Raw genomic sequence first — 53,729 nt, 5'->3', positions numbered from 1 at the left:
GTGCGCAGCCAGTTCCAGCGGGGGCAGCCCGCCAGCCTGCTGCAGCACGGCCAGCGCGCCCTTGGCGCTGGGCAGGCCGCGGGTGCGGCCCAGGATGCGCGCGGCCTCGGGGTCGACCAGCAGGAAGTTCACGAGCCGGGCCGCCAGCTCGGGCTGGCGGCAGTTGCGGCCCACGGTGTACATGACGGTGGGGCGGCCGAAGAGGCCGCTGTCCCGGCTGCCTTCCAGCATCGGGAAGGCGCCCAGGGCCAGCTTCTCGCCCGGGGCGAGCGTGGAGGCGCGCAGGCCGACGACCGAGTCCCAGGTGTAGTTGCCGGCCCAGCGGCCGGCCACCCAGTCGGGCTGTTGTTCCGTGGGCTTCTCGGCGCCGCCGAGGCTGGCGCGCAAGGGCAGCGGCGTGGCCACGTGGCCGTCGACGAGGCGCTGGTAGGTCCGGACCCACTCCAGCGCCGCGGCGGCGTTCATCGCCACGCGCGGCCGGGCCGGGTCGACGAAAGGCGTGCCGTGCTTTTGCTGGATGTAGCTCTGCGACAGCAGGATCATGTCGTAGAGCTCGCCATCCAGCGGGTAGTGGGCGTCGCCGAGCTTGCTGCGGAAAGCGGGGCCGGTGGCGAAGAGCTGGTCCCAGGTCTTGGGCAGCGCGATGCCGGCACGGCCGAAGGCGGTCTGGTTCCACAGGAAGACGCGGGCGCTGAAGGAGGTGGGCAGGGCGTTGAGCTTGCCCTGCACGCGGCCGTAGGCGAGGTCGTCTTCGGTGAACTGGTCGAGGGCGAGTTCCCGGCTCAACCCGTTCAGGTCGGTGAAGCCGTTGCCGCGCTTGCTGAACATGGCGAGCCACGCCCAGTTGATCTGCATGACGTCGGGCTCGGAGCGGCCGGCGATCTGGGTCGTGAGCCGCTCGAGGTAGCCGTTGAAGCCCATGTACTCGGCCTTGACGCGTACGCCGTGGCGCTGCTCGAAGACCTTGAGCGCGGCCAGCGTCGCCTGGTGCCGGCTGGCGCCGCCCCACCAGGCGAAGCGCAGCACCGGCTTGTCCTGGGCGTGGACGAAAGGCGCGGCCAGCGCAGCGCCGCTGGCGAGGACGAGGCGGCGGTTCAGGTTCATGCGAGCAGGCTCGCGCCGTGGTCGTCCGCCACGAAGAGATGGGCATGCGCCATCTGGAAGTGCAGCGACAGGGCCGCGCCGCGGGGCAGGGCGGTCAGGGCCGTGCCCTCCTCGGCCGGCACGCGGGCGCTGAAGGCCAGGCCGCCGACGTCGAAGTAGGTGAAGACCTCGGAGCCCATGTGCTCGCAGAACTTCAGCGTGGCCTGCACCGGCACGCTGCCGGCCTTGGGGTTCAGGCCGATGTGCTCGGGCCGCAGGCCGAACTGCACGGCGCCGTCGGCTCGAGGCTTGAAGCGGCCGGCGGGCAGGGGCAGGTGTACGCCGCCGAGTTCCACCGCGCCTTCGCGCAACTGCGCTGGCACGATGTTCATCTCGGGCGAGCCGATGAAGCTGGCCACGAAGGCATTGGCCGGGCGGTCGTAGAGGGCGGTGGGCGTGTCCACCTGCTGGATGACGCCGGCCTTGAGCACGCAGATGCGCTCGCCCATGGTCATGGCCTCGGTCTGGTCGTGCGTGACGTAGATGGTGGTGGCGGGCTGGCCGGCGTCGCGCAGGCTGCGGTGCAGCTCGGTCAGGCGAACGCGCATCGCGGCGCGCAGCTTGGCGTCGAGGTTGGACAGCGGCTCGTCGAAGAGGAAGACCTCGGGCTTCTTGACGATGGCCCGGCCCACGGCCACGCGCTGGGCCTGGCCGCCGCTGAGCTGCTTGGGGTAGCGCTCCAGCAGGTGCTCCATCTCCAGCAGCTGGGCGGCGTGGCGCACGCGCTGATCCAGCTCGGCCTTGCCCGTCCTGGCCAGCTTGAGGCCGAAGGCGAGGTTGTCGTAGACCGTCATGTGCGGGTAGAGGGCGTAGTTCTGGAACACCATCGCGATGCCGCGGCCCTTGGGGGCGATGTCGTTGACGACGCGCCCGCCGATGTGCAGCTCGCCACCGGTGATGGACTCCAGCCCCGCCACCATGCGCAGCAGCGTGGACTTGGCGCAGCCCGAGGGGCCGACGAAGACCATGAACTCGCCGTCACGCACGTCGAGGTCGACGCCGTGCACGGCCTTGAAGCCATTGGGGTAGGTCTTCTCGACCTTGCGCAGGGAAACGGCGGCCATCAGCCTTTCACGCCACTGCTGGTGGCGCCCTCGATGAAGTGTTTCTGTGCCGCGAAGAAGACCGCGACGGACGGGATCAGCGCGACGACGGAGATCGCGATGACGTTGGCCCACTCGACCTCCTCGGTCGCACCGATGCTCATCTTCAGCGCCAGGCTTACCGGGTACTTCTCGACCGAGGCGAGATAGATGAGCGGCCCCATGAAGTCGTTCATCGTCCAGATGAACTGGAACACGACGACGCTGATGATGGCCGGCTTGAGCAGGGGCACGATGATGTGCCAGAGCAGCTGCAGCGCGTTGCAGCCGTCGATGAGGGCGGCCTCCTCCATGTCGCGCGGGATGCCGCGCAGGAACTGCACCAGCATGAAGACGAAGAAGGTGTCGGTGGCGAAGGCCGAGGGCACGATCAGCGGCAGGTAGCTGTCCAGCCAGCCCAGCTCGCGGAACACCAGGTACTGCGGCAGGCGCAGCACGATGAGTGGCAGCATCATGGTGCCGACCATGATGCTGAACAGGATCTTCCTGCCCCAGAACTCGAAGCGCGCGAAGGCGTAGGCCACGAGCACGCAGGAGATCACCGTGACGACGATGCGCGGGATGGTGATGAGGAAGCTGTTCAGGAAGTAGGTGGCGAAGGTGTATTCGGTGCTGGTCTTCCAGCCCTTGGCGTAGGCCTCGAACGAGAAGTGGCTGGGCCAGAAGCCGGCGGACGTGAAGATCTCGCTGTTGCTCTTGAAGGAGGCGCCCACCAGCCACAGCAGCGGATAGAGCATGACGATGGCGGTGGCCGCCAGCATCAGGTAGCGCAGCCAGGGCGTGCGGCCGTCGTCGCCGACGGCGCGTTCATTCATCTCGGCTGCGGCGCTCATTTCCGGGATTCCTTCTCGCCGGCGTAGAAGACCCAGTACTTGCTGCTCCAGAAGGAGAGGGCCGCCAGGCCGGCGACGAGGGCGAACAGCACCCAGCTCAGGGCCGCGCCATAGCCCAGGTTGAAGAAGCGGAAGCTCTGGTCGTAGATGTAGAGGGCCAGCACGTAGGTGGAGTGCAGCGGGCCGCCCTCGGTGATGAGGTAGGGGCCGTTGAACTCCTGGAAGGCGTGGACCATCTGCATGATCAGGTTGAAGAAGATGACCGGCGTGATCAGCGGCACGGTGATCTTCCAGAACTGCTGGTTGACGCTGGCGCCGTCGATCTCCGCGGCTTCGTACAGCGACTTGGGCACGTTCTGCAGCGCGGCCAGGAAGATGACGCAGGCCGAGCCGAACTGCCAGGTGAAGAGCAGCACGATGGTCCACATCGAGTAGTGCTCGTCGGCCAGCCAGGGGATGGGGGCCAGGCCGACCTTGGACAGGATGATGTTCACCAACCCGTTCTTGGCGAACAGGAAGCGCCACAGCACCGCGACGGCGATGGAGCCGCCCAGGATGGACGGGATGTAGAAGGCCGCGCGGAAGGCGTTGATGCCCTTGAGCCGGAAGTTCAGCACCTGGGCCACGACGAGGGCGAAGCCCACGCGCAGCGGCACCGCCAGCAGCGCGAAGGTGAGCGTCACGCCCAGCGACTTGCGGAACAGCGGGTCGCCGCCGAGCATCTCCTCGTAGTTGCGCAGGCCCACCCACTCCGGCGGGTCGATGAGGTCGTACTGCGTGAAGCTGAGCGCAAAGCTCATCACGAAGGGGAAGAGCTTGAACAGCAGCACGCCCAACACGAAGGGCAGGACGAACAGGAAGCCCAGCTTTTTGTTTTCGTACATCGCCCGGTGTCTCCTCCGTGGCTGTTGCGGCCCGCATTGTTGCGGGCTCGTTCAGGTCACCTCGCGAGCCAGCCCCCGTCCACGGCGATGGTGTAGCCGTTGACGTAGTCGGACGCCGCCGAGGCCAGGAAGACGACGGGGCCGGCGAGGTCCTCGGGCTTGCCCCAGCGGCCGGCCGGGATGCGCTCCAGGATGGCGTTGTTGCGCTGCTCGTCGGCCCGCAGCTGGGCGGTGTTGTTTGTGGCCATGTAGCCCGGCGCGATGGCGTTGACGTTGATGCCGTGCTGGGCCCATTCGTTGGCCATCAGCCGCGTGATGCCCATGACGCCGCTCTTGCTGGCGGTGTAGGAGGGCACGCGGATGCCGCCCTGGAAGCTCAGCATCGAGGCGATGTTGATGATCTTGCCGCCCGAACCCTGCGCCAGGTAGACCTTGGCCACGGCCTGAGACAGGAAGAAGACCGATTTCAGGTTCAGGTCCATGACCTCGTCCCAGTCCGCCTCCGAGAACTTGATGGCGTCCTCGCGGCGGATGATGCCGGCGTTGTTGACAAGGATGTGGACGGCGCCGTTCAGCGCCTTGGCCTGACTCACCAGGTCGGGGATGCAGCCCACGTCGCCCAGGTTGGCGCGCAGGTCGAGGAAGCGCCGGCCCAGGGCCTGCACGCCGGCCTGGGTCTCCTCCGGCTCGGAAACGTTGACGCCGACGATGTCGGCCCCCGCCTCGGCCAGCGCCAGCGCCATGCCCTGGCCCAGGCCGGTGTTGCAGCCGGTCACGATGGCCGTCTTGCCGGCCAGATGGAAGTTCTGAAGAACCATGTGTTTGTCCAAGGCGCCGAGGGCACCGGTTGCGCGGCGCACGGGGCCGCCGCGGTGGATGGGAATCGGCTGAAACGCAGTTCCACTTTTCCCGATGCCACGACTTTAGGCAGGCGGATAGTGTTGCGGAATCATGGTTTCTAATTAGTGAACCGATGTTCCGATTTTGCGTGCTTCAACCTATCATCGTTCGCAAGCCGGACAAAAACGCACGAACATGAGCAGCTTCTTCCTCAACGACGACGCCCCGTGGCACGAACTGGGCGATGGCATCCGCCGCAAGATCGTCGGCCATACGCCGGAGCTGATGTCCGTGCTCGTGCAGTTCGACAAGGGCGCCATCGGCACGCCCCACGCCCACGACGCCCACGACCAGATCGCCTACGTGATCGCCGGCCGCTTCGAGTGCGAGGTCGGCGGCGAGCGCTGCGTGCTCAAGCCCGGCGACGCCTTCGTCGCGCCGCGGCTGACGCGGCATGGTGTCGTCGCCCTCGACGACGGCGCCACCCTGCTGGACCAGTTTTCCCCACGTCGCGACGACTACCTCTAGCCGCCGCGCAGATCCGCGCACGCACTGCAGCGTCGCCGGGTTCCGAGATTGACGGGTGCCCTGCGTGCGCCCGGGTAGCACGACCAAAACCCGAGAGCCGCCAGCGCGATCGCGCCCAGGCGGCCTTGCACCAGGAGACTCACATGCCCGCATCCCGTCCGTCCCACCGCTCGCGCCTCCGCCCGGCGGCCCTGGCCGTCAGCCTTGCCACGTTGCCCGCGGCAGCCGCCTGGGCGCAGACCGCGCCCGCGGCCGACGCCAAGGCCCAGCAGCTCGAGACCGTCACCGTCACCGGCATCCGCGCCTCGCTCGAAAGCGCGCTGAACAAGAAGCGCGAGGAGTCGGGCATCGTCGACGTCGTGCGGGCCGAGGACATCGGCAAGTTCCCCGACACCAACCTGGCCGAGTCGCTGCAGCGCGTGCCCGGCGTCGTCATCGACCGCGATGCGGGCGAGGGCCGGCAGATCACCGTGCGCGGCCTGGGCGGCGACTTCACCCGCACCCGCATCAACGGCATCGAGGGCCTGGCCACCACCGGCGGCACCGACAGCTCGGGCGGCAACAACCGCAGCCGCACGATGGACTTCAACGTCTTCGCCAGCGAGCTCTTCCAGCAGATCACCGTGCGCAAGAGCCAGTCGGCCGACGTCGACGAAGGCTCGCTCGGCGCCACGGTCGACCTGCTCACCTCCCGCCCCTTCGACCTGAAGAAGGGCTTCACGGCCATGGCCTCGGTCAAGGGCTCCAACAACGACCTCTCCGGCAAGACCACGCCGCGCGCGGCCTTCCTGCTGGCCGACACCTTCGCCGACAGGAAGCTCGGCGTGCTCGTCTCGGGCGCCTACTCCAAGCGCAACCTCTACGAGGAGGGCTTCTCGACCGTGCGCTGGGACAACGGCACTTCGTCGGGCGGCTGGTGCGTGCCCCAGGGCGCGACGGTGGCTCCCGGCACGACGCTGCCGGCCGGCTCCACGGCCACCACCTGCGGCCCGGCCGCGCAGGGGGCGACCCGCCTGGCCAACACGACGGACAACGTCGCCGCCTACAACCTCGCCAGCAGCGCCGCCAACTTCCACCCGCGCCTGCCGCGCTACGGCCGCCTCACCCACGAGCAGGAGCGCATCGGCCTGACGGCCTCCATCCAGGCGCGGCCGACCGACCGCACGCTGCTGACGCTGGACCTGCTCTACTCCAAGCTCGACGCCACCCGCCAGGAAGACTTCCTGGAGGCCATCTCCTTCAGCCGCACGCTGTCGCAGGGCGGCAAGCCCCAGACCAGCGTCGTCGAGGCGCAGTACGACGCCAACGGCGCGCTGCTCTACGGCAAGTACAACAACGTCGACATCCGCGCCGAGTCGCGCTTCGACAAGCTCAGCACCGTCTTCAAGCAACCCACGCTGACGGTCGAGCACGAGTTCTCCGACACGCTGAAGTTCACCGGCCTGCTGGGCCGCGCCGACTCCAAGTTCAAGAACCCCATCCAGACGACCACCACGCTGGATGCCCCCAACGTGAGCGGCTACGCCATCGACTTCCGCGGCAACGACCGCGCGCCGGCCATCACCTACCCCTTCGATCCCACGCAAGCCGGCGGGGCCCTCGGCTTCGTCGGCGTGGCGCAGGACGGCAAGTCCACGGCCATCACCAACGGCACCTCCAGCGAGATCCGCATCCGTCCCAACGGCACCAACAACCGCAACGACGTAGTGCAGCTCAACCTCGCCTGGGAAGCTGCCGACGGCCTCACCCTCAAGGGCGGCACCAGCTACAAGAAGTACGACTTCCAGAGCTACGAGTTCCGCCGCGCCACCGAGAACATGTACGCGCCGCCGAGCGGCAACACGGCGGCCAGCCTGAGCACGCTGCTCACGGGCTTCGGCAAGCAGTCCGACCTGCCCGCCGGCACGCCGACCTCCTGGGTCATCCCCAACCTCAACGCCATCGCCAGCCTCTACGACATCTACTGCAACTGCCTGAAGAGCGGCCCCGCCGGCGGCCCCGGCGACTTCACGCTGGCCTCCATCACCAACGGCAATGCCCGCGGCAACAACCGCGCCATCGTCGAGACCGACCGCGGCTGGTACGTGCAGGCCGACTTCGCCACCCGCCTGGGCGGCGTGCCCATCCGCGGCAACCTCGGCACCCGCTACGTCAAGACCGAGATCCAGGCGACCGGCTACGTGGCCACTGGCGGCGGCACCCAGGTCACCGTCGGCAACCACTACGACGACATGCTCCCCGCCGCGAACCTGACGGCCGAGCTGACCCGCGACTTCCTCGTGCGCGCCAGCGCCGCCCAGGTCATGACGCGACCGACGCTCGCCGCCCTCAACCCCGGCGGCACGGTCAACACCACGGGCAACCTGTCCATCACCATCGGCAACCCCTTCCTGCAGCCTTTCCGCGCCAAGACGCTGGACACCGGCTTCGAGTGGTACTTCCAGAAGAACGCGCTGCTCGGCCTGGGCCTGTTCTACAAGGACATCGGCTCCTACATCCAGCAGAGCGTGCAGACGGTCAAGTACAAGGACACCGGCCTGCCGATGAGCCTGCTGCCGGCCAACTTCACCGGCGAGGAGCAGTTCGCGCTGACCTCCAGCTTCAACACCCCGGGCGGCAAGCTCAAGGGCCTGGAGCTCAACTACCAGCAGCCCTTCACCTTCCTGCCCGGCCTGCTGAAGAACTTCGGCGTGGTGGCGAACTACACCTACGTCACGTCCAAGATCGCCTACTTCACCTCGGCCTCCAACCCCACGCCCATCACGGCCGACCTGGTCAACATGTCGCCGCGTTCGTGGAACGGCTCGCTCTACTACGACGACGGCGCCTTCAGCGCCCGCGTCTCGGTGGCCAAGCGCTCCCGCTACCTGCAGCGCGTGCCCGGCCAGAACAACAACGACGTCGAAGGCAAGAACGGCACCACCAACGTCGACTTCTCGATGTCGTACAAGTTCAACGACCAGCTGGACCTGACGCTGGAGGCCATCAACCTGACCAACCAGGCCAACGACCAGTACATCAGCAGCCAGCGCAACAGCGTCGTCGTCAACAACGTGACCGGCCGCGAGTACCTCATCGGCGCCCGCTACAAGTTCTGACCGGAGGCCGCATGAAAGCCACCATCCTGCTGGCGGCAGCCCTGCTGTCGTCCGGCGCGGCCTCGGCCGCGCTGCTGACGGTGGGCTCGCCCGTCACCGCCACCTTGAACGGTTCGGCCGACGGCCTGCTCGGCCTGGACCACGGCTACCAGGCCGAGCCGGGCAGCAACACCACGGCGCTGACCGACGGCGACATCGAGTTCATCGCCGCCGATTTCAGCTTCATGCTGGACCTCGGCAGCGACGGCCGGCTGCGCGTCTACGACAACACCGGCACCGGCCTGCTCGATGGCCTGCGCGTCGTCGAACTGAGCTTCGCCGACGCCGGCCTGCACCTCGGCGGGGCCCACCTGCTCGGCGTGCTGCCGGGCGGCCAGGTCGGCTTCGAGACCCTCGGGCCGCAGTCGCTGCGCATCACGCTGCAGGACGTGCAGTTCGGCGGCGCCTTCGCCAGCGTCGACGCCCAGCTCGTCAATGCCGTGCCCGAGCCGTCGACCGCCGCCTTGGTGGGCCTGGGCCTGCTGGGCCTGGCGCTGCGCCGCCGCACCAACCGCTAACTCCTTCTCCAGGAGACCGTCATGAAGCTGCCCGTGAGCCCATGGGCGGCAGCGCTGTGCGCGCTGCTGGCCCTGCCTTTGCCCGCCTTCCCGCAAACCGACCCGGCCCGCGAGGCGGCGCCGCCCGACGGCTTCGCCGCCCTCGGTGGCGGCACCGCCGGCGGCTCGGCCGCGGTGGCGACCCAGATCTACACCGCCACCAACCGCCAGCAGCTCCTCGCCGCCCTGGCCAACGGCGGCAGCCAGCCCAAGATCGTCAAGGTCGTCGGCAGCATCGACATGAGCGAGGGCCAGCCCTTCACGAGCCATGCCGACCAGGACCGGCGCGCCATGGTGCGCCTGCCGTCCAACACGACCCTCATCGGCGCCGGCCCGGGCGCCGGCCTCGTCAACGGCCGCATCGAGATCATCGGCGTGTCCAACGTCATCGTGCGCAACCTGGCCATCATGGCGCCCTGCGACGTGGCGCCCGTCTGGGACCCGACCGACGGCGCCACCGGCAACTGGAACTCGGCCTACGACGCCATCACGCTGCAAGGCGCCGAGCGCGTCTGGATCGACCACAACACCATCACCGACGCGCCCATCACCGACGACCTGCTGCCCATCGAGAACGGCAAGCTCAAGCAATGCCATGACGGTGCCATCGACATCACCCGCGGCGCCAACTACGTGACGGTCTCCTACAACGTCATCGACAAGCACGACAAGACCATGCTGATCGGCCACTCCGACAGCTACACCGCCGACATCGGCCGGCTCAAGGTCACCCTCGCCAACAACGTTTTCTCTAACGTCACCCAGCGCTCGCCGCGCGTGCGCTTCGGCCAGGTCCACCTCTTCAACAACTACCACGTCGGCAGCAAGACGGCCTCGCCCTATCCGCACAGCTACAGCGTCGGCATCGGCACCGGCGGCCAGGTCATCTCCCACGCCAACGTGCATGCCATCGCCGGTGCCGCGCCGGGCTGCGCGTCCGTCGTGCAGGCGCTCAATCCCGGCGCCGCCAGCAGCTTCGCCGACAGCGGCTCGCTGCTCAACGGCGCACCGCTGGGCGCCTGCCCGGTGTCGAGTGCCGTCGGCTGGAGCGTGCCCTATGCCTTTACGCCGCGGCCCGCCGCCCTCGTGAAGGCCAATGCCCTGGCGCGCGCCGGCGCCGGCAAGCTGACGACCAACGTCAGCGGCAGCGGCTCGGTCGGCGTGCCGCCGGGCAGCGTCGTGCCGGCCCGCAACGCCGTCGGCGTGCACACCGACACGGCCATCGCCATCGCCTTTGACGCCGCGCCCACCCTCGGCACCAGCGGCACCGTGACGGTCCGCCGCAACAGCGACGGCGCCGTCGTCGACCGCATCGACCTGTCCACCGCACCCTCGGCCACCGACACCCAGGCCATCATCCCGCGCACCAACCTCGAGATCGACGCCATCGCCCTCGGCGCCATGCCCGAGAACGCCGCCCGTGCCCGTTTCGTCTGGTACCGGCCGGTCAGCATCGTCGGCAACCAGGCCGTCGTGCGCCTGCACAACAACCGCCTGGCCTTCGACACGGCCTACACCGTCACGGTCGACGCCGCGGCCTTCTCGGGCCGCATCGACAGCTCGCCCTTCGCCGGCCTGAGCTGGACCTTCACCACCCGCAGCGCGCCCGCCAGCAAGGCCAGCGTGACCGTGGACGACGACGGCGCGACCGCCGACTTCCGCACCGTGCAGGGTGCGCTGAACTGGATCATGGCCTGGTGCTCCACTGGCAGCTCGTCCAGTTATGGCTGCAACACCGCCGCCACGCCCAAGACCGTCGCCATCCGCAACGGCCTCTATCCCGAGCTGCTGATGCTGCGCAACGTCGCCAACCTCAGCCTCGTCGGCGAGAGCCGGGACGGCGTGCAGGTGGGCGTGGACAACTTCGAGTCGCTCAACAGCGGCAGCGGGGCCAGCGCGGCGGCGGCCGGCACGGCCCTCACCACCGGCGGGCGTGTCGTCGGCCACCGCGTGCTCGGCGGCGGGCGCTCGGTGCTGCTGGTCGAGAACAGCGACCTGCTGCAGCTGCGCGGCTTCACCCTCGTCAACCCGCACGGCCGCGCGTCCATCTACGACAACCAGGCCGAGGCCCTCTACTTCAACACGAGCACCACGCCCGCGGCCCACCGCTTCGTCGGCCGTGAGATGAACTTCATCGGCGAGCAGGACACCCTGCAGCTCAAGGGCTATGTGTGGATCTACAAGTCGCTGGTGGCCGGCAACGTCGACTTCATCTGGGGCAACGTCATGGCCGCGCTCTTCGAGGACTGCGAGATCCGCAGCGTGCTCGACGCCTCCAGCAGCTCGCCGGGTTATGTGCTGCAGGCCCGGGCGACGGCGGGCGACACGGGCTTCGTCTTCCTCAACAGCCAGCTCACGGCCGGCCCCGGCGTCACGGCCGCCTACCTGGCCCGCAGCGGCGGCACGGCCAGCACCGCCTACGTCGACAACATCGCCTTCATCGGCAACCGCATCGGCCCCCACATCCTGCCGGTGGGCTGGTGCGTGGGCACGGGCACCAGCAAGACCGGCACCGGCCAGGGCAGCTGTGGCAGCAACCCGCCGCCCTGGGCCGGCACGGCCAGCGGCGGCGCGACCGACGCGGCCGGCTGGCGCGAATGGGGCAGCCTGGACCTGGACGGCCATGCGCTGGACACCGGCGCCCGCCTGGGCCTGGCCAGCGTCACGGTCGGCGGCGCGAACGCCAACGTGCAGTTGGCCAAGACGCTGGACAGCACGGTCGGCCTCACGAGCCGCGCCGACATCTTCTACCGCTCCACCATCGCCACCGGCGCGCCCGGCGGCTGGGTGCCGGCGCCGTGAAGCGCCTGGCTGCTGCCCTCGCCATCGCGCTGACCGGCTTGCCGGCCGGCGCCCAGGGCCAGCCGCCGGCCGGGCCGCGCCTCATCCTCGTGGGCGACTCCACGATGGCGCCGCGCAGCGGCTACGGCAACGCCCTGTGCGCGCGCCTGCAGCAGGTGGCCTGCCTCAACCTCGCGCGCGGTGGGCGCTCCAGCAGGAGCTACCGCGCCGAGGGCCTGTGGAACACGGTGCTCACTCTGCTGAACGAGAGGGGCCCGGGCGACGTGAGGCAGAAGACGCTGGTGCTGATCCAGTTCGGCCACAACGACCAGCCCGGCAAGCCGGGCCGCTCGACCGACCTCGCCACCGAGTTCGGCCCCAACCTGGCGGGCTATGTGAACGACGTGAAGGCGGCCGGGGCGGAGGTGGTGCTCGTCACGCCGCTGACGCGCCGCAGCTTCAAGGGCGGGGAACTCGACAACGACCTGCGGCCCTGGGCCGAGGCGACGCTGCGCGTGGGCGCCGAGCTGGGCGTGCCGGTGCTGGACCTGAACGCCAGCAGCAGCGAGGCCGTCCGCGCCCTCGGCCAGCCCGCCGCCGACACCCTGGCCGAGGCGCCGCCGCGCTTCGACCGCACCCACCTCGGGCCCAAGGGGGCGGCCCTGTTCTCGCAGTTGGTGATGGACGGCCTGCTCAAGCTCAAGCCGGAACTGGCGACCGCCCGGACGCTGGACCCCTGACCGCGCCGGCGCGCGGGCTCAGGGCAGGGCGACGGTGACCAGGGCCATCGCGTCTTCCAGGGCCTGCACGTCATGCACGGCCTCGCGGTCGAGGTAGAGCAACTGGCCGGCCTGGAGTTCATGGCGCCCGGCCGGCGTGTTCACCGCCAGGGTGCCCGACAGGCACTGGATGGTGATCTCGCGCGCGACCTTGTGTGGCGGCAGGGCCTTGCCGGCGGGCAGCACCAGGCGCATCACTTCCAGGTCGCGTGACTTGAACAGGGCGACCGTCCGCGCGCCGTCGGGGTCGGCGGCGCCGGGCAGGATGTCGATGGCTTGGCCGGGAGCGGCATGCGGGATGGCCATGCGGGCCAGTATGCGCCCGGTGCCCTGTCAGGCCAAGTGGAGAGTTTGGGGCCGGGCTTCAGCCCAGGGACTCGTCGACCCAGGCCGCGTACCCGGGCGTCGCTTCGGCCACCGGCAGCGCGAAGATGGCGGGCAGCTCGTAGGGATGCCGCTTGCGCAGCAGCTCGGCCAGGGCGGCGTAGCGGTCGGCGCGGGTCTTGAAGAGCAGGCGCACCTCGGGCTCGCAGGCCAAGGCGCCCTGCCAGCGGTAGGTGCTGCGGATGGCCTCGGTCTGCACGCAGGCCGCCAGCCGCGCGTCGACGGCGGCGCGCGCCAGGGCGTCGGCCTGCTCCTGGGTGGCCACGGTCGTGAAGACGGCCAGCATGTCCATGCGCTTGCGGGGTCCGGTGCGTCTCGTCGAGGCGAAGCCGCAACTATGCCAACGCAGCCGCCGAGGCTTCAAGCCTGCCGTGCCAACCACGCGGCGGCCTCGGCCTGCTGCTCGGGCCCGAACCGGTGCCCGCCCGCCGTGGACCTCGTCGTCAGCCCACCCTTCGGCCACGCCCGCCGCAGCTGGGCCCAGGCGGCCTGCACGCCGTCCCACGGAAAGAGACCATCCTCGGGCGAGCCGAAGAGCAGCAGGGGCCGGAGCGCGATGAGGGCGGCCACGTCGGGGTGGTCCAGCTCCGCCGCGAGGCCGGGGTGCAGCATGCTGAAGGCGGACTGGCCCTGCAGCGTGTGCTCCCCGGCGCGCAGCAGGCCCTCGCGGGTGCACATCCAGTGCGCGGCCACGCAGGCCGAGACCTCCTCGCAGACGGCCGCCAGCTGCCAGGCCCGCAACGACCCCATCGAGAAGCCGAGCACGGCGACGCGGCGCGGGTCGACGCCGGGCTGCTCGCGCAGCCAGCGGTGGGCGCGCAGGTCGTCGCTGGCGATCCAGCCGGCCCAGTGGTGGCCGAGCTGCATCAGGTGGTTGGCCAGGGCCTGCTGGTCGTCCTTGGCGAAGCCAGGCCGGCTGCGCTCGCCCCAGCCGGGCGCGTCGATGGCGAGCACGGCGAAGCCGGCCGCCACGAGGGTGTCGCCGACGAAGCTGCCGCCGAACCAGCGCTGCGCCCAGGCCTCGGCCGCGGTGTCGTCGGCCAGGGGGCGGATGAGCTTTTCCTTGCCGAGGTCGAAGCGGGCGCCATGGTCGTGCAGCAGCAGCACGGCCGGATGCGGGCCCGGGCCGCGAGGCCTCAGGTAGAGGGCGGGCACGCGGTCGCCGATGGCGCCGCGCAAGGTGAGCGCCACGGCGGTGTGGCCGTCGCGGGCCTGTTCGCCCAGCACCTCGGTGGCGAAGGCGCTGCCGTCGTCGCCAGGCCGCAGCACCAGCCGGCGGGCCGTGGCCAGGGCCTCGGTGCGCCAGGCGGCATCGGCACGCCAGGCCAGGCGGGGTTGCCACGCGGACTGCAGCCGGGCGAGGGCGGCGTCCAGGCCCTCGGCGCCGGCGGCGAGCGGCCACAGCCCCAGGCCGGCGAGGATCTCGCGGCGGCGTTGCATGGCCAGCCTCACCGCCTCGCCGCCTCGAGCGGTCGCATGGGCCTCAGCCCTCCATCAGGTCCTGCATGGCCTCGCGCGGGATGAGGGCGCCCGGGTGCTGGATGACGCGTGCCGCCAGCCGGTTGCCGAAGGCCGCGGCCTCGGCGGGCGCGTCGCCACGCAGGCGGCGGGCCAGGTAGCCCGCGGCGAAGGAGTCGCCCGCGGCCGTGGTGTCGACCACCCGCGGCACGGCCTCGGTGGGCACGTCCTGCCAGGTCTGGCCGAGGCCGACGCGGGCGGGCAGGGGGCCGCGCTTGATGGCGATCTCGGCCACCGGCAGCGCCTGGGCCGCCGCCACGGCCGCATCGAGGTCGGGCAGGCCATGCAGGGCCTGGTGGTCGTCGGCCGTGACGAGGGCGAGGCTGGCTGCCGCGAAGGCGCGCTCGTACCAGTGGCGTGCCGCTTCGGCCGAGGCCCAGAGCCGCGGCCGGTAATTGTTGTCGAAGGCGACCAGGGCGCCGCGCGAGCGCATGCGGGCCATCAGCGCCAGCACGCGCTCGCGGCCGGCGTCCGGCAGGATGGCCAGGCTGATGCCCGAGAGGTAGAGCGCGTCCAGCGCCTCGGCCTGTTCCTCCAGGGCCGTCGTCGCGGCGTCGAAATAAGCCCGCGCCGGCGCCTGGTCGCGCCAGTAGTGGAAGCGCCGCTCGCCGCCGGCATCCAGCTCGATGAGGTAGAGCCCCGGCAGCCGGCCCGGCAGGCGCTGCACCAGCCCGGTCTGCACGCCTTCGGCGGCCCAACGCTCCAGCAGCCCGGCGCTGAGGCTGTCGTCGCCCAGGGCCGTGGCGTAGTGCACCGACAGGCGCGGGCCGCCGCAGCGGGCGAGGTAGACGGCGGTGTTCAGGGTGTCGCCGCCGAAGGTCTGGCGCAGGTTGCCGAAGGCCGGGCCCTGCAGTTCCAGCATGCATTCGCCCAGGGCGGCGATGGAGAGCTGCGCCGGGGCGGCCGAAGGAGAGTCAGTCACGTGGATGGAAAATGAAACGGCGGTTCAATAAGATAGCCTGACCCGCTGAAAACCCGCACATGGTTTACCCCGCCACGCAGGCGCCGTGGATACCGGCCGTTACTCGACGGTCCGGGCCGGGCGCCCCGATGATTGGGGACTGCCGCTTCGGAGAGCGCCCCATGTCTCTCATCGACCCGCTGGACGTCGGCGCGCTCGACGTCTGCATTTCGGAACTGCTGGTCGCGACGGCCGACGGCCATGATCCCGACCTCGATCGCCACATCACCGATGTGCTGAGGATGTTGCGCCGGCAGCTGCACATGGATGTGGTCTTCGTCTCGGAGTTCGTCGACGGCCAGCGGGTGTTCCGCTTCGTCGACGGCGGCGACGCCCTGGGCCTGCATGCCGGCGGCGGTGCGCCGCTGGAGCAGAGCTATTGCCAGCGTGTCGTCGAAGGGCGCATGCCGGAGTTGGTGACCGACGCCGCGCCCCTGGTGGCCCGGGGCGACCTGCCGGAGACCGGCATCGCCGTCGGCGCCCACCTGAGCACGCCGGTCGTTCTCGCCGACGGCAGCATCTACGGCACGGTGTGCTGCTTCAGCAGCGCGGCACAGCCCGGCCTGGAGGGCAACGCCCTGGCCTGCCTGCGCCAGTGCGCCCGCCTGGTCGCCCGCAAGGTGGACGCCGAGCGGCGGGCCGATTTCGCGCCGACCCAGCCCCACTGGCCCGCCACCGGAACGTCGGACCTGGACCGGCCAGCCTGAACCGCTCACTGAGGAGAACCCATCATGGCGAACGACGGATTCGGACACGAGGTGCCACCACGGCACGCGCAGCAGACCCACCGGCAGGTGACGCGCTACCTGGTCGTGCTGCCCACCGGCGATGGCGCCGTGGCGCGGCTTTTCCTGGCCGACCGCACGCAGGTGGCGGAGTTCGATGCCGGCACCGAGGAGGTCGCGCAACTGACCCGGGGCGTCAGCGCCACGGCGGGCGCTGCCGGGCCGGAATGGAACCGCGCGCTGGCGAGCCACACGCCGGCCGAACGGACCGCCGCCCGGGTGTACGAGCTGGAACCCTGAAGTGAAACAAGCCCCTCGTCCGGTCTCGCTCCGGCTGAACGCCGGCAAGCCCAGTCGGTCCCCCGAGGGGACGGCGATGCTTGCGGCATCAAGCCGCAAGCATCGCCAGCGCGGGCCGGCTCGGGAACTGGAGTCGGACACAAGCAGTCCCTGCGGACTGCTTGTGCCTACGACAGGCCAAGGGCCTCTGGCCCTTGGCAGCCCAGCGCTCGGCCCGCAATTACCCCCGTTTCATGCGTCGCGGGCAGCGCTAAGCACCATGGACAACTGAGATCTCTGAGGCGGCCTCAGCGGCAGGCCGACGCCGCCAGCCAGCCGGCCAGCTGGGGCAGCCAGTCGTCCACCGCCTGGGCCAGGCCGCGCACGGCGCCGGCCGCGTCGGCCGTGGGCGCGGGCCGCTCCAGCCGCCAGTGCTGCTGCAGCGCCGGTGCCCCCACCGCCGCCGGCCATAACGTGGCATGCGCGCGCAACACGACGCGGCTGTCCGACGGGCTGGCAAAGACCTGCTCGAACTCGTCCAGGCCCACCGCCAGCAGGGCGGCAGGGCGGCCCTCGCAACCCGGGGCGGACGCGAGCTGTTCGCGCAGGCGCTGGGTCAGCAGGGCGGCTGGCGGGGCGGCCCAGACGCTGTCGCGGTAATGCTCCAGGCGCTGGGCCTGCCGGAAGGTGAGGCGGTAGGCGATGCCCTCGCCGGCCAGCCAGGGCGGGGCCGTCACGTCGGCCAGGCGCCAGGCCAGCGGTGCCGAGGCGGCCGGAGCCGCCGGAGCCGGGCCGAGGTCGTAGACCGCGCGGCTCGGCACCGTGGGCGCGAGGGAGCAGCCGCCCAGACAGGCGGCCAGGGCGATGGAGCCAAGGAGCCGGGCTTTCATCGCGCCCCCGCCTTCAGGCGTTCGTCGAAGCCGGCCTCGCCCGGCCCCGGAGGCTGGCCGCGCCGGCCGAAGAGCAGGCTCTGCGGCTGGTCGCCGAGCTGGTCGGCGGCGCGCTCGACGCTGCGGCTGGCGGCGGCCAGGTCGGCCACCAGGGGCCGGGTGCGGGGGGCGGTGTCGCCCACCAGGGCGAGCTCCAGGTTGCGGCTGGTGGCCTGCACCTGGGCGGCGGCGGCGTCCAGCCGCTCCAGCACGGCGCTGCGGGCGCGCAGGTCCTGGGCCAGTTGCTGGCCCTCGGTGGCCAGGCCCTCGATCTGGCGCAGGGCCGCGCTGGCGCGCTGGGCCGTCCCGTCGGCGTCCTTCATCAGCGCGGGCAGCTCGCGCGCGGCCGGCTGCAGGGCGGCGACCAGGCGCTGCGTGTCCGCGGCCGTGTCGTTGAACTGTGTCAGGGCCTGGCCGAGGCGGGCCCGGTTGTCGTCGCTGAGCAGGGCGTTGAGGCGGTCGGCCGTCTCGACGAAGCGCGACAGCAGCAGCGGGCCGCTCTCGGCCAGGCGGTCCAGCAGCGTGGGCCGCAGCGCGATGCGCGCGCCCGGCGCGGCCCGCCTGAGCGGCGCGTTCGCATCGGCTTCCTCCAGGCCGACGAAGGACAGGCCGGTGACACCCTGCAGCCCGAGCTGGGCATACGTCGTCGCCGAGACCGGCGCGCTCGCGTCCACGGCGATGCCGACGAGGATCTGGCGCGGGTCGGCCGGGTCGAAGCCGATGTTCTCGACATAGCCCACCTCGACGCCCCGCAGCTTGACCGGCGACTTCAGGTTCAGCCCCGGCACGCCGCTGCGCGACACGACGGTGTAGCGCACACGCTCCGTCCGGTCGCCCTGGAACCAGGCGACGGTGGCGGCGAGGGCGAGGCCGAGCAGCAGCACGAAGAGGCCGGCGGCGATGGCGTAGGCTTTGTTTTCCATGGTGTCTATGAAACGGCTTCACCTCTGAGCACGGCCGGGACGCCGCCCTCGTCGCTGGTGTCGTCCAGGCTGAGTCGGAAGCGCTTCACGTCCTCCTCGGCGCAGCGCTCGAGGTGGCCGAGGAAGAAGTTGCGCACGAAGGAATGCGGCATGCGCGCGACCTCGGCCAGGGGGCCGCAGGCGATGATGTGCTGGTCGGCCAGCACGGCGACGCGGTCGACCACGGCGAAAAGGGTGTCCACGTCGTGCGTGACCATGACCACGGTCAGCTCCAGTTCCTCGCGCAACCGGCGCAACAGCTTGACGAACTGCTTGGCGCTGTCGGGGTCGAGGCCGGCGGTGGGCTCGTCGAGGAAGAGCAGCTGCGGGTCGAGGATGAGGGCGCGCGCCAGGGACACGCGCTTGACCATGCCGCCCGAGAGTTCGGCCGGACGCTTGAAGGCGTCGTCGGGCTTGAGGCCCACCTGGGCCAGCTTGAGCATGACCAGCGGCTTGACGAGGTCCGGCGGCACGCTCTTGAGCTCGCGCAGCGGCAGGGCGATGTTGTCGAAGACGTTGAGCGCCGAGAACAGGGCGCCGTTCTGGAACAGCACGCCCCAGCGATAGCGCACGCGCTCCAGGTCGCGCGCGGCGCAGCGGCCCAGCGGGTGGCCGAAGATCTTCACGCTGCCCGCCTGCGGCACCTCCAGCCCCAGCAGCAGTCGCAGCAGCGTGGTCTTGCCCGAGCCGGAACCGCCGATGAGGGCGACCACCTCCCCGCGATAGACGGTCAGGTCCAGGTCGCGGTGGATGACGTGGCCCCCCAGCACGGTGGTGACGCCGTCGACCTCGATGATGGGTTCGGGGGCGCTCATGCGATGCATCCCATAGGGGCGCGCCGCGGACGCCAGACACAGCCACAGAGGCACAGAGGCACAGAGAGGCCTGCAGCCCGGCGCCTCTGTGCCTCTGTGCCTCTGTGGCTTTGTTCGGTGTTCATCTTCAGATGCCGACGTCGGAGAACAGGACCGCGAACACCGCGTCCACGACGATGACCAGGGTGATGGCCGTGACGACCGACTGCGTGACGCCCAGGCCCAGGCTCTCGGTGTTGGGCTTGACCCGCAGGCCGAAGTGGCAGGCCAGCAGCGCGATCAGGCCGCCGAAGACGACCGACTTGCTCCAGCCCAGCCACAGGTTGGCCGGCTGGACGACGCGCGGTAGCGTCTTGGCGAACTGCAGCGGGTCCAGCCCCAGCTGCAGGGCCGCCGCGGCCATGCCGCCGACCAGCATCAGCGCACTCGTCCACAGCGCCACCAGGGGCAGGGACACCGCCAGCGCGACGACCTTGGGCAGCACCAGGCGCACGGTGTGCGAGATGCCCATCACCGACAGCGCATCCAGCTCCTGGGTGACGCGCATGACGCCGATCTGGGCCGTCATGGCCGAGCCGGAACGGCCGGCCACGATGATGGCCGCCAGCAGCGGCCCCAGCTCGCGCAGCACCGCCAGGCCGAGGATGTTGATGACGAAGATGTCGGCGCCGTAGGTCTTGAGCTGGCGGGAGATGAGGTAGGACAGCGTCAGGCCGACCAGGAAGCCGACCAGCGCCGTGATGGGCAGGGCCTGGGCGCCGGTGCGGAAGATGTTGGCCGAGATCTCGCGCCAGCCGATCAGCGACGGATGGCGCAGCACGCGGACCAGGTCGAGCAGCAGGCGGCCGGTCAGCGCGACGAGGTCCACGCCGTGGCGGGCGAAGCCGGCCAGGTTGCGCCCCGCCCGGGCCAGCGAGGGCCCGAGGCCGGGCTGGCGCCGGGGGGCTGCGGCCGGCTGCAGGAACTGGGCGAAGAGCGTCACGTGCTCGGGCAGCCACAGCAGCCGGCCCGGTGGCTTGCGGCCCCAGCCCTGCCAGAGCGTGAGGGCGCCGGCGGTGTCCAGGCGGTTCAGGGCGCGCAGGTCCCACAGCGGCTGGCCGGGGCCGGCGGCGGCGGCGGCGATGCGCTGGCGGAACTCGTCGTAGCGCCCGCGCAGCGCCAGCAGCGTCCAGTCCCCGCTGACGTGCCATTCCAGCGGGCCCCCGGCTTCCAGGCGCGGCTCGGCGTCGGGCGTGCCGCCGACCGCCGACTCGGGCGGCTCGGGCAGGGGCAGGGCCACGGCGTCGCTCATGCCGCAACGATAGCGCCTCTCGCGCGACCGCCCCGTCAAGGGGGGGCGGCGAAGGCCTGGCTACCATCGCTTGAACCTTTTGCCGCCGTGTCGGCACTCACGCGCAAAGCAACCCGGGATTCGCAGGCATGTTGAAGTGGCTCAATGCCAGAAAAGCGCGTGAAGACGCCCCTCCGGCCACCCGGCCGGCGCGGGGCACGGCCGCGACCGAGCAGCTCGAGCTCCAGCTGCTGGATGGCGTGCGGCGCGGCCGGCGGCCGGAATTCGAGGCCCTGTACCGGCTCTATCACCCGCGGCTGTGGCGCTTCCTGGCCCACCTGATGCGCCAGCCCGAGGCCATCGAGGAGGTGCTGAACGACGCCATGCTGGTGGTCTGGCAGCGCGCCGACAGCTTCGACGGGCGCAGCCGCTTGTCGACCTGGATCTTCGGCATCGCCTACCGCAAGGCGCTCAAGTCCATCAGCCGCCAGGACCTGCCCGTCGACGGCGACGAGGCCGACGAGCCGGCCGACCCCGGCCCGGGGCCAGAACAGCAGCTCGGCCTGGCCCAGCTGCGCGGCCGGCTGAAAGAGGCGATGGCGGAGCTGTCGCTGGAGCATCGTGCCGTGGTCGAACTGTGTTACTTCCAGGACATGGCCTATGGCGAGATCGCCGAGGTCGTCGGCTGCCCGCCCGAAACCGTCAAGACGCGGATGTTCTATGCGCGGCGGCGACTGCGCCTGCTGCTGGATGACCTGGCCGGTCATCATGGAGAGATGTCATGAGTGTGGTGGTGCCCATGGAACACGACGAACACATGGCCGTCCAGGCCCTGCTGCCCTGGTATGCGCGCGGCCGGCTCGATGCGGCCCAGGCCAGTGAGGTGCAGGCCCACCTGCTGAACTGCGCCGCCTGCCGTGCCGAACTGGCGGCCGAGGAGCCGATGCAGACCCTGCTCCAGGTGGCTGCCAGCCCGGCCGATACCGGCGACGTGGAGGCGAGCCTCGCCCGGCTGAAGCCACGCCTGCGCCCCCACCCGGCCGCGCCCAGGCCGGCGCGCTGGATGCCCTGGGCCCTGGGCCTGCAAGGCCTGGCGGTGGCGGCCCTGCTGACCTTGTGGTTGCAGGCCCGCCAGGACGGGCCTGACTACCAGGGCCTGGCGGCGGCCGGCAGTGCGCCCGTCGTGGCCGACGCCCTCGTCATGTTCAAGCCCGGCACCAGCGAGCGGCAGCTGCGCGAGCTCTTGCGCGCCCACGGCGCCGGCGTGGTGGCCGGGCCGACCGAGACCGGGGCCTGGCTGCTGCATGTGGACGCGCGCGGCCTCGCGGCGCTGCGCGCGGCCCCCATCGTGCAGATGGCCGAGCCGCTGCAGCCGGGGCCGCCGCGATGAAGGCTCGGTGGCGCTGGCTGCTCTGGGCCCTGGCCTGCTGTCTGGGCCTGGCCGCGGCGCCGGCCCGCGCCCAGGCGGAGGAGGCGCGGCGGCAGGTGCTGGTGATGCTGCAGCTGCCCAAGGCCCACTACCGGCCGGACGGCAGCTATGCCGGCACCTATGGCGAGGGCGTGGGCCGGCAGTCGCGCCAGCAGGTGGCGCAGGAGCTGGCCCGCCGCCACGGCCTGGAGATGCGCAGCGAGTGGGCCATGCCGCTGGCCGGGGTGGACTGCTTCGTCATGCGGCTGCCCGAGGCCGACTCGCGCACCCCCGCCCAGGTGGCCGAGGCCGTGGCCGCCGACCGCCGCGTCGCCTGGGCGCAGCCGGTCAACCTCTACCAGGGCCAGGGCGCGGCTCAGGAGCCGCTCTACGGCGCCCAGCCCGCGGCCCAGCAATGGCATCTGGCCGAGCTGCACGAGCTGGCGACCGGCCGCGGCGTGCGCGTGGCCGTGGTGGACAGCGGCGTGGAGGCCGGCCACCCCGACCTGGCCGGCCAGCTGGAGCTGAACGCCAACTTCGTCGACGACCGCCCGCCGCCCGCCGAGAGCCATGGCACGGCGGTGGCCGGCATCATCGCGGCACGCGCGGACAACGGCATCGGCATCGCCGGCATCGCGCCACAGGCCCGGCTGCTGGCTCTGCGCGGCTGTTGGCAGGCCGCCGACGCGCAGACGCTGTGCAGCAGCCTCGGCCTGGCCAAGGCGCTGTACGCCGCCATCCAGCACAGTGCCGACATCATCAACATGAGCCTGGGCGGGCCGGACGACCGGCTGCTGGCCCTGCTGCTGGACCAGGCCCAGGCGCGCGGCGCCACCGTCGTGGCGGCCATGCCGAGCTCGGGCGGGCCCTTTCCGGCCAACCATCCCGGCGTGCTCGTCGTCGGCATGGCGCCGCCGCTGCCGGCGGGCGCCGTCATCGCGCCGGGCCGGGACGTGCCCAGCACGGCGCCGGGCGGTGGCTGGGCCCTGGTGTCGGGCTCGTCCTTTGCCGCCGCGCATGCCTCGGGCCTGCTGGCCCTGGTGCGTGAACTCGGCGGGTCCCGCGGCGCCACGCTGCTCAGGACGACCCTGGTCACGGCCGGACCCGGCCGCATCGACAGTTGCGCCACGCTGGCGCGCCAGGCGCCGGGGCGCATCCCGGCCTGCACGCGGCTCGGGCACACTGCCGACTGATGCCGCCCGCGTGCCCAGCCCGCCTCCTCCTGCTCCTCGCCGCGCTGTTCGCCGGTGCCGGCTTGGCGCGCGCCGACGTGGGCGCGACCCTGTCCGTGCAGACCGATGCGCGCGAACGAGGCATGAGCTACAGCGCCAACCGGCCGGGGGCCCAGCTCGGCCTGGCCTGGGACGGCAGCGGCGGCTGGTATGGCGGCGCCTCGCTGACGCAGGCTCGGTTCGCCGACCGCCACGGCGCCTGGCTGCGCCTGTACGGCGGGCGGGTCGTGGGCCTGCAGCCGGGACTGGACGGCGAGGCGGGCCTGGTGGTGCATCGCTTCGAGAACGTGTCGCGCTACGACTACGTCGAGGCCTATGCGGGCCTGCTCGCCGAGCGCTGGAACCTGCGCGTCTACGCCTCGCCGGACTACTACGGCGTCGGCCAGCGAAGCCTCTACGGCGAGGTCAACCTGCGCTGGCCGCTGGCTGCGGGCATCGCCGCGGTGGGCCATGCCGGGCTGCTGCGCGGCTTCAGCGCGCAGCGCCCGGCCTACCTGGACCCGCGCGGCGCGTCGCGCACGGACCTGCGCGCGGGCGCCGCGTGGCAGCTCGGCGCCAGCAGCGAGATGCAGCTCGCCTGGGTGGCCGCCAGCCGCGGCGGCCCCTACACCTGGACCGACGCCACGCGCCGGCGCACCGTGGTCCTGCAGCTCACCACCGCCTTCTGATCCCTCCGGCCCGCCAGACCCTCCCTAGCTTGACCTCGCTTTGAACCGCGGCGATGCGGTGCGGAACTCATGCCGCAACGACAGCCGAAAGGTCAGCGATGAAGTTGAAGAGATGGGCGTGGAGCGCGTTGTGCGCGGCAGCCGCGATGGTCGCGGGCTGCGGCGGCGGCAGCGGTGCGGGGCTGGACGGCAATGGCCGTCCCATCGGTGAAGGCGCGGACCCGGGCGGGCCGATGACGGCGAGCTTCGCCTCCATCCAGTCGCACGTCTTCACGCCCGTGTGCACCGCCTGCCATGCCGGCGGCGCGGCGCCCCAGGGCCTGCGGCTGGACGCCACCAACAGCTACGCCATGCTGGTGGGCACGGCGAGCGCGGAGGTGCCGTCGCTCAAGCGCGTGGCCCCCGGCGATGCGGCCAACAGCTACCTCATCCACAAGCTGGAGGGCCACCAGTCGGTCGGCGCGCGCATGCCCTTCGGCGGCCCCTACCTCGACGCCAACACCATCGGCCTGATCCGCCAGTGGATCGACAACGGAGCGCAGCAATGAAGGCCGCACGACTCTTCCTCGGCCTGGCCCTCGCGCTGCTGATGGCGGGTGCCGCAAGGGCCGAGCCCTACCTGGCCATCCGGGCGGGCCTGAAGTGCGTGGCCTGCCACGTCAACCCCACCGGCGGCGGCCTGCGCAATGCCGTGGGCAACAGCTTCGCGCAGAGCGTCATTCCGGCCAACGCGCTGCCCGACGCCCTGCAGGGCTGGACCGGCTCGCTGCTGGACGACCGGCTGCGCCTGGGCGGCGACTTCCGCACCGCCACCACGCGCACCTCGGTGTCGGGCCGGCCCACCACCAGCGTCGGCGGCACCGAGCAGACGCGGCTGTATGCCGACGTGCAGCTCGTCAAGGACTACCTCGGCGCCTACCTCGACCAGCAGGTGGCACCGGGCAAGTCCGAGCGGCAGGAGGCCTATGTCCGCCTGTCGACGCCCGGCCTGGGCTGGTATGCCAAGGCCGGCCAGTTCTACCTGCCCTTCGGCTGGCGGCTGCAGGACAGCCTGGCCTTCGTGCGCCAGCTCAGCGGCGTCAGCATGACCGTGCCCGACAAGGGCCTGGAGCTGGGCCACGAGAGCGACGAATGGTCCATCCAGCTGGTGCGCAGCAACGGCCCCGGCAACAAGGGCACCACCACCGGCCACCAGACCACGGCCCAGGCGATCTGGATGCAGCCCTGGGGCCGCGTGGGCGCGGCGGCGGCGCAGGTGAAGTCCACGGCCGGCGACCGCCAGGCCTACGGCCTCTTCGCCGGCACCACGACCGGGCCCGTGACCTGGCTCGGGGAGATCGACCTCGTCAGCGACGCGGGCTACCCCGAAGGCAAGCGCCGCCAGTTCGCGACCCTGCTGGAGGCCAACTGGCTGGTCCGCCAGGGCCACAACCTCAAGCTCACCGGCGAATACCTCGACCCCGACCGCCACGTGGCCCACGACAACAAGGTGCGCTACAGCCTGGTCTACGAGTACACGCCCATCGCCTTCGCGCAGCTGCGCGCGGGCTACCGCAAGTTCGGTGGCATCCCGCAGAACGCGGTGGACAACCGGCGGCAGACCTTTGTCGAGCTGCATGCCATGTTCTGACGTCATCGTCGAGCGCACGGCCGGGACGGCACCGGCCCTCGTGCGGCTGCCGCTGGCCACGCTCTACCTGACCGAGCGCTGCAACTCGCGCTGCGTGAGCTGCGACTACTGGCGCCACGGCGGGCGGGACGTCGACATTGGCACCGTCAGGCGCCTGCTGCCCGGCCTCGCCGCCCTTGGAACCGGGACCGTGCTCGTCTCCGGCGGCGAGCCGCTGCTGCATCCGCAGTGGGCCGGCATCGCGGCCCTGCTGCGCGGGCAGGGCCTCAGGCTCTGGCTGCTGACGGCGGGGCTGGCCCTCGCCAAGCATGCGGCCGAGGTGGCCGGGCTCTTCGAGCAGGTGACGGTGTCGCTGGACGGTGCCACGGCGGCGACCTATGCCCGCATCCGCGGTCTCGACGCCTTCGATGCCGTCTGTGCCGGCGTGCGTGCGGCGGTGAGCGAGGGCCTGCGCGTCAGCCTGCGGGTGACCGTGCAGCGCGGCAATGCCGGCGAGCTGGGCGATCTCGTCGCGCTGGCCCACAGGCTCGGCGTGGCGGGTGTCTCCTTCCTGGCGGCGGACGTGTCGCATGCCGAGGCCTTCGGCCGCAGGGCCGCTCCGGATGACGGCATCGCCCTCGGCGCCTCCGAGCTGCCGGTGCTGGCCGCCAGCCTCGACGCGCTCGAGCGCGACCATGCGGCCGACTTTGCCAGCGGCTTCATCGTCGAGACACCGGCCAAGCTGCGCCGCATCGAGGCCCACTACCGCGCGAGGTTGGGCCTGGGCGAGCCTCCGCCCGTGCGCTGCAATGCGCCCGAACACTCGGTCGTCATCGAGGCCGGCGGCGGCCTGCGCCCCTGCTTCTTCATCGCCGGCGCCGGTGGCCTGGGCGAGGGTGGTCTCGTCGAGGTGCTGAATTCGCCGCCGCAGCGCCGCCTGCGCGCCGCCATCCGGGCCGGGAGCCGGCCCGAATGCCAGCGTTGCGTCTGCGCCAAGTGGTTCGAGGCATGAGCAGGCCGTGCCGGTGCAGCCGATGGAGCTGAACCTCGTCAACGCCGTCGACCGCGAGGGCCGGCCGCTGAGCCTGGGCCTCGTTCACGGCCGGCTGTCGGCGTGTGCGCGGGGCCGCCGTGTCGACCTCGGCGGCGCCCGGGTGCTGCCAGGCCTGATCAATGCGCACGATCACCTCCACCTCAACGGTGCCTTGCCGCGGCTGAGCTACCGAGATGGCTACCGCAATGCCGCCGAGTGGATCGCCGACATCACGCCGCGGCTCGGCAGCGACCCGCTCCTCCTCGCCCATCGTGCCCGGCCGCGGGCGCAACGCCTGCTCGCCGGTGGTTTGAAGAACCTGCTCAGCGGCGTGACGACGGTGCTGCACCATGACCCGCGCGACCCTGCGCTGGAGGCGCCCGGCTTTCCGGTCGACGCGCCGGCGCCGGCCGGCTGGGCGCACTCACTGGCGCTGGATGGCGAAGCGGCGGTGCGCGAATCGCGCCAGGCGGCGGGGCCGGGCGGGCTCTGGGTCATCCACGCCGCGGAGGGCGTCGACACCGCCGCCGCGCTGGAGTTCGACAGGCTGGACGCGCTGGGCTGCATCGCGCCGGGCACGCTGCTCGTCCACGGGCTGGGCCTCAGCGCGTCCCAGCAGCGGCGGCTGGTTCAGGCGGGTGCGGGCCTCGTCTGGTGCCCGGGCTCGAACCGGCATCTGTTCGGCCGCACGCTGGACCCGGCCTGGCTGGCCGGCCGTGGCCGGCTGGTGTTGGGCAGCGATTCGCGCATCAGCGGTGGGCGCGACCTGCTGGCCGAGCTCGCCCTGGCGCGTGAGCTGACCGGTTGGCCGGATGTGCGCCTGGAGGCCTGGGTCACCGAAGGCGCCGCCGCACTGCTGGGCCTGCGCGACCGCGGCCGGCTCGCGCCCGGCTTGCGGGCCGACCTCGTCGCGCTGCCACCGGGCCTGCCGCTGTCCCGTGCGGTCCGGGCCGACCTGCGGCTGGTGGTCGTTGCCGGACAGCCGCTGTATGCCGACGCCGATCTGGGCGAAGCCCTGGGCCTGGTGCCCGTTCGCGTGGACGGCCGCGCCAAGGCCCTGGCGCCTCACCTGGTGGGCGTGGTGGAAGAGCCCGGGCTGGAGCTTCTCCCGCAGGCACCCTCGCGCGTGGCCGCCTGAACCGGGGCGCGCCGTGCACGTCGTGCAGATCGATCCCTTCCCCGACATGCTGGGCCGCCCGCCACCGCAGCTGCTGGCCGACTGGTGGACGCTGGTGCACTGTGCGCGTTCGGTGAAGGATGCCGGTGCGAGGGTCAGCGTCGTGCAGGCCAGTGTGCGCCACGACCACCTGGCGCAGGACGGCGTGGACTACCACTTCCTGCCGCTGGACGATGGACGCGGGCGCGCCAGCGCAGGCCTGGCCCGGCTGCTGCAGCGCCTGCGGCCCGACGTGATCCATCTGCACGGCCTGGGCTTCCCGCGCGAGGTGCACTGGCTGGCGGCCCTCGCGCCCGGCGTGCCGCTGCTGTTGCAGGACCACGCCGCGCAGCCGCCTCGCCGGCCCTGGACGTGGTGGCGCTGGCGTCGTGCCTTCGCGCGCGCCCGCGGCCTGATCTTCTGTGCCAGCGCCCAGGCGCGGCCCTTCCAAAGGCGGGGCCTGGTGCCGGCCCGCACGCGCGTCTACGAGGTGCCCGAGGCCAGCAGCGACTTCCGGCCGCGGGAGCGTCAGGCCGCACGGCTCCTCACCGGCCTGGCCGGCGATCCGGTCTTGCTCTGGGTCGGCCACCTCGACGCCAACAAGGATCCGCTCGCCGTGCTCGACGGCGTGGCGCTGGCGACGCCGCAGCTGCCCGGGCTGCAGCTGTGGATGTGCTTCGGCAAAGCGCCGCTGCGGGCGGCCGTCGAGCAGCGCCTGCGTGACTCGCGGCTGGCCGGCCGTGTGCACCTGCTGGGCCGGGTGCCGCACGCCCAGGTCGAACAGCTCATGTGCGCGGCCGACTTCCTCGTGCAGGGCAGCCACCGCGAGGGCTCGGGCTACAGCGTCATCGAGGCCATGGCCTGCGGGCTCAGCCCGGTGGTGACCGACATCCCCTCCTTCCGCAGCCTGCTCGGCCCCCTGCCGATGCAACATGCCGCCGCGCTGTGGCCGGTGGGCGATGCGCCGGCCCTGGCCGAGGCCCTGGTGAGGCTCGCGCCGCGGTCGGCTCAGATCAGGATGGAGCAGGTGCTGAGCCGTTTCGAGGCGCACTGCTCGCTGGCGGCCCTGGGGCGAAGCCTCGTGGCGACTTACGAGGACGCGTTGAGGCCATGACCGTCGCTCCCCTGGCCGCCGAGGGCATCGCGCTGAGGCGCGCGGTGCTTGCCAACCTGCTGTCGTCGGTGGGCGAGTCGGGCGCGCGCTTCCTGCTCGGCCTGGCGCTCGCCCGGCTGCTGCGGGCCAGCGAGCTGGGCCTGTTCGCCCTGGCCATGGCCGTCTATGGCGTGGCCCAGTTGCTGCGCGACCTGGGCATCACCACCTACCTGCAACGCGAGCCGGCATTGACGCAGGCGCGCTTCTCGGCCTGCCTCGGCCTGCTGGCCACCACCACGGCGGCCGTCACGCTGGCCCTGGCCGTGCTGGCCGAGCCGCTGTCACGAGCCCTGGGGCAGCCGCGCCTGGCGCCACTGCTGTGGGTGTTGGCGCCCATGCTGCCGCTCTCGGCCTTCAGCAGCGTGATGGCAGCCCTGCAACTGCGTGCGCTGGCGGCGGGGCCCATCGTGCGCATGTCGTGGCTGGGCCTGTGGGTGCAGGCCGGCGTGTCGCTGGCCTGCTGCGCGCAGGGGGCCGGAGCGCTCGGCCTGGCCTGGGCCCAACTGGCGACGACGGTCGTCTGCGGCCTTGCCCACCTCGGCATGCGCCCGCCGGGCCTGCGCTGGCGGCCGGCCCTGCGCGGCGCTCGCGAAGTGCTGGGCTTCGCCGGCCGGGCCGCTCTGCCTGCGGCTCTGACCAACCTGCACGGCCTGCTGCCCGATCTGCTGCTCGGGCGCCTGGGCGGCGCCCACGTGCTGGGCCTGTTCGGCCGGGCCCAGGCCGCCGTGGGCCTGTTGCAGACGCTGGCAGGCCGGGCGCTGAGCTTCGGCGCCTTGCCCGTGCTGGCCCGGCAACATGCCGAGGGCCGGGCGCTGGAGCCGGCTCTGCGGCGCGCCACCGCGCTGCTGACCGGCCTGGGCTGGCCGCTGCTGGCCTTGACGGCGGCTTACCGGGAGCCGCTGATCGGCCTGCTCTACGGCCCGGCCTGGCTGGACTGCGCGCCGGCCGTGCCGCCGCTGGCGCTGGCCGCCGCGCTGGCCCTGATGTTCAGCCAACTCGGCGCGGCGCTGTCGGCGGTGGGCCGGCCCGAGCTGGCCGCGGTGCCCGTGGCGTTGACGCTGGCGGCGCGCATGGGCTTCGGGCTGGCGGGATTCGACGGCAGCGTGGCGTCCTTCGGCTGGGCGATGCTGGCAGCCGCCCTGGTGGCCCTTCCGCTGCAACTGGCCCTGAGCGCGCGCCACCTGGCGCAGCCGCCGCGCGCGCTTGCCGCCGCCGTGAGGGGCAGCGCCCTGGCCGCGCTGGCGGTGGTGCTGGTGCCGATCGCCCTGGTGCCGCCGGCCTGGTTGGGGACGCTGTGCCTCTGTCGCCATCCCCTGTTCGAGGAAGTCGCTCAGCTGGCGCGGCGGCGCATGACGAGCAGGAAATGATCACCCAGCCTGTTGATGCCCGGCCAGCCGGCCACGCGCCGGTCCAACGCCCACAACCGCTCATGCCAGCGCGGATGGCGCTCGGCCAGCCAGGTCAGGTAGGGCGGCGGCACGAAGACGCACAGGCCCCGCTGAACTTCCAGCTCGAAGTGGGCGGCGAAGGCGGCATGGAACTCGGCGGGCGTGTAGTAGCGCGTCCAGATCGTGCCCCCGTTCATCCCCACCGCGACGGTGTCGCGCGCGAAGCGCACCCCGATGCGCGCCCAGCGCCGGCGCCACGCGTAGTGGGCGATCTCCCAGGGGCACCAGCGGCCGATGACGGTGAACACCAGCCGGCCGCCGGGGCGGACGAGCCGGGCGCATTCGGTGGCGACGGCTTGCAGGTCGGGAACGCAGTTCAGCGGGCCGAGGTTGGAGTAGGCGCCGTCGAAGAGGCCGTCGCCTTCGAGGCGGTGCAGCTCGTGGGCGCCGATGGCGCGCGCGTCGACGTCCAGCCCGGCATCCTGCGCGCGGTCCCGGGTGCGGGCCACCATGCGCTCGGACCAGTCCGTCGCCGTCACGCGGCGGCCCTGGGCCGCGAGGTGGACGGCGTCCAGCCCGGTGCCGCAGCCCAGGTCGATGAGGCGGCTGCCGGGCGGGAAGCTCGCGTCCAGCCAGCGCCACATCTCGGCGCGCATGTCCTGGATGGCGGTGTTGTTGCCGCGCGGGCCGTCGTAGTCGGCGGCCACGCTGTCGAAGGCCTCCTGGGTGTCGTTGAGCCGGGCCTGGAGCGGGGTGGGCGTGTTCATGTGGAGGGTGAGCCTTGAAGGTCGCGTTGGTCGTGCCCGGCGGTGTGGACCGTTCGGGCGAGGTGAGGGTGGTGCCGGCCCTGCTGGCCTTGCTGAAGCGGCTGTCGGAGCGGCACGAGGTGCATGTGTTCGCGCTGCGTCAGGACGTGCTGCCGGGGCGCTGGCACCTGTGCGGCGCGCACGTGCACAACGTGGGCGGCCGGCGCGTGGCCCAGGCCCAGCTGCGTGCCGTGGCGGCGATCGTGCGGGAACACCGCCTTGGCCGCTTCGACCTCGTGCAGGCGATCTGGTCGGGCCCTTGCGGCTCCACCGCCGTCGCCGCCGCCAAGCTGCTGGGCCTGCCCTGCGCGGTGCACGTGGCCGGCGGTGAGCTGGTGGCGCTCGGGGACATCGGCTACGGTGGCCGCATCGGGCTGCGGGGCCGCTGGCGCGAGGCCTGGGTGCTGCGCGGCGCCGATGTGCTGACGGCGGCCAGCCGGCCCGTGCTCGACCAACTGGCCGCCCTCGGCCACAGCGGCCGCCGCCTCCCGCTGGGGGTGGACCTGGACCTGTGGCCGCCTTGCGAGCCCCGGCCGCGACAGCCGGGCGAAGGCCTGCGCCTCGTGCAGGTGGCCAGTCTCAATCGTGTCAAGGACCAGACCTGCCTGCTGCAGGCCTTGGCCCGGCTCCCCGGCGCGGTGCTGGACCTCATCGGCGAAGACACGCTGGGCGGCGCGATGCAGGCCCTGGCGGCGCGGCTGGGCGTCGCCTCGCGGGTGCGCTTCCATGGCTTCATGACCCAGGCCCAGCTGCAGCCGGTGCTGGCGCGAGCCCATCTGCATGTGATCACCTCCCGCCACGAGGCCGGCCCGTTGGCCGTGCTGGAGGCGGCCGTGCTGGGCGTGCCCAGCGTGGGCACGGCCGTCGGGCATCTGGCGGAATGGGCGCCGGATGCGGCCCTGGTGGTGGCGCCGGGCGATGCGGCCGGGCTGGCCGGGCTCATCGCCCGGATCGACGCCGACGAGGAGCTGCGCCTGCGCCTGGCCCGCGAGGCCCAGCGCCGCGCGGTGGCCGAGGATGCAGACCATTGCCATGGCCAGTTCGAGCGGCTTCATGCCGAGCTGCTGGGGCGGTAGGCGAGGGCGCGATGCAGGTTGTAGATCGTCTGCACCCGGGGGGGCGAGCCGAGCAGGAAGCTCAACGCCTTGAGCCAGCGCGGCTTGCGCGCCCAGGCGGAGCTGGCGAAGAGGTGCTCTCGGACCGCGGCCAGACGGTTGGCGGCGCGTTCCTCGGGCGGTGGAACGAGCCGGCGCCAGGTGTAGGCCGCCGCCTCGCTCGCGGAGTGCGCCCAGTCGAAGCCCGGCAGCAGGGGCTGGTTCAAGTGGGATGGCGACCATTCGACCAGGCTGCCGTGCGCGACGCGGCTGCGCAGGCGGTGCGGGCAGGCCTCGATGGCCGGGGCCAGGGCCTCGTCCAGAACCGCCTCCGGCAGCCGGCCGGGGAAGAGCCGGCGTGCCAGCGTCAGGGGCGGCACGGCCCACCAGGCCGGCCGACCGTCGGAGGCGGGCGCCAGCGCCTCGCGCCAGGCGCCCGCGTCCAGCGTGGCACCGAGCACGGCGATGTCGTGCAGCTGGATGAGGCGCACGCTGCGGTGGCAGAGGTTGCCCGCGGTGTGGAGCAGCAGGTGGCGCATCAGCGCCGCGGGGCTGGCGTAGGGGTTGACCCCGGCGCGCGGCGCGGCCGGGAACAGCGAGGCCGTGATGTCCACCTCTTGCAGCGGCAGCGGCTCCTCGACGGCGGGATGCAGTTCGATCTTGGTCGGGTTGGCCTCGTGCTCTCCGAAGGCGCGGTCGTTGCCCCAGCCTTTGGGCTCGTAGGCGTCATGGCGGTGACGCGAGGTGTGTCGCTCGTAGCCGAGGGCCTGGATCACGCGGTCGGCCGCCGGCAGATCCTCCGGCCGGGCGAGCAGGTCCACGTCGCTCATCGGCCGCTCTCCCGGTGCGTACAAGCCCAGCGCCAGCAAGGCCGAGCCTTTCATGGCGAGCAAGGGCAGCCCGGCCTCCCGTGCCGACCGGTCGAGCTGCGCCAGCAGCTCGCGGGCGCGCCGTTCGCGCCGGCGGCTCTGGTCGAGCTGCTCCGCCAGGAAGGCCTGCCAGGCCGGCGGGCCTTGCCAGCGCAGCCGTCCGGCCAGCAGGCCGCTGATGCCGTGCATCACCGACACCGCCATGGCCGTCCGCCACTCGAAGTCGTTCCAGTGCGGCGCCTGGGCCGTCGGCGTGACCAGCTCGGCAGCCAGGCGATCCGTCGCGGCCTTGAGCGTCGCCTGCAGCACCGCCGCATTCGGCAGGGATTCGTCCAACTCACTCATTTCATTTCTCCATGACAACGACAACCTGGCCCGTCGATCCGCGCCGGATCGCCGACCCCTTCGGTGAGCGCGCGCCGCTGGCGCTGAGCCGCCGCTACGGCTTGCTGGGCGCGACCTTCGATTTCCTCAGCGACAGCCCCGAGCTGCTGGCCCTCGTGGACGCGGCCTACGGCGGCCTGCCCGCGCATGAACTGGACGGCCCGACGCTGCGGGTCGAGCTGCGAATGGCCGAGGACGACGCGGCCTTCACCGCCGAGCCGCCGCGCCCCCGCATGCTGGGCGGCGCCGGCCTGGTCGGGGCGACGGTGGACGCGCGCAACCTCGTCATCGTCCAGCCCGAGGCGGGCCGCGCGGTGGTGCAGCTGTCGCGCTCGATGCTGGGCTTCGGCTACCACGCGCGCTACGAGCTGATCGAGTTCGCCGTCTTCCAGCTGGCCGCCCGCACCCAGGGGCTGGTGGCCTTGCATGCCGGCTGCGTCGGGCTCGACGGCGTAGGCGCGCTGCTGATGGGCGTGAGTGGCGCCGGCAAGTCCACGCTGACCCTGCATGCCGCGCTGCAGGGGCTGGACTTCCTGACCGAGGACGGCAGCTTCGTCGAGCCGCGGACGCTGCGGGCGACGGGCGTGGCCAACTTCCTGCACCTGCGCTTCGATGCGCTGGCCTGGATCGACGATGCCGCGGTGCGCGCGCGAGCCCAGGCGTCGCCGGTGATCCGCCGGCGCAGCGGGGTGGAGAAGTTCGAGCTGGACCTGCGCGGTGGCTGGGTGCGGCTCGCGGCCCAGCCGCTGCGCTTGCGGCACCTCGTCTTCGCTTCTTCCGAGCCGGGCCGCGCCGGCGCGCTGCTGCGGGCGCTTTCCACCGACGAGCTGCTGGAGCGACTGCATGGCGACCAGGCCTATGCCATGGGTCAGCCGGGCTGGCCGGCGTTCGTGCAGGGCTGCCGCCAGCTGCACGGATGGGTGCTCGCGCGCGGTGCTCATCCAGCCGAAGGCGCCGCGGCCTTGCGCAGCTTGCTCATGGGTTGACGGTCTCGGGGCGCCCGATGCTCGCGACGAGCTCCGTCCAGCGCTGCTGCAAAGCCCGTGCGGCGCGGTGGCGGGCCTCGGCGCCGAGCCGGCCCAGGTCCACCTGGGCGTGCAGCAGATCGCGCACGGTGCGGTAGACCTCGGTGCTGAAGCTGCCGCGGAACATCATGGCCAGGTCGGCGCTGTCGTCCCAGTGCGTCTTCGCGCCGAGCTGGGCCTTGACCTGCTCATGGAAGCGCGTGCCCGGCAGCGGGTAGGACACGCTGACGCCGATGTCGTCGGGCCTGGCCTCCTCGACGAGGCGGCGGGTCTGCAGCAGGTCTTCCAGGGCCTCGCCGAGATAGCCGAGCTGGATGAAGAAGCCGACGCGGATGCCCACCGCCTGCAGCCGACGGCGCGCCTGCAGGATCTCCGGCACGGTGGTGCCCTTGTTCATGGCGTCGAGCACCTGCTGGCTGCCGCTCTCGGCGCCCAGCCAGGCTTCCTCGCAGCCGGCGTCGGCCAGCGCCCGAGCCATGGCCTCGCTGACGAGGTCGGCGCGGGTCTGGATGGCGAAGGGAATGCGCGCGCCGCGCTGGTCCACCTCGGCGGCGAACCGCTGCACCCAGTCGGCGCGGAAGCCGAAGATGTCGTCGGCGAACCAGATGTGGTCCGGCGCGAAGCGCGCCTTGAGTTCGGCCATCTCCACCGCGACGGCGGTCGGGCTGCGCTGCTGGTAGCGCTGGCCCCAGATCGGCTTGGCGCACCAGGCGCAGCGGAAGGAGCAGCCCTTGGACGCCGCCATGTTGAGGCTGAAGCGGCCGTGGGCCCGCATCCAGGTGCTGCGGTAGCGCTCGATCTCGACGAGATCCCAGGCCGTCGGGGCGTCGAGGTCGGCGGTGTCGGCCTGCGGTCGCGGCAGGCGGACGACCGGGGCCGCCGCTTCGCCCTTCACGCGCCGGCCCTCGAAGGTCGTGACGGCGTCTTCCAGCCCCTGAACCAGGGCCGGCCCCTGCAGGGACGGGCATGCCGACAGGCGCCGCAGCAGCACGGGCAGGGCCTCCAGCCCCTCGCCCCGCAGGGCGACGTCGGCGCCGGCATCGAGATAGGCCTCGGGTGCGTCGCTGGCGTCGGAGCCGGCCACGATGACCCGCGCGCCATGGCCTCGGGCCATGGCGATCATGGCGCAGGCGGCCTCGCGCATCCGGGCCAGGCACATCTTGCTCAGGTAGTTGTAGTTGTCCTCATAGAGCAGGACGACCTGGGGCCGCGTCGCGGCCAGCCGCTCGGCGAACTGCGTCGTGTCCTCGGCGAGCATGGCGTCGAAGAGGGCGACGTCGTGGCCGAGCCTGCGCAGCAGCGCCGCCACCTGCAGCGTGGCCAGCGGCGGATAGGGCTTGGCACGCTGGAACTGCTTGGTGTCGAAGCGCAGGAAAAAACTGTGGCCGACCAGGATGGAAAGCACGCCATCTCCTCGGGAGGGAATTGGCACGTGTGTCCCGCGGCAGGCACGGCAGGTTCAACGGTCGCGCCATGACTTCCAGTTCGCCCTGACCGGCGCCCCTATGGTCGGTCCCGCCTCACAGCTCACACCGGGAGAACCCACCATGCGCCCTTCACGCCGCGACCTCTTGAAGCTGGGGGGCACCTCGCTGGCGCTGCTCGCCGCGCCGGCCATGGCGGAGGGGGCCGAGCCGGTCATCGACGTGCACCTGCACGCCTACCCGGCCGACATGGCCCTCGACCAGCCGCTGCGCAACCCCATCACCGGCCAGACCCTGGCCATCCGCAACGGCGCCGAGCACCTCGCGGCCTGCCTGGCCGAGATGAAACGGCTGAACGTGACGCGCGGCATCGTCAGCGGCGGCTCGGGCGACCGGCTCGGCGCGGCCGTCGCCTGGCAGCAGCGTGACCCGGCGCGCATCCTCGTCGGCGCCGGCGTGCGCGGCTCCGAGGACACGCCGCTGCCGCCGCTGGACGAGTTGCGCCGCCTGCACGCCGCCGGGCGGCTGCAGGTCATCGGCGAGCTGAGCGCGCAGTACGCCGGCCGCTCGCTCAGCGACCCGCACTACGACGCCCTGCTGTCGCTGGCCGAGGAGCTGGACGTGCCCGTGGCCCTGCACACCGGCACCATGCCCGAGGGCACGACCTTCGACCCCTGCTGCCGCACCGCCCGCGCCCGGCACGGCAACCCGGAACTCGTCGAGGAGGCGCTGAACCGCCACCCCAGGCTGCGCCTGAACCTCATGCACTGCGGCTGGCCCTACCTCGACGACACCCTGGCCATGCTGATGCTCTACCCCAACGTCTACGCTGACACCGGGGCCATCGACTGGCTGCTGCCCCAGGCCGCGTTCAACGACTACCTGCAGGCCCTGGTGAAGGCCGGCTTCGGCAAGCGCATCATGTTCGGCACCGACCAGATGTTCTGGCCCGACGCCATCGGCCTGGCCATCGACCGCATCCGCTCCGCCGCCTTCCTGACCAAGGAACAGCAGCGCGACATCCTCTACAACAACGCCGTCAGGTTCTACCGGCTGAGGTGAAACGACCCCCGGCCCAACCCCGCGCGCTGGACGCGGCGCGTGTCTGGTCCGCCCCCCGAGGGGGCGGCGATGCTTGCGGCATCGAGCCGCAAGCACGTCGCCAGCGCGGGCCGGCTCGGGAGCGGCCCAGCGCTCGGCCCGCAAGACCCCGGTTGCATGCGCCGCTCAGCGCGGCGGTGCGGACAGCTCGCCCAGGGCCTTGCGGTCCTTGATGCGCTGGCGCTTGTCGGCCTGCTGCCGGGCCTGCGCCTGCTCCTCGGCGCTCGGCTCGGCCGGCATGGGCTTGCGCGGCAGCCGGGCGTCGGCGATGGCGGCGTCGTAGGCCAGCGTGGCGAGCACGACGGCGGCCTGCTTCATGTCCTCGGGCAGGGCGTGGTCGAAGGAGTCCACGTGGGTGTGGTGCAGCCGGGTGCCGTAATCTGCGGCGAGTTGGTCAGGCGCGGGCCGATGCGATCGGTGAGGTGCTGCAGGGTCTGCATCACCTGCGAGTGGTTGAAGCCCTGGTCGCGGATGGCGTTGAGGACTTCGGGGTCGGGCCTGGCGGCCCACAGCAGCGAGGGCAGCAGCAGGCTGGCGGCGGCCAGGGCGCGGGAGAGGTGGGCGAGCGATCGCATCGACGAAATCCGGCGGGCGGCGGGGTCAGGGAGCCGGAAAGTCTAATGACGCGACTGGACGGTGACCTTCGTCAGGCCGGCCGTGGCCGGTGCCCCTAGCTTGACGGCGCTGGGCCGGGTCGGGTCGGTGTCCTACAAGCCGGGGCGAAGCGCCGGCCCATCATGGCGGTGAGTTGTTACGTCAGGAGACCCGCCATGACGCGAGCATTTCCATGGTCCCGCCTGGCCGAGATCGCGCAGAGTCCGGACATCGAGCGCCTGCCCTTCCCGGGCGCCCAGCAGGTGCAGTTGATCCGCAGCAGCCTCAGGCGCCTGAGGGCGGCCCTGGCGCCATTCACGGCCGCCAAGTCCAAGGGCGGGGGCCATGCTCCACCACCGCCCAAGGTGGTGCGGCTCAAGCGGCGTTGAAGCCCCGGCTCACTCATTCGGCAGGTTGTCGTCTTGCCCCTCGACGGTTTTGGCCCACCGGCGGATGGCCGCCTTCAAGCGACGTTGCGCGGCATCGTCCAGCGGCATCGCCGCCACGATTCACGTAGCGATGCGCGAGCATCGCCATGCAGAACTCGCGGTCCTTGTCGCGCCCCGCCGCGGCCTTCGACATGAACAGGTCAGGCAAATCGAGGCAGTAGCCCACGCGCTGGTTGGTCGCGGCGCTCTGCACCCTGTGGACGCGGTCGATCCAGCCCCGCGGCAGTACGGCGGTTTCGGGACCAACGCCTTGGGCGTAGTAGCCGTAGGTCAGGTGAAATTGCGAGCCTTCACCGATGGCGCCATCGATCCTGTCGGCCAGCTCGGGTGCCTGCAGCGGATAGATGTCCGCTTCGGCCGACATCGTGAAAACCTCGGGCGGATTCGGAATCGGGCCCAGGATCGACTGGCTGCCGACGATGATGAACTCGTACTGGTCCGTCACGTCGGCGCTTGCGCGGATGATGTGTTCGAGTTCGTCGCGGGTCATGTCCGTGCCTGTGGTTCGGCATCACCCAGCACGACGCCCGTTCGCAGCTTGGCGACCTGGTCCAGCACGCCTTGACGAACCTGCGCAGGGAGCACCGCCGTCAGTGGCGATGCCTGGCGAAGCTCCTGCGCCCGCCGTGTTCGCGCCAGCACCTTGCGCCACTTCGCGCCGCGAAGAATCTCCTGCCACTCATGCCACAAGCCCATCGAGCGCGAGTTGCCCGACGCCAACCAGCGATCCAGCGTGTGCTGGGCCTGGAGGAGAAGCTCAGGGTCGGAGCGAGCCAGCCGGATGGCCGCCTCGTGCAGTGCCAGGCTTTGAAGGTCTTGAGCTTGATGTCGGGTGTCGTCGGTTGAGACGGTGACCTGTACGACCGGGCGGGCGCGCTTCGACCTTGCCGCCGCCGTTCCAGGCGGCCCGGGCTGCAATGCGTCGCCGGCCAACAAGGCCAATTCACCGCTGATGCCCAGCACCGACATCACGCGCAGGTAGGTCCCGATGGCCGGCCCCGGATCGCCCGATTCGACCGAACTCAGCGTGGTGCGGGAGATGCCGGCCCGCTTGGCCATCTCTACCGTGCCGAGGCCCTGTGCCTTGCGCAGACGTTTGAGCCGATCGCCGAGCTGCAGCAGCAACTGGCGTTCGAGGACCACGGTACCGTCGGGCATGTTCATTTGTCCATAATATTAGTCAAATGAACCATTTTTGTCCTGTTTGATGGCCATTCTGCGATCGCGCGCCCAGGACAGGATCGCGGGGCAGGGCCAGGGGGCAGGCCGCTCAGGCGCGTGCCGCGCTCACACCTTCTTCACGAAGGCCGACTTCAACCCCATGGCGCCGACGCCGTCGATCTTGCAGTCGATGTCGTGGTCGCCGTCGGTCAGGCGGATGTTCTTGACCTTGGTGCCCACCTTGACCACCAGGGACGAGCCCTTGACCTTGAGGTCCTTGACGACCGTGACCGTGTCGCCGTCCTGCAGCACATTGCCCACGGCGTCGCGGATGACGCGCGCCTCTTCAGCCGCGGGCTCCGCGGCCTGGGCCGGCCATTCGTGGCCGCATTCCGGGCAGATCAACTGGGCGCCGTCCGCGTAGGTGTAGGTGGACTGGCATTGGGGGCAGGCAGGCAGGGTCGTCGTCATGGGGTGCATTGTCCCCGGGACGGGAGGGCCGGCCCGCGGGCGCCCGGCTGCGGCGGCTTCGCTCAGGCGTGCTGGGGCGATTCGGCCCCTTCCGCGCGTGCCGCCAGCGCCACCGTCCAGTGCCCGCCGGCCTCCTGGCGCAGGCTGAGGAGGTCGTAGGTCTTCAACATGCTGAGCAGGCCGGAGTGCCCATGCGTCTGCGGCGAGAACGCGGGGTCGGTGCGCCGCAGATAGGAGCCGAGCGCGGCGACGGCAACGCGCCCGTCGGCGGTATCGGCGGCCAGCAGGCGCACGGCGTTCACCACCGACTTCGGGCGCTGCCTGGGCTTGGATTTGGGCACGGCGGCGGGCTTGGCCTGGGATGGCGCGGCATCGGCCACGGGCGGCGGGTCGGCCGGAGTCCACTCGAAGAACTGGTCACTGGCGTTGCGCAGCGCGTCCGGCGACTTGGCCTCGCCGACGAGGTGCACCGTCGCGCCGCGCTCGCGCAGCTTGCGGCAGAGGTGGGCGAAGTCCGAGTCGCTGGTGACGAGGCAGAAGGTGTCGGCGCGCCGGTCGAACAGGGCTTCCATCGCGTCGAGGGCCAGGACGATGTCGGAGGTGTTCTTGCCGGCGGCGTACTGGTACTGCAGGCAGGGCGTGAAGGCCAGGCGCACCAGGGCCTCCTGCCACCGGTTGGCCAGCGTGGCGTGGTTGCCGTAACCCCGGCGCAGCACGACCCGGCCGAACTGCGCCGCCACGCTGAGGGCGTGTTCGACGATCTCGGGCGAGGTGTTGTCGCAGTCGACGAGGACGGCGACGCGGGCGTCTGGGCCGGCATCAGTGAGGGGCGTGGCTTCTCGCTGGGCGTTAGCGCCACTGTCGCGAGGGAAGTCTGGACGGTCCAGCAGAAGAAAGGTCATGTTCCCGTCGAGAGGGCAGGGCAGGGGCGGTCTTGGCGACGCTGAGGGCGGGCTGGTCGGGCGCCGCCGCGCGGCTCTGGCTGAGCGCCTTCCCCTCACATTTTGCAGCATATATGCGGAAAACTTCAGGGGCCGTCACGGGACTCTTGCCGTTCCTCACAAGGCCAGCTCGTGGAACCGGATCAAGCACTCGGACAGGCACTCCGCAGCCTGCGTACAAAGCGCAAATGGACGCAGACGGACCTCGCACTGCGGGCCGACGTCGACCGCAACTACATCTCGCTGGTCGAACTGGGACGCAACAGTCCCAGCGTGCGGATGCTTTTCAAACTTTGCGATGCGCTCGACGTCGCGCCGTCGGAGATGCTCAAGGATGTCGAGCGGCGGATGCGGATGTTGGTGTCTTGATACATGTGCCACCTGTCTCGAACCACAGACCTACAGATTCGGCATGCAGTCCGAGCAGTGATCTGTCGACGCTGCGTGGTACGCCCGAGGGAACTCGCGCTGTTGCTAGCGTTTGCGATCTGCTAAGAAGACGCGTTGACTATGTTGACCAAGCAATTCGACTGGCAGCGTAGCAGGGGTGGCAGCAAGTGGAGCAGGTCGATCAAAGGCAGCGGAAACACGCCTAAGCGAATATGGAGCGGGTGGGCAGCTATTTAAGGCAAGAGGCGGTTCGCTTGCTTCCTCAAGCAGAAGCCGACCTTTTCGGTCGAACGGCCTTCAATCGTTTCTACTACGCCACGTACTTGGAGGTGCGTAGCGGCCTATCAAAGATGAAGGCGGAGTGGACTGGGGAAATGCCGCACGCAATGATTCCGGAAATCCTTCGTGGAACCGTTAAAAAAGAACTGACGAAAGGGCGAGCTAAGGCTCTTAAAGCCGATGACCATCAGTTGGCTGCGCAGTGTGCAAGTGCCGCATCGGCCGCTATGGATCTAGCGAAACTGCTAGATGAAGGCCGGCAGGTGCGCGTTACTGCCGACTATTATCCGGAAGTACTTGTAAATTTTGCCCGTGCGCCAGATTTCGAACTGAACTCGGTTGCCGTACTCTCTGCGAGTAGCTGGCCTTACCGAGCGAGGGTTTTTATGCAGGTGATTTCCGGGGTCTGGAGACAAGTTTATGTCTGGTGACTATTCGCAGCTTCTTTCTCTGCTTATGAGTAGGGGGCTGGATATTCTTGGATCAATTGTTAAGGACAGTGGCCCTCAAGGCGTAATATTCGTGCGGATTGCAGTGGTACGGGATGGCGAGAATAAACAGAGGCCCAGCAATCGACTGCTCTCGGAAATTAAAGAAGAGTTGCGTAATGTGGGCTACTCTGTTGAGTTTTTGCTATCTGACCCTCACGGAATTGATATGGAAGGAGGGCTGAGGGCGACGCTTATGCATGCCTTTGGATCTGATGTCAGAAATGTCTTTTTGTCACTTAACGAGCGCTCTGCGAATGTTTGGCTGGAGGCCAAGAGGCGCCTCGATGAGTCTGCGTTAGGCGCAATTAAGACGCGCGCCGTGCTATATTTGGCTGATCTTTCTATCACGCTAAGTGGCTTCACACTCACAACCAACGAAAATGTACCGTCCGACTTGGTTATTCTTAAAACTTTGCGCCAAATAGCTCCTGCTACAGAGGGCGAAGTTAAGAGAATGCTTGGTCGTCGGTTTGATGTGCCTTCAGATGACTGGATGAAACGTCGCCTGGATGCTTTGCGGAAGGCCGGTAAAGTTGTTTGGATTGCGGAAGGTAAGTTCGCCTGCTCTCTGGTTGCAACACGAGCGCTGGGAACTATTAAGGGGCGTGGTAGTCCAGACATCGCAAGACTACTTGCGTTGGCAAGAAAGGGCCGGTAAGCTTGTCTTGCGGGAGCCTCAGGCGAGGGTATGAATCATGCCCGCTTGCCAAGACCTTGCATAGAAGGAGCCGGATAAACGCCCGCGTCTCCTTCGAAGCCACAGTCGTTTATCCGGCTGCAATACGAAAGCTAAGCTTTGCTGAATGAGGCTCCCGCACCCTCTCCTTAATTCTCAGTTTTTTCAATACGCATCTCTTTCGGAGCTATTGAAGGCGACTGAGCGCGCGCTGTCTGAGTCAGAGCGCGAGTTGATGCTGCAGCTCTCAGGCAAAGGGCTTCCGCCTATTTCGTCCCGGGCAGCCTTGGCGGCGATGTTGGGGATAAATGAAGGGTTGATCTGGTCGTTTGAGGCAAGGCCAGGCAGACACTACCGGACGTTCTATATTCCCAAGGGAAAAGATGTTCGGAGGATAGATGCTCCACGGGTCGCCCTGAAGATTGTTCAGAAATGGATTGGGTTTCAGTTGGCTAAAGCCTACTTACCGCCTGAGCATGTATGCGGCTTCGTTGAAGGGCGTTCGCACATAGATGCCGCGCGGATTCACTGTCGGGCTACCTGGGTGTTTGGTGTCGATATTCAGAACTTCTTTCCCACAACGCCCATCGATGTGGTTGCAAGAGCGCTACTTGACATCGGCTACCATGAATTGGGTGCGGTATTAATTTCTCGGCTTTGCTGCTTTGAAAATGCATTGGCCCAAGGCGCGCCTTCGAGTCCTATTCTTTCGAATATGTGCTTTGCATCTTATGACCAGCGGCTCAAGGCAATTGCTGACAGGTACGGTGCTCGGCTGACCAGGTATGCCGACGACATAGTGTTCTCAGGACAAGATGATTTCCCAGTCGCGCTGAAGGAAGAAGTGTTAGGGATTTTTGCCTCTGGCCCTTGGGCATTGTCCAATCAGAAGATTAAATTGGCCGTTTGGCCTCAGCGATTGAAAGTTCATGGGCTGCTTGTTCATGGAGATCAGTTGCGGCTAACGAAAGGGTACAGAAATCGGTTGCGCGCGTATGAGCACCTATTGGCTGCCGGAAAGATAAGGGCTGAATCTATTTCCGTGGTTCGAGGACATTTGGGATATAAGGACCAAGTCGCAAAGCGGGCATAAAGTTTGAGCGGGGCGGTCGGATTCGAAACTGTTCCACCACCGCAACGTCGCCGCGAGGCGGACAAAGAAAAAGCCCCACCCGCTTTCGCGAATGAGGCTTCTTGAGTGGCTCCCCGACCTGGGCTCGAACCAGGGACCTACGGATTAACAGTCCGGCGCTCTACCGACTGAGCTATCGAGGAATTGTTCGGTATGGGTGCCCGCAGTGCGGTTGCTGCGGGCTCTCTGCTGAACCGCCCGCGTGACGCGGGCGGCTCGGAGTTCTTGGCTCCCCGACCTGGGCTCGAACCAGGGACCTACGGATTAACAGTCCGGCGCTCTACCGACTGAGCTATCGAGGAACAGAGCCCGCGATTATAGAGACTTTTTCGGGCCGTTCACAAGCAGCTTACAGGCGGACCTCCAGGGAAGCGCGCAAAGTTCTCGGCGCCAGGGGGTAGAGGTAGCTGTGCTCGAACTGCCAGGGCGCCTCGCGCCAGGCGCGGCGGTTGGTGAGGTTGTCCACGGCGGCGCGCCAGATCCAGGTCTGCTGGCCTGTGGTCTGCATGTAGCGCAGGCCGGCGTCGGCCACGGTCCAGGCGGGCACGGCGATGCCGTTGTCGGGCGTGGCGAAGCGGCGGCCTTCGTATTGCACGCCGAGCTGGGCTTGCAGGCCCGGCAGCAGGTCGTGCCGGACCTGGGCCTTGACGGTGGTCTGCGGCACGTTGGGCGGCACCAGGCCGTTCAGGCTGGCGTCGGCGCTGCCCTCGCGGCGGGCGCGCAGGCGCTGGGCGCTGGCGAAGAGGCCGCCGCCGCTCCACTTCAGGTCGGCGCTGGCCTCGATGCCGCGGTGGCGGGCATGGCCGTCGGTGCGGTGCTCGCAGCTCAGGTCCACGTCGCAGCTGCCGATGTCGCGCCACAGCGGGCGGCGGATGTCGAAGACGGTGAGCGAGCCTTCCACGCGCTGGGTGCCGGTCTTGAGGCCGATCTCGGTCTGGCGGCTCTTGAGGGCAGGCAGGGCCTGGCCGGCGTTGACGTAGCGCGGGCGGTTGGGCGTGACCTCGCTCTCCACGCCCTGACCCCAGCTGGCGTAGACCAGCCAGTCGGCCGCGATGTCGTGGCTCAGGGCCATCCAGGGCGTGGTCACGCTCTGGGAGTAGTCGGTCGCGCGGCTGCCGTCGGTGCGCACGCTCTCGCGGTGCAGGCGCGTGTGGCGCAGGCCCAGCCAGGCGCTGGTGTCGGCGCCCAGGGCCACGCGGTCGCGCAGGTAGAGCTCGCGGCTGCGCTCGTCGCGGTTGGTGTTCTCGCCGGTCAGGGCGGGCTGCGGGGCGGTGACGACGTTGCCGTCGATGGTGTCCACGCCGGTGAAGTTGTAGGCCTGGCGCTGGAAGCGGGCCTTGAAGCGGCTGGCCAGGCCGCCCACGGTCAGGTCGTGGCGCAGGCCGGCGAGCTGCACGGGGCCGCTGGCGGACAGGTCCAGCGCCGTGGTGTCGCGGTGCTCGTTCTCGCTGCGGTAGTCGTAGAGGTCGAAGCGGCCGTCGGGGCCGTAGCGGTCGCAGTAGTAGACGCCCTCGAAAGTGCTGGTCTCGTTGCAGTCCAGGCCGAAGCCGAAGGCGTTGCGGTCGTCGGTGCGCAGGCGCTGGATGCCGAGGTGGGCCTGGGCGCGCCAGTCGCCGGCGAGCTTTTGCTGCAGGCGCAGCGAGGCGTGGGTGTTGTCGAAGACGACGGGCAGGGTCCAGGGCTGGTTGTTGAGGTTGAGCCTGGGGTCGATGCGCTTCGCGTCGGGCAGGGTGTCGCCGAGCAGGCTGAAGCCGTCCTGGCTGGGCTGGCTCTGGCGGCTGAACTCGACCTCGGCTTCGACCAGGGTGTCGGGGCTGACGCGCCAGTCGCCGGCCAGGGCGGCGGTGTGGGCGCTGCCGCGGCTGCTGTGCAGTTGGGGGGCCAGGTGGGCGGCGGCCAGGTTCACGCGCAGGCCGAACTCGCGCTGGGCGCCGAAGCGCTGGGAGTGGTCGACGCTGGCTTCCACGGTGCCGCCCTGGATGGCGCCCAGGGTCAGCGTCGTGGCGTCGTCAGCCAGCGGGCGCTTGACGACGAGGTTGACGAGGCCCGCCGGGGCACTGGTGCCCGCTTGCATGCCGGAGCTGCCCTTGAGCACCTCGACGGCGGCCTTGTTGGCCAGCGAGAGCGCCGTCTCGCCGTTGATGGGCAGGCCGTCGCGGCGCAGGTTGTAGCGGTTGTCGAGGTCGAAGCCGCGCACCTTGAGCTGCGACCAGTAGCCGACGGCGTTGTAGCTGTCGGAGACGGAGGCGTCGAGCTTGGTGAGGCCGGAGAGCTGTTCGATGCCGGCTTCGGACAGCCGCTCGGCCGAGAGGCTGACGGCCTGCATGGGCAGGCGGGCGGGCGGGTCGGAGAAGCCGGCCAGGCCCGGGGCGGCTTCGGCAGACTTGCCGCTGACGCTGACCTGGGGGAGGGTCTGGGCGGCGGCGAGCTGAACGGCGAGCAGCGCCGTGGCGGCGCCGAGGAGGGAAAGAGAAGGTCGTGCCATCGGAATGCAAAGCGATGGCAGGTCGGCAAACACTGAAGACGCCAGGCCCCGGAGACTTGAAACGAAAGGGGGCCGCGGTTCCGGCTGCTTCCCTGCGCGAGGATTACCTCAATCAGGTTCAAAGGGACTGTCTCAGTCGATGGCGGCGGGCCATCAACACCCCTAGCGAAAACGCGTCACGGAAAGCGACGCGTCGGCTTGAATTCTAAGCGCTGGCTTTGCGGACCTCGCCAGGCCTGCGCAATGGCGTCACAGCAAGGCGCAAGGGCGCAGACAGTGGCAGCGCCACGGCAAGCCCTTGCAACGCCGCTGTGGCGCCATTTCGCGGGCCACCACCCGTCAATCAAAAACGGGGGATTCCACGCCGAGTACCTTGTGCAGCTTGGGGCTGGTGGTCGTGTACTGCAGCAGGATGCGCTTCTCCGGGAAGACGTAGGGTGCGGCCCCGAAGGCCGCCAGCGCGCATTCGTGGAAGCCGCTGAGGATGAGCTTCTTCTTGCCCGGGTAGGTGTTCACGTCGCCGACGGCGAAGATGCCCGGCACGCTGGTCTCGAACTTCTCGGTGTCGACGACGATCTGCTTGCGCTCCAGGGCCAGGCCCCATTCGGCGATGGGGCCGAGCTTGGGGCTGAGGCCGAAGAAGGCCAGCACTTCGTCGCAGGGCACGATGCGGGTGATGCCGTCGCTGCCGGTGATCTTGAGGCCGGTGAGGCGGCCGCCCGACTCCTCCAGGCCGGTGGCCTGGCCGACGATGAACTGCATCTCCATCGCATCGCAGAGTTCGCGCATCTTGGCCACGCTGGCCGGCGCGGCGCGGAAGCCGTCGCGGCGGTGCACGAGGATGACGCTCTCGGCCTTGTGCGGGTTGCCGTCGGCGTTGCCGGCGCAGAAGTTGAGCGCCCAGTCCAGCGCCGAGTCGCCACCGCCCATGACGATGAGGTTCTTGCCGGCGAAGCGGGAGGGGTCCTTCACCCGGTAGTGCACCTGCTCGCCTTCGTAGGCCTCGATGCCGTCGACCTTGAGCGTTCGCGCCTGGAAGCTGCCCACGCCGCCGGCGATGAAGACGGCCTTGGCCAGGAGTTGCGTGCCCTTGCTCGTCTCGACGAAGAAGCGGGCGTCGGGGCCCTCGCCCTGCTTCTGCACGGTGGTGACCTCCTCGCCCAGGTGGAAGGTCGCGCCGAAGGGCTCGATCTGCTTGAGCAGGTTGTCGGTCAGCTCCTTGCCGGTGCACATGGGCACGGCCGGGATGTCGTAGATGGGCTTGTCGGGGTAGAGCTCGATGCACTGGCCACCGGGGTAGGCCAGGCTGTCGATGATGTGGGCCTTGATCTCGAGGAGGCCGAGCTCGAAGACCTGGAAGAGACCGACCGGGCCGGCGCCGACGATGACGGCGTCGGTCTCGATGATCGAAGGGCTGCTGTTGGGCATGGCGTTGTCGCTGTTGGGTCTTGGCGCGCGCCCTGCGCCGCGCCTCCTCCAGCGACTCCCGCCGATCCGGCTTCGCCGGGCGGCCGGGAGTGCCCCCTCGAGGGGGCGCGCGAAGCGCGTAGGGGGTGGGCCGTTGGCGCCGTTTATTTGATCAGTTCGTTGAGCTTGCCCGTCTTGTCCTTCCACTCCTCGGCGTCGGGCAGCGCGGGCTTGCGCTTGGTGATACTGGGCCACTTCTTGGCCAGGTCTGCGTTGATCTTGATCATGTGGACCTGATCGCCGGGAACGTCTTCCTCGGGCAGGATGGCATTGACCGGGCACTCGGGGATGCAGACGGCGCAGTCGATGCACTCGTCGGGGTCGATGGCCAGGAAGTTGGGGCCTTCGCGGAAGCAGTCGACCGGACAGACATCGACGCAGTCGGTGTACTTGCAGCGGATGCAGGATTCGGTGACGACGTGGGTCATGGGCAGCTCTTGGCGGTGAGGGGCGCCTTCATCGGAGGGATTTCGGGCGAAACGGCAATTTTATGGGGCGCCGAAAGGGCCTGGCTCTGATCTGCGACAAGACCTGCGCCTGTCCCCACAGTGACAACGGTAGGCCGGCCACGGTGCAGCAGGGCGGCGCGGGCCAGGTCGGCCAGGGCGTGCTCGCTGGTGATGGCGTCGGCGCAGCCGGCGCGGCTGACCACCAGCGTGGGCGTGTCCGGCGCCCAGCCGGCTGCGAGCAGTTGGCGGCCCAGGGCGGCCAGCTGGCGGCCGGCCATGTAGAAGACCTCGGTGTCGGCCGAGCGGGCGGCGCGCAGCTCGCCGGCCTCGGTCATGGCGGTGGTGAGCGAGACGCTGCGGCCACGACCGCGGCGCGTCAGCGGGCGCCGGGCCTGGGCGGCGGCGGCCAGGGCCGCGGTGACGCCGGGCACCACCTCGCAGTCGATGCCGGCCTCGGCCAGGGCCAGCAACTCCTCCTCGAGGCGGCCGAAGATGCTGGCGTCGCCGCCCTTCAGCCGCACCACCAGGGCGTGTTCACGGGCCGCCTTGACGAGCAGGGCGTTGATCTCGGTCTGCTTGGCCGAATGCTCGAAGCCGCGCTTGCCGACGTCGATCCAGCGGGCGTCGGGTGCCAACTCGCGCAGGGCCGGGTCGGCCAGGGCGTCGGCCAGCACGACGTCGGCCTGGGCCAGGAAGCGTGCGCCGCGCAGGGTGATGAGGTCGGCCGCGCCGGGGCCGGCGCTGACGAAGACGACCTTGCCCGCGGCGACCATCACCAGGCCTCGTCCGCCGTGGCGGGCTGGGGTTCGACGAGCAGGGCGCCGCTGGTGCGGTGGCTGGCGGGGTCGACGACGATGAGCGCGCCGCCGACGCGGTTGGCCGCGAAGGGCTCCACCGGCAGCTCGTGCTGGACCTCCATGCGCACGCGGCCGATGGCGTTGACCGGCAGCTCGTGGGCGTCCTGCGGTTGCAGGGTGTGGATGTCGAGCACGGAGTCGATGGCCTGGATGCGGGCCTGCACCCAGCGGTTGCCGTGGCGCACCCAGTACTTGCGGCCGGGCTTGGCGGCCTCGGTATCCAGCCAGGCCAGGGTGGCGTGGAAGCTCTTGGCGGAGTGGGCCGTGCCGGGCGTGACGATCCAGTCGCCGCGGCTCACGTCGAGCTGGCGGTCCAGCACCAGGCCGGCGGAGTCGCCCGCCTCGGCGCTGGGCACGGTCTCGCCGGCCCGGCGCACCTCGGCCACGACGGCCGTCTGGCGGGACGGCAGCACCTCGATGGTGTCGCCGGCCTTGACGGCGCCGTGGGCGATGCGGCCCCAGAGCACGCGGGGCTGGAAGCCGGTGCCGGCGGACTGGTAGGCGTCTTTCTGCACGTACTGCACGGGCAGGGAGAGCGGGGCGTCGACGCGTTCGCTGCTGGTGGGCAGGCGCTCCAGCACCTGCAGCAGGGACTCGCCGCTCCACCAGTCCGAGGCCAGGGGCTGGGTGACGTTGTCGCCACGCAGGGCGCTCACCGGCACGGTGGCGGCCACGTCCAGGCCGGCCGCGGCGGCGAACTTGTCGAGGGCGGCCTTGACCTTGGCGAAGCCTTGGGCCGGTTCGGCAAGGGCGTCGATCTTGTTGATGGCGAAGACGATGCTGGGCACGCGCAGCAGCTGGGCCAGCAGCGAGTGGCGGCGCGTCTGCGGCAGCAGGGCCACCTCGGGCTGGGTCAGGTCGAGCTTGGTGATGTCCACCAGCACGACGGCGGCATCGCTGCCGGCCGCGGCCGTGACCATGTTGCGCGTGTACTGCTCGTGGCCCGGGGCGTCGGCAATGATGAACTTGCGCGTCTTGGTGGCGAAGTAGCGGTAGGCCACGTCGATGGTGATGCCCTGCTCGCGCTCGGCCTCCAGGCCGTCGGTCAGCAGCGAGAGGTCGATGGGGCTGCCGGCGGCGCGGCGCTCCAGGGTGTCGAGCTGGTCGGCCAGGATGGCCTTGCTGTCGAACAGCAGGCGGCCGATCAGCGTGCTCTTGCCGTCGTCCACCGAACCGGCGGTCAGGAATCGCAGTGCTTTCATCAGAAATAGCCCTCCTTCTTGCGGCGCTCCATGGAGGCGTCGCTGGTGCGGTCGTCCATGCGCGTGGCGCCGCGTTCGCTGATGGTGACGGTGAGCGTCTCGGCGACCACCTCGGTGGCGTTGGCCGCTGGGCTCTCGACGGGGCAGGTGCAGGTCATGTCGCCCACGGTGCGGAAGCGCACGGTGGCGGTCTCGACCTTCTCGCCGGCCTCGGGCGGCGTGACCTCGGTCAGAGGCACCAACAGGCCCTTGCGGCGGATGACCTGGCGCTGGTGCGCGAAGTACATCTGCGGCAGCGGGATGTTCTCGCGGGCGATGTAGAGCCACACGTCCAGCTCCGTCCAGTTGCTGATGGGGAAGCAGCGGAAGTGCTCGCCCGGGCGGATGCGCGTGTTGAACAGTGTCCACAGCTCGGGGCGCTGCTCCTTGGGCTGCCATTGGCCGAAGCTGTCGCGGTGGCTGAAGATGCGCTCCTTGGCACGCGCCTTCTCCTCGTCGCGGCGGGCGCCGCCGATGAGGGCGTCGAAGCGGTGCTCCTCGATGGTCTCCAGCAGCGTCACGGTCTGGTGGCCGTTGCGGCTCTCCAGCGGATGGGCCAGGCGGATGGTGCCCTTGGCGATGGAGTCTTCGAGGTGGCCGACGACCAGGCGTTCGCCCATCTCGGACACGCGCTGGTCGCGGAAGGCGATGACCTCGGGGAAGTTGTGGCCGGTGTCGATGTGCACCAGCGGGAAAGGCAGCTGGCCCGAGTAGCCGCTCGGGTGGGCCGCGTTCTTCATCTTGAAGGCCTTCTCGGCCAGGCGCAGCACGACGCAGCTGTCCTTGCCGCCCGAGAAGAGCAGGGCGGGGCGCTCGAAGCTGGCAGCCACCTCGCGCAGGATGAAGATGGCTTCTTCTTCCAGCGCATCGAGATGGGCGTGGTCGACGTCGGCGATGAGTTGTTCGGGTTTCACGGCAGCGTTCATATCAATTTCAAAGGCAACCACAGAGGCACAGAGCCACAGAGGAATTCAGTGCGCACTTTTCTCTGTGCCTCCGTGGCTCTGTGGTTGCATTTCCTTCAGTCTTTCGCGTGCAGGCCACATTCCTTCGAGGACTCCTCCCACCACCACCTTCCGGCGCGGAAGTCCTCGCCCACGGCGATGGCGCGCGTGCAGGGCGCGCAGCCGATGCTGGGCATGAACTGGTCGTGAAGCGGGTTGTAGGGCACGTCGTATTTCTGAACGTAGGCCCACACCTCGGCCCAGGTCCAGTCGGCGATGGGGCTGATCTTGCGGCGGCCGTTGCCGTCGTCCTCGTCGAACGCCACGTCCGAGCGGGCCCCGCTCTGCTCGCGGCGCAGGCCGGTGATCCAGGCGCTGCGGCCGGCCAGCATGCGGCCGAGCGGCTCCATCTTGCGGATGCCGCAGCAGGCCTTGCGCAGCTCGATGCTCTTGTACATGGCGTCCTCGCCCTCGCGGGCGACGAACTCGACGACGGCGTCGAACCGGGGCTTGAAGACCTCGACCGTGCGGCCGTAGCGCTCCTCGATGCGCGGCAGCAGGGCCAGCGTCTCGGGGTGGAGCTTGCCGGTGTCCAGCGTCGAGATGGCGATGGGCAGCTGGGTGCGGGCGATCAGGTCGGTGATGACCATGTCCTCCGCGCCCAGGCTGCTGCTCTGCACCAGGCCGTCGCCATGGGCGATGCTGACCTCGCGCAGGCGCTGCAGGGCGGCCTCGATCTTGGCGTCGAGGGCGGGCGTCCACTTGGCGTAGAGGCCGATGGCGTTGCCTGCCGCGGGGGCGGCGGCCCAGGGCAGGGTCGAGACCGTGGTCATAGCGGGGGCCTTTCGAGCTGCACCCAGGCCTGAACCGAGGGGCGCTGCCATTGCCGGGCGGCGTATTGCTTCAGTGCATCAGGCACGGGGTCGCCGTTCAGGATCAAGCGGTTGAGCATGACGGCCAGATCGACGTCGGCCACGCTCCATGTGCCAAAAAGATAGTCGCGGCCGTCAAGCAACTGGGTTGCGGCGGCGATCAGCTTGCTTGCCGCGGCCTGGCCTGCTGCGGTCAGGGGCTTGTCGGTCGGCCGGTAGAAGACGACCTCGGTCGAGCGCTCGGCGCGCAGCGCGCCAAGGTCGCTGCGCAGCCAGGCCTGCAGCTGGCGGGCGCGAGCACGTTGGCGGGGCTCGCGGGGCAGCAGGTCGGGGCCGGCCTGGGTGTCGTCGAGGTATTCGAGGATGGCCGTGGACTCGGAGAGGCTGAAGTCGCCATCCACCAGCGTCGGCACGCGTTGCGTCAGCGACTGGCGGGCAAAGCCGGCCTGGCGCTGGTCGCCGGCGGCGAGGTCGAGCACCTCGACATCGAAGCCCAGGCCCTTTTCGCGCAGGCCGACGAAGACGGCCATCGCCCAGGGCGAGGCGTATTCGCGGTCGACGTAGAGCTTCATCAGGCCGCGCTCCGCAGGAACCACGGCCGCGTCTCGGCCACGTCGCCCTGGTAGAAGCCCACCGGCGCGAACAGGTCCAGCGCCTTCTGCGCCGCGGCCTGAGACTGGTCGCCGCGCAGCACGACTTCGTCGAAGCCGGTGCGGGCCAGCAGTTGCATCATGTCCACCAGCACCTCGCCGCGGGCGCGGATGGCGCCGGTGAACTTGTGGCGGGTGCGCAGCAGGTGGGCCTGGCTGTAGGCGCGGCCGTCGGTCCACTTGGGGAAGTCGAGCACGACCATCGCGATGCGGTGCAGGTCGGGTACCAGCTGGTGGATGTCGGCGTCGTTGGGGAACTCGATGGCGACCTTCACGTCCTGCGGCCAATGCGCGCGGACGGCATGCCACTGCTCCAGGCTGAGCAGGCGGTGGGGCGCCGGATCGGGGTCGGGCTTGGGGCCGTCTTCGCCGATGGCGTGCTTCCAGGGGCAGGTGGTGGCGTTGATGAACTTCATGCTTGGGCCTTGGCGGTGGACGTGCGCACGGCGTTGGCGGCGGTCTTGAACGGGTCGAGGCCCAGGCGCTTGACGGCGTCGACGAAACGCTCGCCGGCCTGGCGCTCGCGCTTGTAGGTCTCGATGACGGCGTCGATGGCGTCGGCGATCTCGTCGGCCGCGAAGCTGGGGCCGATGACCTTGCCGGCCACCGTGGGGCCCGAGAGCGTGGAGCCGTCGCTGCCGCCGAGGGTGAGCTGATACCACTCGGCACCGTCCTTGTCGACGCCAAGGATGCCGATGTGGCCGCTGTGGTGGTGGCCGCAGGAGTTGATGCAGCCGCTGATGTGCAGGTCCAGCTCGCCGAGGTCTTCCAGCTCGTCGGGGTCCTGGTAGCGCTCGGCGATCTCGGCCGCCAGCGGCAGGGAGCGGGCGTTGGCCAGGGCGCAGTAGTCGCCGCCGGGGCAGGCGATCTGGTCGGTCAGCAGGCCGGCGTTGGCGGTGGCGAAGCCGGCGGCGCGGGCGGCCTGGAAGAGCTCGGGCAGGTCCGAGGCCTTGACCCAGGGCAGCACGAGGTTCTGGCGGTGCGTGACGCGCAGCTCGCCGTGGCTGAAGCGGTCGGCCAGGGCCGCGGCCGTGTCCATGACGTCGGCGCTGGTGTCGCCCGGCGGGATGCCGACGCGCTTGAGGCTGAGCGTGACGGCGCGGTGGCCGGCGACGCGGTGGCCGTGCACGTTGCGCTCCAGCCAGCGGGTGAAGGCCGGGTCGGTGCTGTCCAGCGACGGTTCGGCCAGGGCGGTGATGCCCTCGGGGTCGACGAAGCTGGCCTTGACGCGGTCGAGCTCGGCCTGCGGGATGATCTGCTCATGGCCGGCCGGGTCGTCGGCCAGGATGCGGGCGAACTCTGCGTTGACGGCGTCGAAGAACTTGCGGCCCTCGGCCTTGACGAGGATCTTGATGCGGGCCTTGTAGAGGTTGTCGCGCCGGCCGGCGAGGTTGTAGCAGCG

General features: G+C 70.4%; 57 protein-coding genes, 2 tRNA genes and 1 riboswitch (2 of these 60 cut by a window edge). Of the genes, 25 read left to right on the top strand and 34 right to left on the bottom strand.

Translation table 11 applies throughout. From position 1 onward, the window contains the following. The 5 genes in view from LXT12_RS01060 to kduD are tightly spaced (at most 56 nt apart) and all read right to left on the bottom strand, a layout consistent with a single transcriptional unit that may run on beyond the window. Positions 1-1,104 carry the 5' portion of an ABC transporter substrate-binding protein gene (locus LXT12_RS01060; protein WP_233388606.1) on the bottom strand. Its footprint begins 186 nt before the window's first position, so 1,104 of the gene's 1,290 nt are visible here — the first part of the coding sequence; the start codon lies at positions 1,102-1,104; the stop codon falls past the left edge of the window. Next, the gene (locus LXT12_RS01055) at positions 1,101-2,207 is read right to left on the bottom strand and encodes an ABC transporter ATP-binding protein (RefSeq protein ID WP_233388603.1); all 1,107 of its coding nucleotides are present in this window, start codon (positions 2,205-2,207) and stop codon (positions 1,101-1,103) included. The genes LXT12_RS01060 and LXT12_RS01055 overlap by 4 nt, the downstream gene beginning before the upstream one ends. Next, on the bottom strand, positions 2,207-3,079 hold the full coding sequence (locus LXT12_RS01050) for a carbohydrate ABC transporter permease (RefSeq protein ID WP_233388601.1): 873 nt from the start codon (positions 3,077-3,079) through the stop codon (positions 2,207-2,209). Before LXT12_RS01050 ends, LXT12_RS01055 begins: the two co-directional genes overlap by 1 nt. Further along, positions 3,076-3,963 carry a carbohydrate ABC transporter permease gene (locus tag LXT12_RS01045; RefSeq protein ID WP_233388599.1) on the bottom strand — a complete coding sequence of 296 codons (888 nt, stop codon included), beginning with the start codon at positions 3,961-3,963 and terminating at the stop codon, positions 3,076-3,078. The genes LXT12_RS01050 and LXT12_RS01045 overlap by 4 nt, the downstream gene beginning before the upstream one ends. A gap of 56 nt (positions 3,964-4,019) precedes the next feature. Continuing rightward, positions 4,020-4,781 (bottom strand): 2-dehydro-3-deoxy-D-gluconate 5-dehydrogenase KduD, encoded by a 762-nt coding sequence (gene kduD / locus LXT12_RS01040; protein WP_233388597.1) that lies wholly within the window; start codon positions 4,779-4,781, stop codon positions 4,020-4,022. Positions 4,782-4,998: 217 nt separating this feature from the next. Between kduD and LXT12_RS01035 the strand changes: the two genes are divergently transcribed. From LXT12_RS01035 to LXT12_RS01015, 5 genes are all read left to right on the top strand, one after another. Then, positions 4,999-5,331, top strand: a complete 333-nt coding sequence (locus LXT12_RS01035; protein WP_233388595.1) for a cupin domain-containing protein — start codon at positions 4,999-5,001, stop codon at positions 5,329-5,331. 143 nt (positions 5,332-5,474) lie between these two features. Next, a complete protein-coding gene (locus LXT12_RS01030; RefSeq protein WP_233388593.1) occupies positions 5,475-8,429 on the top strand; it encodes a TonB-dependent receptor in 2,955 nt (984 codons plus the stop codon). An 11-nt stretch (positions 8,430-8,440) separates the two neighbouring features. Then, entirely contained in the window at positions 8,441-8,986 is a 546-nt protein-coding gene (locus LXT12_RS01025; RefSeq protein ID WP_233388591.1) for a PEP-CTERM sorting domain-containing protein, read from the top strand. A gap of 21 nt (positions 8,987-9,007) precedes the next feature. After that, a complete protein-coding gene (locus tag LXT12_RS01020; protein WP_233388588.1) occupies positions 9,008-11,827 on the top strand; it encodes a pectinesterase family protein in 2,820 nt (939 codons plus the stop codon). After that, positions 11,824-12,546, top strand: coding sequence for a rhamnogalacturonan acetylesterase (locus LXT12_RS01015; protein WP_233388586.1), 723 nt, complete (start codon positions 11,824-11,826; stop codon positions 12,544-12,546). The genes LXT12_RS01020 and LXT12_RS01015 overlap by 4 nt, the downstream gene beginning before the upstream one ends. Positions 12,547-12,564: 18 nt before the next feature. On the opposite strand, the gene LXT12_RS01010 is transcribed toward LXT12_RS01015, so the two are convergent. From LXT12_RS01010 to LXT12_RS00995, 4 genes are all read right to left on the bottom strand, one after another. After that, on the bottom strand, positions 12,565-12,891 hold the full coding sequence (locus LXT12_RS01010; RefSeq protein ID WP_233388584.1) for a cupin domain-containing protein: 327 nt from the start codon (positions 12,889-12,891) through the stop codon (positions 12,565-12,567). Between the two features lie 58 nt (positions 12,892-12,949). Then, entirely contained in the window at positions 12,950-13,261 is a 312-nt protein-coding gene (gene cutA / locus LXT12_RS01005) for a divalent-cation tolerance protein CutA (RefSeq protein WP_233388582.1), read from the bottom strand. Positions 13,262-13,329: 68 nt separating this feature from the next. Then, complete coding sequence (locus tag LXT12_RS01000; RefSeq protein ID WP_233388580.1) at positions 13,330-14,409, bottom strand: dienelactone hydrolase family protein; 1,080 nt, start codon at positions 14,407-14,409, stop codon at positions 13,330-13,332. 43 nt (positions 14,410-14,452) lie between these two features. Beyond that, positions 14,453-15,409: a sugar kinase gene (locus tag LXT12_RS00995; RefSeq protein WP_233388578.1), complete on the bottom strand. Its 957-nt coding sequence runs from the start codon at positions 15,407-15,409 to the stop codon at positions 14,453-14,455. A gap of 161 nt (positions 15,410-15,570) precedes the next feature. Between LXT12_RS00995 and LXT12_RS00990 the strand changes: the two genes are divergently transcribed. Beyond that, positions 15,571-16,155 (top strand): GAF domain-containing protein, encoded by a 585-nt coding sequence (locus LXT12_RS00990; protein ID WP_233388577.1) that lies wholly within the window; start codon positions 15,571-15,573, stop codon positions 16,153-16,155. Positions 16,156-16,179: 24 nt separating this feature from the next. Then, a complete protein-coding gene (locus tag LXT12_RS00985) occupies positions 16,180-16,473 on the top strand; it encodes a hypothetical protein (protein ID WP_233388575.1) in 294 nt (97 codons plus the stop codon). A 287-nt stretch (positions 16,474-16,760) separates the two neighbouring features. On the opposite strand, the gene LXT12_RS00980 is transcribed toward LXT12_RS00985, so the two are convergent. From LXT12_RS00980 to LXT12_RS00965, 4 genes are all read right to left on the bottom strand, one after another. After that, complete coding sequence (locus LXT12_RS00980; protein WP_233388573.1) at positions 16,761-17,342, bottom strand: ABC-type transport auxiliary lipoprotein family protein; 582 nt, start codon at positions 17,340-17,342, stop codon at positions 16,761-16,763. After that, positions 17,339-18,304: an MlaD family protein gene (locus LXT12_RS00975; protein WP_233388571.1), complete on the bottom strand. Its 966-nt coding sequence runs from the start codon at positions 18,302-18,304 to the stop codon at positions 17,339-17,341. The genes LXT12_RS00980 and LXT12_RS00975 overlap by 4 nt, the downstream gene beginning before the upstream one ends. A gap of 5 nt (positions 18,305-18,309) precedes the next feature. After that, positions 18,310-19,158, bottom strand: a complete 849-nt coding sequence (locus LXT12_RS00970) for an ABC transporter ATP-binding protein (protein WP_233388569.1) — start codon at positions 19,156-19,158, stop codon at positions 18,310-18,312. A 127-nt stretch (positions 19,159-19,285) separates the two neighbouring features. Beyond that, positions 19,286-20,449, bottom strand: a complete 1,164-nt coding sequence (locus LXT12_RS00965) for an MlaE family ABC transporter permease (RefSeq protein WP_233388567.1) — start codon at positions 20,447-20,449, stop codon at positions 19,286-19,288. A gap of 128 nt (positions 20,450-20,577) precedes the next feature. Here LXT12_RS00965 and LXT12_RS00960 point away from each other — a divergent pair, with 128 nt between their 5' ends. From LXT12_RS00960 to LXT12_RS00915, 10 genes are all read left to right on the top strand, one after another. Beyond that, entirely contained in the window at positions 20,578-21,213 is a 636-nt protein-coding gene (locus tag LXT12_RS00960; RefSeq protein WP_233388565.1) for an RNA polymerase sigma factor, read from the top strand. A 14-nt stretch (positions 21,214-21,227) separates the two neighbouring features. Continuing rightward, positions 21,228-21,818: a zf-HC2 domain-containing protein gene (locus LXT12_RS00955; RefSeq protein WP_233388563.1), complete on the top strand. Its 591-nt coding sequence runs from the start codon at positions 21,228-21,230 to the stop codon at positions 21,816-21,818. Further along, complete coding sequence (locus LXT12_RS00950) at positions 21,815-23,029, top strand: S8 family peptidase (RefSeq protein WP_233388561.1); 1,215 nt, start codon at positions 21,815-21,817, stop codon at positions 23,027-23,029. Before LXT12_RS00955 ends, LXT12_RS00950 begins: the two co-directional genes overlap by 4 nt. Then, entirely contained in the window at positions 23,029-23,736 is a 708-nt protein-coding gene (locus LXT12_RS00945) for a TorF family putative porin (protein WP_233388558.1), read from the top strand. The genes LXT12_RS00950 and LXT12_RS00945 overlap by 1 nt, the downstream gene beginning before the upstream one ends. A 98-nt stretch (positions 23,737-23,834) precedes the next feature. Continuing rightward, the gene (locus LXT12_RS00940; RefSeq protein WP_233388556.1) at positions 23,835-24,284 is read left to right on the top strand and encodes a hypothetical protein; all 450 of its coding nucleotides are present in this window, start codon (positions 23,835-23,837) and stop codon (positions 24,282-24,284) included. After that, positions 24,281-25,366, top strand: a complete 1,086-nt coding sequence (locus tag LXT12_RS00935; RefSeq protein ID WP_233388554.1) for a hypothetical protein — start codon at positions 24,281-24,283, stop codon at positions 25,364-25,366. Before LXT12_RS00940 ends, LXT12_RS00935 begins: the two co-directional genes overlap by 4 nt. Then, positions 25,353-26,357 carry a radical SAM protein gene (locus tag LXT12_RS00930; RefSeq protein ID WP_233388553.1) on the top strand — a complete coding sequence of 335 codons (1,005 nt, stop codon included), beginning with the start codon at positions 25,353-25,355 and terminating at the stop codon, positions 26,355-26,357. The genes LXT12_RS00935 and LXT12_RS00930 overlap by 14 nt, the downstream gene beginning before the upstream one ends. 7 nt (positions 26,358-26,364) lie before the next feature. Next, complete coding sequence (locus LXT12_RS00925; protein WP_233388551.1) at positions 26,365-27,516, top strand: amidohydrolase family protein; 1,152 nt, start codon at positions 26,365-26,367, stop codon at positions 27,514-27,516. Positions 27,517-27,529: 13 nt separating this feature from the next. Further along, positions 27,530-28,648: a glycosyltransferase family 4 protein gene (locus tag LXT12_RS00920; RefSeq protein WP_233388548.1), complete on the top strand. Its 1,119-nt coding sequence runs from the start codon at positions 27,530-27,532 to the stop codon at positions 28,646-28,648. Further along, positions 28,645-30,054 (top strand): oligosaccharide flippase family protein, encoded by a 1,410-nt coding sequence (locus LXT12_RS00915; RefSeq protein WP_233388547.1) that lies wholly within the window; start codon positions 28,645-28,647, stop codon positions 30,052-30,054. Before LXT12_RS00920 ends, LXT12_RS00915 begins: the two co-directional genes overlap by 4 nt. Here the strand turns inward: LXT12_RS00915 and LXT12_RS00910 are convergent. Further along, the gene (locus tag LXT12_RS00910; RefSeq protein ID WP_233388545.1) at positions 30,018-30,842 is read right to left on the bottom strand and encodes a class I SAM-dependent methyltransferase; all 825 of its coding nucleotides are present in this window, start codon (positions 30,840-30,842) and stop codon (positions 30,018-30,020) included. The genes LXT12_RS00915 and LXT12_RS00910 overlap by 37 nt on opposite strands. Positions 30,843-30,856: 14 nt before the next feature. Between LXT12_RS00910 and LXT12_RS00905 the strand changes: the two genes are divergently transcribed. Beyond that, on the top strand, positions 30,857-31,957 hold the full coding sequence (locus tag LXT12_RS00905; protein ID WP_233388543.1) for a glycosyltransferase family 4 protein: 1,101 nt from the start codon (positions 30,857-30,859) through the stop codon (positions 31,955-31,957). On the opposite strand, the gene LXT12_RS00900 is transcribed toward LXT12_RS00905, so the two are convergent. After that, the gene (locus LXT12_RS00900) at positions 31,933-33,189 is read right to left on the bottom strand and encodes a nucleotidyltransferase family protein (RefSeq protein ID WP_233388541.1); all 1,257 of its coding nucleotides are present in this window, start codon (positions 33,187-33,189) and stop codon (positions 31,933-31,935) included. The two genes, LXT12_RS00905 and LXT12_RS00900, sit on opposite strands and share 25 nt — an antisense overlap. A gap of 11 nt (positions 33,190-33,200) precedes the next feature. On the opposite strand from LXT12_RS00900, the gene LXT12_RS00895 reads away from it, so the two are divergent. Next, positions 33,201-34,214, top strand: coding sequence for a hypothetical protein (locus tag LXT12_RS00895; protein ID WP_233388539.1), 1,014 nt, complete (start codon positions 33,201-33,203; stop codon positions 34,212-34,214). On the opposite strand, the gene LXT12_RS00890 is transcribed toward LXT12_RS00895, so the two are convergent. After that, positions 34,204-35,658 (bottom strand): B12-binding domain-containing radical SAM protein, encoded by a 1,455-nt coding sequence (locus LXT12_RS00890; RefSeq protein ID WP_233388537.1) that lies wholly within the window; start codon positions 35,656-35,658, stop codon positions 34,204-34,206. The two genes, LXT12_RS00895 and LXT12_RS00890, sit on opposite strands and share 11 nt — an antisense overlap. 142 nt (positions 35,659-35,800) lie before the next feature. Here LXT12_RS00890 and LXT12_RS00885 point away from each other — a divergent pair, with 142 nt between their 5' ends. Continuing rightward, positions 35,801-36,739, top strand: a complete 939-nt coding sequence (locus LXT12_RS00885; RefSeq protein ID WP_233388535.1) for an amidohydrolase family protein — start codon at positions 35,801-35,803, stop codon at positions 36,737-36,739. 165 nt (positions 36,740-36,904) lie between these two features. Here LXT12_RS00885 and LXT12_RS00880 read toward each other — a convergent pair whose 3' ends face one another. Next, on the bottom strand, positions 36,905-37,129 hold the full coding sequence (locus LXT12_RS00880) for a hypothetical protein (RefSeq protein WP_233388533.1): 225 nt from the start codon (positions 37,127-37,129) through the stop codon (positions 36,905-36,907). Beyond that, entirely contained in the window at positions 37,093-37,353 is a 261-nt protein-coding gene (locus LXT12_RS00875) for a hypothetical protein (RefSeq protein ID WP_233388532.1), read from the bottom strand. The genes LXT12_RS00880 and LXT12_RS00875 overlap by 37 nt, the downstream gene beginning before the upstream one ends. Before the next feature lie 195 nt (positions 37,354-37,548). Between LXT12_RS00875 and LXT12_RS00870 the strand changes: the two genes are divergently transcribed. Further along, positions 37,549-37,761 carry a hypothetical protein gene (locus tag LXT12_RS00870; RefSeq protein ID WP_233388530.1) on the top strand — a complete coding sequence of 71 codons (213 nt, stop codon included), beginning with the start codon at positions 37,549-37,551 and terminating at the stop codon, positions 37,759-37,761. 13 nt (positions 37,762-37,774) lie between these two features. Here LXT12_RS00870 and LXT12_RS00865 read toward each other — a convergent pair whose 3' ends face one another. The 4 genes from LXT12_RS00865 to LXT12_RS00850 form a co-directional block, all read right to left on the bottom strand. Beyond that, entirely contained in the window at positions 37,775-38,311 is a 537-nt protein-coding gene (locus LXT12_RS00865; RefSeq protein ID WP_349254999.1) for a DUF6036 family nucleotidyltransferase, read from the bottom strand. After that, the gene (locus LXT12_RS00860) at positions 38,308-38,985 is read right to left on the bottom strand and encodes a helix-turn-helix transcriptional regulator (RefSeq protein WP_233388528.1); all 678 of its coding nucleotides are present in this window, start codon (positions 38,983-38,985) and stop codon (positions 38,308-38,310) included. Before LXT12_RS00860 ends, LXT12_RS00865 begins: the two co-directional genes overlap by 4 nt. 123 nt (positions 38,986-39,108) lie before the next feature. Continuing rightward, positions 39,109-39,453, bottom strand: a complete 345-nt coding sequence (locus LXT12_RS00855; RefSeq protein ID WP_233388526.1) for a zinc ribbon domain-containing protein YjdM — start codon at positions 39,451-39,453, stop codon at positions 39,109-39,111. Positions 39,454-39,515: 62 nt separating this feature from the next. Beyond that, a complete protein-coding gene (locus tag LXT12_RS00850; protein ID WP_233388524.1) occupies positions 39,516-40,355 on the bottom strand; it encodes an NYN domain-containing protein in 840 nt (279 codons plus the stop codon). Positions 40,356-40,526: 171 nt separating this feature from the next. Between LXT12_RS00850 and LXT12_RS00845 the strand changes: the two genes are divergently transcribed. From LXT12_RS00845 to LXT12_RS00830, 4 genes are all read left to right on the top strand, one after another. Then, complete coding sequence (locus tag LXT12_RS00845) at positions 40,527-40,763, top strand: helix-turn-helix domain-containing protein (protein ID WP_233388522.1); 237 nt, start codon at positions 40,527-40,529, stop codon at positions 40,761-40,763. Between the two features lie 233 nt (positions 40,764-40,996). Continuing rightward, on the top strand, positions 40,997-41,494 hold the full coding sequence (locus LXT12_RS00840) for a hypothetical protein (RefSeq protein WP_233388520.1): 498 nt from the start codon (positions 40,997-40,999) through the stop codon (positions 41,492-41,494). Next, the gene (locus LXT12_RS00835) at positions 41,484-42,212 is read left to right on the top strand and encodes a hypothetical protein (protein WP_233388518.1); all 729 of its coding nucleotides are present in this window, start codon (positions 41,484-41,486) and stop codon (positions 42,210-42,212) included. The genes LXT12_RS00840 and LXT12_RS00835 overlap by 11 nt, the downstream gene beginning before the upstream one ends. Positions 42,213-42,357: 145 nt before the next feature. After that, the gene (locus LXT12_RS00830; protein ID WP_233388516.1) at positions 42,358-43,323 is read left to right on the top strand and encodes a reverse transcriptase family protein; all 966 of its coding nucleotides are present in this window, start codon (positions 42,358-42,360) and stop codon (positions 43,321-43,323) included. A 106-nt stretch (positions 43,324-43,429) separates the two neighbouring features. Here the strand turns inward: LXT12_RS00830 and LXT12_RS00825 are convergent. From LXT12_RS00825 to LXT12_RS00770, 12 genes are all read right to left on the bottom strand, one after another. Further along, positions 43,430-43,505: transfer RNA gene (locus LXT12_RS00825), tRNA-Asn, on the bottom strand. Between the two features lie 83 nt (positions 43,506-43,588). Continuing rightward, positions 43,589-43,664 (bottom strand) — tRNA-Asn (locus LXT12_RS00820). Positions 43,665-43,711: 47 nt separating this feature from the next. Beyond that, positions 43,712-45,847: a TonB-dependent siderophore receptor gene (locus LXT12_RS00815; RefSeq protein WP_233388514.1), complete on the bottom strand. Its 2,136-nt coding sequence runs from the start codon at positions 45,845-45,847 to the stop codon at positions 43,712-43,714. Between the two features lie 72 nt (positions 45,848-45,919). Next, a riboswitch (TPP riboswitch) is annotated at positions 45,920-46,021 on the bottom strand. A 165-nt stretch (positions 46,022-46,186) separates the two neighbouring features. Beyond that, a complete protein-coding gene (locus LXT12_RS00810; protein ID WP_233388512.1) occupies positions 46,187-47,275 on the bottom strand; it encodes an NAD(P)/FAD-dependent oxidoreductase in 1,089 nt (362 codons plus the stop codon). A 143-nt stretch (positions 47,276-47,418) separates the two neighbouring features. After that, complete coding sequence (gene fdxA / locus LXT12_RS00805; protein ID WP_233388510.1) at positions 47,419-47,742, bottom strand: ferredoxin FdxA; 324 nt, start codon at positions 47,740-47,742, stop codon at positions 47,419-47,421. Continuing rightward, positions 47,739-48,536: a uroporphyrinogen-III C-methyltransferase gene (gene cobA, locus LXT12_RS00800; RefSeq protein ID WP_233389663.1), complete on the bottom strand. Its 798-nt coding sequence runs from the start codon at positions 48,534-48,536 to the stop codon at positions 47,739-47,741. The genes fdxA and cobA overlap by 4 nt, the downstream gene beginning before the upstream one ends. Continuing rightward, on the bottom strand, positions 48,536-49,822 hold the full coding sequence (locus LXT12_RS00795) for a sulfate adenylyltransferase subunit 1 (RefSeq protein ID WP_233388507.1): 1,287 nt from the start codon (positions 49,820-49,822) through the stop codon (positions 48,536-48,538). The genes cobA and LXT12_RS00795 overlap by 1 nt, the downstream gene beginning before the upstream one ends. Further along, a complete protein-coding gene (cysD, locus tag LXT12_RS00790; protein WP_233388504.1) occupies positions 49,822-50,787 on the bottom strand; it encodes a sulfate adenylyltransferase subunit CysD in 966 nt (321 codons plus the stop codon). The genes LXT12_RS00795 and cysD overlap by 1 nt, the downstream gene beginning before the upstream one ends. A 95-nt stretch (positions 50,788-50,882) precedes the next feature. Next, the gene (locus tag LXT12_RS00785; protein WP_233388503.1) at positions 50,883-51,638 is read right to left on the bottom strand and encodes a phosphoadenylyl-sulfate reductase; all 756 of its coding nucleotides are present in this window, start codon (positions 51,636-51,638) and stop codon (positions 50,883-50,885) included. Beyond that, a complete protein-coding gene (gene yfcF / locus LXT12_RS00780) occupies positions 51,635-52,249 on the bottom strand; it encodes a glutathione transferase (protein ID WP_233388501.1) in 615 nt (204 codons plus the stop codon). The genes LXT12_RS00785 and yfcF overlap by 4 nt, the downstream gene beginning before the upstream one ends. Next, positions 52,249-52,743, bottom strand: coding sequence for a DUF934 domain-containing protein (locus tag LXT12_RS00775; RefSeq protein WP_233388498.1), 495 nt, complete (start codon positions 52,741-52,743; stop codon positions 52,249-52,251). The genes yfcF and LXT12_RS00775 overlap by 1 nt, the downstream gene beginning before the upstream one ends. Continuing rightward, positions 52,740-53,729 carry the 3' portion of a nitrite/sulfite reductase gene (locus LXT12_RS00770; protein ID WP_233388496.1) on the bottom strand. Its footprint extends 732 nt past the window's final position, so 990 of the gene's 1,722 nt are visible here — the last part of the coding sequence; its start codon lies beyond the right edge, outside the window; its stop codon occupies positions 52,740-52,742. Before LXT12_RS00770 ends, LXT12_RS00775 begins: the two co-directional genes overlap by 4 nt.

The organism is Pelomonas caseinilytica (genome assembly GCF_021353235.1).
GTDB lineage: Bacteria > Pseudomonadota > Gammaproteobacteria > Burkholderiales > Burkholderiaceae_C > Pelomonas > Pelomonas caseinilytica.
This window is presented reverse-complemented; position numbering and strand designations above follow the sequence as displayed.

What these genes read in the sequence shown, in the direction of transcription:
- LXT12_RS01055 (WP_233388603.1), bottom strand. Translation starts at nt 2,207, where the DNA reads ATGGCCGCCGTTTCCCTGCGCAAGGTCGAGAAGACCTACCCCAATGGC.
- LXT12_RS01050 (WP_233388601.1), bottom strand. Translation starts at nt 3,079, where the DNA reads ATGAGCGCCGCAGCCGAGATGAATGAACGCGCCGTCGGCGACGACGGC.
- LXT12_RS01045 (WP_233388599.1), bottom strand. Translation starts at nt 3,963, where the DNA reads ATGTACGAAAACAAAAAGCTGGGCTTCCTGTTCGTCCTGCCCTTCGTG.
- kduD (WP_233388597.1), bottom strand. Translation starts at nt 4,781, where the DNA reads ATGGTTCTTCAGAACTTCCATCTGGCCGGCAAGACGGCCATCGTGACC.
- LXT12_RS01035 (WP_233388595.1), top strand. Translation starts at nt 4,999, where the DNA reads ATGAGCAGCTTCTTCCTCAACGACGACGCCCCGTGGCACGAACTGGGC.
- LXT12_RS01030 (WP_233388593.1), top strand. Translation starts at nt 5,475, where the DNA reads ATGCCCGCATCCCGTCCGTCCCACCGCTCGCGCCTCCGCCCGGCGGCC.
- LXT12_RS01025 (WP_233388591.1), top strand. Translation starts at nt 8,441, where the DNA reads ATGAAAGCCACCATCCTGCTGGCGGCAGCCCTGCTGTCGTCCGGCGCG.
- LXT12_RS01020 (WP_233388588.1), top strand. Translation starts at nt 9,008, where the DNA reads ATGAAGCTGCCCGTGAGCCCATGGGCGGCAGCGCTGTGCGCGCTGCTG.
- LXT12_RS01010 (WP_233388584.1), bottom strand. Translation starts at nt 12,891, where the DNA reads ATGGCCATCCCGCATGCCGCTCCCGGCCAAGCCATCGACATCCTGCCC.
- cutA (WP_233388582.1), bottom strand. Translation starts at nt 13,261, where the DNA reads ATGGACATGCTGGCCGTCTTCACGACCGTGGCCACCCAGGAGCAGGCC.
- LXT12_RS01000 (WP_233388580.1), bottom strand. Translation starts at nt 14,409, where the DNA reads ATGCAACGCCGCCGCGAGATCCTCGCCGGCCTGGGGCTGTGGCCGCTC.
- LXT12_RS00990 (WP_233388577.1), top strand. Translation starts at nt 15,571, where the DNA reads ATGTCTCTCATCGACCCGCTGGACGTCGGCGCGCTCGACGTCTGCATT.
- LXT12_RS00985 (WP_233388575.1), top strand. Translation starts at nt 16,180, where the DNA reads ATGGCGAACGACGGATTCGGACACGAGGTGCCACCACGGCACGCGCAG.
- LXT12_RS00980 (WP_233388573.1), bottom strand. Translation starts at nt 17,342, where the DNA reads ATGAAAGCCCGGCTCCTTGGCTCCATCGCCCTGGCCGCCTGTCTGGGC.
- LXT12_RS00975 (WP_233388571.1), bottom strand. Translation starts at nt 18,304, where the DNA reads ATGGAAAACAAAGCCTACGCCATCGCCGCCGGCCTCTTCGTGCTGCTG.
- LXT12_RS00970 (WP_233388569.1), bottom strand. Translation starts at nt 19,158, where the DNA reads ATGAGCGCCCCCGAACCCATCATCGAGGTCGACGGCGTCACCACCGTG.
- LXT12_RS00965 (WP_233388567.1), bottom strand. Translation starts at nt 20,449, where the DNA reads ATGAGCGACGCCGTGGCCCTGCCCCTGCCCGAGCCGCCCGAGTCGGCG.
- LXT12_RS00960 (WP_233388565.1), top strand. Translation starts at nt 20,578, where the DNA reads ATGTTGAAGTGGCTCAATGCCAGAAAAGCGCGTGAAGACGCCCCTCCG.
- LXT12_RS00955 (WP_233388563.1), top strand. Translation starts at nt 21,228, where the DNA reads ATGGAACACGACGAACACATGGCCGTCCAGGCCCTGCTGCCCTGGTAT.
- LXT12_RS00950 (WP_233388561.1), top strand. Translation starts at nt 21,815, where the DNA reads ATGAAGGCTCGGTGGCGCTGGCTGCTCTGGGCCCTGGCCTGCTGTCTG.
- LXT12_RS00945 (WP_233388558.1), top strand. Translation starts at nt 23,029, where the DNA reads ATGCCGCCCGCGTGCCCAGCCCGCCTCCTCCTGCTCCTCGCCGCGCTG.
- LXT12_RS00940 (WP_233388556.1), top strand. Translation starts at nt 23,835, where the DNA reads ATGAAGTTGAAGAGATGGGCGTGGAGCGCGTTGTGCGCGGCAGCCGCG.
- LXT12_RS00935 (WP_233388554.1), top strand. Translation starts at nt 24,281, where the DNA reads ATGAAGGCCGCACGACTCTTCCTCGGCCTGGCCCTCGCGCTGCTGATG.
- LXT12_RS00930 (WP_233388553.1), top strand. Translation starts at nt 25,353, where the DNA reads ATGCCATGTTCTGACGTCATCGTCGAGCGCACGGCCGGGACGGCACCG.
- LXT12_RS00915 (WP_233388547.1), top strand. Translation starts at nt 28,645, where the DNA reads ATGACCGTCGCTCCCCTGGCCGCCGAGGGCATCGCGCTGAGGCGCGCG.
- LXT12_RS00910 (WP_233388545.1), bottom strand. Translation starts at nt 30,842, where the DNA reads ATGAACACGCCCACCCCGCTCCAGGCCCGGCTCAACGACACCCAGGAG.
- LXT12_RS00900 (WP_233388541.1), bottom strand. Translation starts at nt 33,189, where the DNA reads ATGAGTGAGTTGGACGAATCCCTGCCGAATGCGGCGGTGCTGCAGGCG.
- LXT12_RS00895 (WP_233388539.1), top strand. Translation starts at nt 33,201, where the DNA reads ATGACAACGACAACCTGGCCCGTCGATCCGCGCCGGATCGCCGACCCC.
- LXT12_RS00885 (WP_233388535.1), top strand. Translation starts at nt 35,801, where the DNA reads ATGCGCCCTTCACGCCGCGACCTCTTGAAGCTGGGGGGCACCTCGCTG.
- LXT12_RS00875 (WP_233388532.1), bottom strand. Translation starts at nt 37,353, where the DNA reads ATGCGATCGCTCGCCCACCTCTCCCGCGCCCTGGCCGCCGCCAGCCTG.
- LXT12_RS00870 (WP_233388530.1), top strand. Translation starts at nt 37,549, where the DNA reads ATGACGCGAGCATTTCCATGGTCCCGCCTGGCCGAGATCGCGCAGAGT.
- LXT12_RS00865 (WP_349254999.1), bottom strand. Translation starts at nt 38,311, where the DNA reads ATGACCCGCGACGAACTCGAACACATCATCCGCGCAAGCGCCGACGTG.
- LXT12_RS00860 (WP_233388528.1), bottom strand. Translation starts at nt 38,985, where the DNA reads ATGAACATGCCCGACGGTACCGTGGTCCTCGAACGCCAGTTGCTGCTG.
- LXT12_RS00855 (WP_233388526.1), bottom strand. Translation starts at nt 39,453, where the DNA reads ATGACGACGACCCTGCCTGCCTGCCCCCAATGCCAGTCCACCTACACC.
- LXT12_RS00850 (WP_233388524.1), bottom strand. Translation starts at nt 40,355, where the DNA reads ATGACCTTTCTTCTGCTGGACCGTCCAGACTTCCCTCGCGACAGTGGC.
- LXT12_RS00840 (WP_233388520.1), top strand. Translation starts at nt 40,997, where the DNA reads ATGGAGCGGGTGGGCAGCTATTTAAGGCAAGAGGCGGTTCGCTTGCTT.
- LXT12_RS00835 (WP_233388518.1), top strand. Translation starts at nt 41,484, where the DNA reads ATGTCTGGTGACTATTCGCAGCTTCTTTCTCTGCTTATGAGTAGGGGG.
- LXT12_RS00830 (WP_233388516.1), top strand. Translation starts at nt 42,358, where the DNA reads ATGAGGCTCCCGCACCCTCTCCTTAATTCTCAGTTTTTTCAATACGCA.
- LXT12_RS00815 (WP_233388514.1), bottom strand. Translation starts at nt 45,847, where the DNA reads ATGGCACGACCTTCTCTTTCCCTCCTCGGCGCCGCCACGGCGCTGCTC.
- LXT12_RS00810 (WP_233388512.1), bottom strand. Translation starts at nt 47,275, where the DNA reads ATGCCCAACAGCAGCCCTTCGATCATCGAGACCGACGCCGTCATCGTC.
- fdxA (WP_233388510.1), bottom strand. Translation starts at nt 47,742, where the DNA reads ATGACCCACGTCGTCACCGAATCCTGCATCCGCTGCAAGTACACCGAC.
- cobA (WP_233389663.1), bottom strand. Translation starts at nt 48,536, where the DNA reads ATGGTCGCCGCGGGCAAGGTCGTCTTCGTCAGCGCCGGCCCCGGCGCG.
- LXT12_RS00795 (WP_233388507.1), bottom strand. Translation starts at nt 49,822, where the DNA reads ATGAAAGCACTGCGATTCCTGACCGCCGGTTCGGTGGACGACGGCAAG.
- cysD (WP_233388504.1), bottom strand. Translation starts at nt 50,787, where the DNA reads ATGAACGCTGCCGTGAAACCCGAACAACTCATCGCCGACGTCGACCAC.
- LXT12_RS00785 (WP_233388503.1), bottom strand. Translation starts at nt 51,638, where the DNA reads ATGACCACGGTCTCGACCCTGCCCTGGGCCGCCGCCCCCGCGGCAGGC.
- yfcF (WP_233388501.1), bottom strand. Translation starts at nt 52,249, where the DNA reads ATGAAGCTCTACGTCGACCGCGAATACGCCTCGCCCTGGGCGATGGCC.
- LXT12_RS00775 (WP_233388498.1), bottom strand. Translation starts at nt 52,743, where the DNA reads ATGAAGTTCATCAACGCCACCACCTGCCCCTGGAAGCACGCCATCGGC.